Here is a 55,585-nt window from a genome sequence, read left to right as displayed (position 1 = left end):
ATGAACGACCCGGTCCCCCGCCAGCGCGGCTGCGCCCGCCAGCGGATGCACTCGGGCGGCGGCCATCAACAGGCCACGGGAACGGTTGTCCATCTGGGTGAAATGGCTGGATGGCCAGAACGCCAGAATATTCACGCTTTGGCGCAAGGCACCAGGAATACTGTTGGCCAGCATGCGCCGGTCGTCCAGATCATGCCCTGACGAATAGCCGTGAATGAAGACGTTGGCGACCTCGCCCGATGTCTTGGGCAAGGTCAGAAACTTGAAGTGATTTTCCACGTTGTCCTGTCACACATGGGCGGGTTGCACGCTCAATTTCTGACGATGAAGCGCCTGGCGATCAGTATGATCAGCCGCAGGCAAAACATGATACCGGTCACAGCGATCACCCATTTGGCAACCAGCAGGAAATAACTTTCGATTTCATCGGAAACCAGCCCCACCAGCAAGCCCATCCCGCCGATCAGCAAACCGATCAGCATCAGCCCGATATAAGGCCTCAGCCAGCGGGTCCGCGCGCCTTTGTCGAACAGATAGAACACCGTGCCGATCAGAATCAGAAGTACCGATACTCCAATGATGAGCCCCATGTTTTACCTCGACGTTACAGGCCAATAGTGCCGCTTGCTCATCCTGCAGGCTGTTTCCAGTCTTGAATATGCAGCGCGGCGCAGATTGTGACGCAGAGCGTCACGAAATGCATTCCTACGCCGGAGCGTAAGGAACGATCGTCTCGACTATCGTCTGACTCTAACGCTCCAGAATCGCCGTCACGCCCTGGCCGCCTGCGGCGCAGATCGAAATCAATCCACGCCCGCTGCCTGCTGCATCGAGCAGTTTGGCCAGGTTGGCGACGATACGACCTCCGGTTGCGGCGAACGGATGCCCGGCTGCCAGCGAACTGCCCTTGACGTTCAGTTTGCTGCGGTCAATCGACCCCAGCGGCGCGTCCAGTCCCAAGCGAGTCTTGCAGTAGTCGGCGTCTTCCCAAGCCTTGAGGGTGCACAGCACCTGCGCGGCGAAGGCTTCGTGAATTTCGTAGTAATCAAAATCCTGAAGGATCAGGCCATTGCGCGCCAGCAGGCGCGGAACGGCGTAGGCCGGGGCCATCAGCAGCCCTTCTGCGCCGTTGACGAAATCCACCGCTGCGGCCTCGCCATCCCGCCAGTAGGCCAGCACCGGCAGGCCGCGCTCGCGAGCCCACTCTTCGCTGGCCAGCAATACCACAGACGCGCCGTCGGTCAGCGGCGTAGAGTTACCGGCCGACAGCGTGCCCTTGGCACTTCGCTCAAATGCGGGCTTGAGACCAGCCAACTTTTCGAGGGTCAGGTCCGGGCGCAGGTTGTTGTCACGGATCAGCCCCAGATACGGCGTCATCAAGTCATCCTGCCAGCCCTCGGCGTAGGCTGCGGCCATTTTCAGATGGCTCTCAAGCGCCAATTGATCCTGCGCCCCGCGCTCTATGCCCCAGTTCTGCGCCATCAGCTCGCAATGCTGGCCCATCGACAACCGCGTACGTGGCTCGCCGTTACGCGGCAGCTCCGGTTTGAGGTGGTGTGGACGCAACTGCATCAAGGCCTTGATCTTGTCACCCGGCGTCTTGCTGCGGTTAACCTGTAACAGAATCTTGCGCAGCCCTTCATTGACCCCTATCGGCGCATCTGACGTGGTGTCCACGCCCCCGGCAATGCCGCACTCGATCTGCCCCAGCGCGATTTTGTTGGCCACCAGCAACGCAGCTTCCAGCCCCGTACCGCACGCTTGCTGAATGTCGTAAGCCGGGGTCTGCGCCGACAGTCGCGAGCCCAGCACGCATTCGCGGGTCAGGTTGAAGTCTCTGGAGTGCTTGAGCACCGCGCCCGTCACCACCTCGCCCATGCGCAGCCCGTGCAGATTGAAGCGCTCGATCAGCCCTTCCAGAGCAGCCGTGAGCATGTCCTGATTGCTGGCCTTGGCATAAGGGCCATTGGAGCGCGCGAACGGAATGCGGTTACCGCCGACGATGGCGACCCGACGAGGATGCGTCATGGAAAACTCCCTTTCTTCAAGCGAATGGATGAGCCGTGTCGATCGCAAGAACAAACGTCATGCCACCGTGGTCCATTCCTTTGAACCCCGACTTCAGGAGAGTGTTCCATGCCGTCAGATCGCTATATTGATTTCGCCAACTCCGACATGGGTCGGCGCCTGGTGAAGGCCGTCGGTCTGCCCGCCCCCACTCACCTGGAGCGCTGGCAGGCCGGACGTCTGCGCCCCGTCGAAGGGACCTTGCTGATCAGCGCAGGACCGCTGGGGGATCAGGTCCGCCAGTTCGCCAGCCGCCTGACCGACTCGCTGTACAGTTTCGGCAGCGAGATGCCCGGTGCCACGACGTGGGTGTCCAACCAGGGTCCGCGCCTTAAGGCAGTGGTTTTCGACGCCAGCCAGATCCTGCGCACCGATCAGCTCAGGCAGTTGCGGGACTTCTTTCAGCCGCTGCTGCGCAATCTCGATCACTGCGCGCATGTGGTCATTCTCGGCAAGGCACCCGAGACACTCACTGATCCGCTGGCGGCCAGCACTCAACAGGCCATCGAAGGCTTCAGCCGCTCGCTGGCCAAGGAAGTGCGCAACGGCGCAACGGTCAAGCTGCTGCAAGTGGATGACGACGCGCAGGATCAACTGGAGGGCGCCTTGCGCTTCTTCCTGACGCCCAAGGCTGCGTTCATCTCCGGTCAGTTTGTTCACCTGAGCGCCTGTCCGGGCAAAGTGCAGGACTGGACTCGCCCGCTGGCCGGACGCAAGGCAGTGGTGACGGGCGCGGCACGCGGCATCGGTGCGTCGATTGCCGAGACCCTGACCCGTGATGGCGCGCAGGTCATTCTGCTGGACGTGCCACAGACCAAAAACGAACTGGAAGCACTGGCCTCACGGCTCGGCGGCCAGGCACTGGCGCTGGATATCTGCGCGGCGGATGCTCCGGCCCAGTTGCTTGAACACCTGCCGGACGGCGTCGACATACTGGTGCATAACGCTGGCATCACGCGTGACAAGACGCTGGTCAACATGCCGGAGGACTTCTGGGACTCGGTACTGGCGGTCAACCTCAACGCTCCGCAAGTGCTGACTCAGGTGCTTCTCGACGCCGGTGCGCTGAAGGATAACGCGCGGATTGTGCTCATGGCTTCGATCAGCGGCATTGCCGGTAATCGCGGGCAAACCAACTACACCACCAGCAAGGCCGGTCTGATCGGTTTTGCCAAGGCGATGGCCCCCGGGCTCAGGTCACGCGGCATCAGTATCAACGCCGTCGCACCTGGCTTCATCGAAACGAAAATGACCGCGCATATGCCGTTCACCCTGCGTGAGGCAGGACGGCGCATGAGTTCGCTCGGTCAGGGCGGTTCGCCACAGGATGTTGCCGAAGCCGTGGCGTGGTTCAGCCAGCCAGGCAGCGGCGCGGTGAGCGGTCAGGTTCTACGTGTATGTGGTCAAAACGTGATCGGGGCATAAGCCCCAGCATCGAATTCAAGGAGATGGATGATGACGGCTCACTGGCGCTACCTCAATTCTCTGCAGCCCCTGTCCAACCTGTTCATCCAGGCAGCGCTCAGGCGCAAGGTCACAGGGTCGCAGTTACCCGATCTGGGATTGCGAAGCTGGATCGCAGTCGATACCGACAAGCTTGATGCCTACAGCAAGGTCTGTGGATTCGAAGAAAGCAGCCTGCTGCCGCCGACATACCCGCATGTGCTGGCCTTTCCGTTACAAATGCAGCTGATGACCTCTCAGGAATTTCCGTTTCCGTTGCTGGGGCTTATTCACCTTGCCAATCGCATTCGCACTCATCGCCCGCTCGGCGGCGTGAGCCAGCTGTATATCAGCGTTCAGGCCACCGACCTGCGACCGCACGCCAAAGGCGCGACCTTCACCCTGGTGACTCAGGCCGAGGATGGCATGGGCCTGCTTTGGGAAGAAGAAAGCACCATGCTGTGCACCGCCGTGCATCTGGAAGACGCGCCTGTAGAGCATCCCGAGCTTGCGCCGCTGCCCCTGATCGAGCTGGACAACTGGCGTGCGTCGGCACAAATCGGGCGTGAGTACGCCAAGGTATCGGGCGACTACAATCCTATTCACCTCAGCGCACCCAGCGCCAAGCTGTTCGGCTTCCCGCGCGCCATCGCCCACGGCATGTGGCTCAAGGCACGTACGCTCGCGGCCCTGAGCGAGCACTTGCCAGCCTCGAATGTCGAGATCAGCGTGCAGTTCCAGAAGCCGGTACGCCTGCCCGCCGACGTCACACTCTCGGCCAGCGCTGCTGGCTCTCATGGTCAGTTCCGCGTCGAAGGCCAGGAGGGCATCGTGCATATGATCGGTAGCTGGCAGCCTGCAACCGAGTGATGCATCCCTGATAAAACCCTCTGACGGGAGCACAGCTCCCTTCAATGGCTGAACAAACCGCAACGCCCACTTGCCTGGCGCCCCGTTCCCCCTGAAGCTATGCACCTTCAGGAGAGCACGATGAACCTCGACGAGTTGACCCAACGCCTACACCGCATTCGCGACCAGAATGACTGGAAGCAATTTCACAGCCCGAAAAATCTGGCCATGGCTGCCAGCGTGGAAATGGCCGAGCTGGTGGAGATATTCCAGTGGCTGCGTGAAGACCAGTCCCGCGAGCTGCCTGCCGACCAACTGGAACATGCCGGTCAGGAAGTCGGCGATATCGTTCTTTATCTGTTGTTGCTGTGCAGCGAGCTAGGGCTGGACATGGAAACCGTGGTGCGCAACAAGCTGGCAGACAGCGAGCGGAGATTTGCCAAGTGAGTGATCGGCATTTCGACCAGCTGGCGACCCGCTTTGCGGAAAAGATCTACGGCGGTGCCAAGGGGGCCATTCGTCTGGGAGTGCTGCAGGCCGATTTGACCGAGACCCTGCCCGCACGACCGCTTCGCGTACTGGATATCGGCGCGGGGCTGGGCCACATGTCATTGTGGCTGGCCGAACAGGGGCATGAAGTGACCCTGGCCGAGCCCGCCGAACCCATGCTCGAAGGCGCACGTCAGCGCTTTTTCGAGGCCGGACAGACGGCTACCTTCATTCAGGCTCCGTGGCAGGCACTGCCCGGTTTACTGAGCGACACTTACGATCTGGTGCTGTGCCACGCCGTGCTGGAATGGCTGGCCGAGCCGCACGCTATCCTTCCGGTATTGCGCCGCTTGACCCGCGACGATGGATGGCTGTCACTGGCTTTTTACAACCGTGATGCGCTGATCTATCGCAACTTGTTGAAAGGTCATTTCCGCAAGATGCGCAAAAATGACATGGCCGGGGAAAAGCAGAGCCTGACGCCACAACAACCGCTCGACCCTCGGGAACTGGCGACGCAACTTGAAGGCTTGTGGCAAGTCGAAACCCGTAGCGGCGTACGGGTGTTTCACGATTACATGCCGGTTGAATTCCAGGCTCGGGCCGAGCTGACCGACCTGCTGGAAATGGAGCTGGCGCATCGGCGTCATCCAGCCTTTGCCGGGCTGGGCCGTTACCTGCACTGGATGTGCCGTCCGGTCTGACATCACTGCGGAGACCACCATGAAACAACGCCCTGCCTTGTTTGCCCTGATTCTTGGGACTGGCCTGCTCGGGATTAGCGCGTGCCAGAGCGATAATCCGTATGTGGCCAGCTCTCTGCCCATGCCGCCTGCTCCTGCGCAGGCAGCGAAGACACTGGACATGAGCGCCTACCCTGCGCCGCCGCGCGACTATGGCCGGTATCGGTCGTGGGGCTGGCTCAACGGCCAGTTGCCGCCCGGTACGGCGTGGGTGGATTCTGCGCAGGTGGTCGAAGCAGTAAGCAACGGTCTGGACCAACGCGGCTTGCGGCCAGCTCGCGGTAATCAAGCTGCGGACCTCTACGTCAGCGCCACGACCCGGCAGGAAACCCGGCTGCGCCAGGTGCGCGAAGATTACGATCCGTATTACGGAGGCGGCATGGGCTATGGCCGCTACGATGGTTACCGGCCCGGTTACGGCGGCTACGCCAGCGTGCCGGTGGTGCGCACTTATAAGGAAAACGTGATGGTGGTGCAGATCAATCTGATCGACGCACGCACCGGTCAACCGGTATGGAGCGCCAGCGCAGATGCACGCGCCAGCAACAATCTGGCAGACCGCAGCAGCGCATTACGTCAGGCCGTGCAACAGGCGCTGACGGCCTACCCTCCTTCGTAACCCATTCGGAGCACTGCCATGTTTCGCTGTATCGTCCTTCTGTCCTGTGCCTTGCTGCTGGCTGCCTGTCAGAGCAATTCGATCAATCGCGACTTCGATGCCCAACGTGATTTCGGCGGCTATCGCAACTGGAGCTGGAAAGAGCCTGCCGTTCAGTATCAGCCGGATGATGACCCACGGCTCAAAAGTGACCTGACCGAGCAGCGCATTCGCCAATCGATCAGCGAGCAACTGGACCAGCGCGGCCTGCGCATGGCCGCTGCCGGCGCCCGGTCGGATTTGAAAGTGCAGGCCTGGCTTATTGTCGAAAATCGCCAGCAAACGGTCAGCACCAACTATGGCGGCGGCTGGAACCCTTGGGGTGGCTACGGCTATTGGAACGGGCCGATGAACACCGAAACCCGTAGCGTGGACTACAAGGTCGGCACCTTGCAGATTGATATGTTCGATGGCAAGGACGGCAAACTGGTCTGGCGCGGCAGCACCGAGCGCATCCTTAACGACAACGCTGGCAACCCGGCTGAACGGGAGCAGGCCATCCGCACCACGGTGGCAAAAATTCTGGAACAGTATCCGCCGCGCTAACCCCCGCCTGACGTGTTGCGACCCTCTGCGGTCTTGCGCAATGAGCAGCGCGATCAAGGCTCAGGCCTGCAGATCGCCCTGCATTTCATCGAGCAGTTCCTGAATCGCGTCGAGGCGTTCTTCGGGGTCGTCGATTTCCAGCAGCTCCACTTTGTCCTTCTCGGTGAACGGCAGCAGATAGGCAAGCTGGTTGGACAATGAATACTGCCCACCGGCAGACACGCCCATGTTCAAGGACGCCACCATCGGGTGCTCGGCCAGCGCTTCCAGCAGTGCAACGAGGTCGGCGTCTTCTTCCTGCAACGGACGCTCCACAGGCTCTTGCAGCCATTCAACCTCGGCCACCAGCAGTTGATCGCGCTGAACTTCAGCGGCGACCACCCGGAAGCGCCGCCCACCGACGACACGGATGCCCAGCAAGCCGTTGTCCTGCTGCTGGAAATCCGTGACCAGTGCTTCGCAGCCAATCGGCGAGTAGCCGCCCGGCACGGTGCCCACCTCATTTCCTTCGGTGATGCACACCACACCAAACCCTTCACCCTGCTTCATGCAGCGGCCGATCATGTCCAGATAGCGCGCTTCAAACAACTGCAGATCAAGCACGCAACCTGGAAACAGCACAGCGTTCAACGGAAACAACGGCAACGTCATGGAAAAGCCTCCTTTAAATGGCCATCGACATTGCCAGCGGCAGAAACAATGCCGTCGCAACGCCCATCAGACTCATTGCCAACGCAGCAAAAGCCCCCGATTCCTCTCCTTCCTGCAATGCCACGGAAGTCCCCACCGCATGGGCCGTAAGACCCAGAGCCATGCCGCGAGCCGCAGGGTTGTCGACCCCGGCCAGCGACAGCAGGCCGGGGCCGAAAATGGCACCGAATACGCCAGTAATCAACACAAAAACCGCCGCCAGGGCTGCGACCCCGCCGATTTGCTCGGCAACGAGCATGGCAATGGGTGAGGTGACCGACTTGGGTGCCATGGTCATCAGAATCATATGGTCGGCACCGAACAGCACCCCGAACCCGACACACAGCCCGGTGGCAAACACCCCGCCGACTACCAGCGTAGTCAAGACAGGCCAGAACAGCTGGCGGATTCGCCGCATGTTCAGGTATAGCGGCACCGCCAGCGCCACGGTCGCAGGCCCCAGCAGCGTGCTGAGAATTTCAGTGCTTTTGCGGTACTCGGTGTATTCAAGATCGCAGAACAGCACGACACCGATTACCACCACCATCGAAACCAGCACCGGCTGCAGAAACAGCCAGCGGGTTCGCTCGTACGCAGCCATCGCCAACTGATAGGCGCCCAGGGTGATCGCGATGCCAAAAAGCGGATGGTGAATCACCGCCAGCCATGCACCGTGCCAATCCATATTCATGGCCCCTCCTGGCGGCGGGCCTGATGCCGGATGAGTGCCTGCATCAACCAGCCGACAAAGGTCACGGAAATCATCAGCGACAGGGTCAGCGTGCCGAAGATCGCCCAGAAGTCCTTGGCGATGGCCGACGCATACACCATCACGCCAACGGCAGGCGGCACCAGCAACAGCGGCAGATAACGCAGCAGACTGCTGGCGGCCATGCTGATCGGCTCGCTCACTTCACCGCGCAGCATCAGATAGGCCATCAAGAGCACAAGGCCGATGATCGGCCCCGGCAATATCGATAGAAAAAGATGGTTGAGCGCGGTTCCCAGCAATTGGAACATCACCAGCCATGTCAAACCCCGTAACAACATGAGGACCCCGGCAAATAAACGAATCCAGCGAATTATCGGCGTCATTATAAACACGCCGCGTCGCAGGTCATGAGCGGGTATTCGTATTGAGGCAGTTGCTTGACCAACCGGCAACACTCTGCTGATCTTGTGATTCGCCCGCAGACGTTAGCTGATGCGGGCGGTGGCACCTCGACGCAAAACCAAATGAGACAAGGAGAGCTGCATGCCTTCTGTACCCGTCACAGAGCTCAAGCATTACATTGGCAAGGAAGCAGAATGTTCAGACTGGCTGACCATCGACCAGGAGCGCATCAACCTGTTCGCCGAAGCCACAGGGGACTTCCAGTTCATTCATGTCGACCCGGTCAAAGCGGCGCAGACCCCGTTCGGCGCGACTATTGCGCATGGTTTCCTGTCGTTGTCGCTGATCCCCAAGCTGATGGAGGGCATCATGGTGCTGCCCGAAGGCTTGAAGATGGCGGTCAACTACGGGATGGACAGCGTGCGCTTCGTTCAGCCTGTGCTGGTCAACTCTCGCGTGCGCCTTAAGGTCCAGTTGACTGAAGTGACCGAGAAAAAACCCGGCCAATGGCTGCTCAAGGCAACCGCCACGCTGGAGATCGAAGGTCAGGAAAAACCCGCTTTTGTGGCCGAACCTTTAACCCTGTGTTTCGTGTAACACGTTTAAAACATGAAACAGTCGTAACAGACTGTTTCATCCCGCTTACTCGCTGCGGCATACTCCCCTGCGGTCGTGCCCCATAACATCTGCTCAAGCAGAGCCGGGCCCGCCCCTGAATCATTCTTCCGGGATCTCACATGCGCGCGCTCGCTCCATTGGCTTTGACACTCTTGATCGCAGGCTGCGGTGATGGCGAATCAATTTTGCCACCCGACGGCCGCCTGTCCGACGGCGGGCGCTATCGCGGCGATCTGGTCAACGGCGTATTGCAGGGCCAGGGCCGTATCGACTACCCCAACGGCAGTTGGTACGCAGGTCGGTTCGAAAACGGCCTGCGCCAAGGCCAGGGTGAGTGGCACGCCAGCAACGGCGACGTCTACAAGGGTGGTTTCGAGCAAGGCTTGTTCAACGGCCAGGGCCGATTGACGACCCGTAATGGCGCAAGTTATGTCGGCAACTTCAAATTGGGGCTGCGCGACGGCGAAGGCACTCAGAAAGACAAGGGCGTGCTTTATCGCGGTCAGTTCAAGGCAGGCCTGTACGACGGCCCCGGTCGCCTTGAGCTGGAAGACGGCAGCCAGCACCAGGGCGTGTTCGCCAATGGCAAGGCCAACGGCGAAGGTTCGCGCAGTGACGCCAGCGGCAATCAATACAGCGGTAATTTTGTCGACGGTCAATTGCAGGGTACCGGCAGCTTCACCAGCGCTGATGGCGATCAATACGTCGGCAACTTTCGCAACAGCCAGCTCGACGGCAAAGGTCGCTACGAAAATAGCGACGGCGACGTCTGGAGCGGTGATTTCAAGGAAGGCGCGCTGACCGGCAAAGGCGAATTGATCGGTGCTGACGGCAGCCGTTATCAAGGCGACTTCGACAACTGGCGTTTCATGGGTCAGGGCCAGCTGCAACTGGCCGACGGCAGCCGCTATGTCGGCCAGTTCGCCGATGACACCTATCAGGGCGACGGCGTGCTGATCTCCCCGGACGGCAAGGAGCAGCGCGGTATCTGGGCCAATGGCCAACGGGTGCGCGACGCCAAAGGCAAACTGCTGCCCGACGCGCTTGAAGCAGGACTGCTGGTTCAAGGCACCCTACTGGAGAAAGCGCTGGCCGCAGTCCCTGCATCAACGCCCGCCACCGAGCTTTACACGCTGGTCGTGGGCGGCGACGGCAAGCAAAGCGTGTTCATGCGCGAGGCAGACTATGTCAGCAACCTGCTGAAGTCGCGCTTTGGAGCCGTCGGGCAGGTCAGTCTGGTCAATCATCGCGACCACATGGATGACCGGCCAATGGCAACCCGCGAGACCATCTCCCGCGCAGTCCAGACACTCGCGCAACGTACCGGTCCGGAAGACCTGATCTTCATTTACCTGACCAGCCACGGCACCCAGGACCATGAACTGGTGCTGGACCAGCCGCGCCTGTCGCTGGCCGATCTGCCCGCCGATGCCCTCGCGGCCGCCCTTGCGCCGCTGAAGAATCGTGACAAGATCGTGGTGATTTCGGCCTGTTATTCCGGGGGTTTCATTCCAGACCTGAAAGATGAACGCACGTTGATCATGACCGCATCACGCGCCGACCGCGTTTCATTCGGCTGCTCGGAAGAGGCTGATTTCACTTACTTTGGCGATGCACTATTCGCTAGGGCATTGGTCGAAACCGATGACCTGCAACACGCTTTCAACGAAGCAAAAGCCTATGTTGCCCAACGTGAGAGCGAAGACAATTTCGACGCCTCCGAACCGCAGATATGGGCACCGAAAGGAGTTCTGGCGCGCTGGCAGCAGTTGCGCAAAAGCCAGGCCGAACGCGCTTTGAATACGGCGTTGAACCGCACGGAAGCGAAGACCTCGACTAGCCACTAGGCTATCAGTGTATGAAGGGAGAACGATTATGTATCTGACGCCGCAACACATCCTGCTTGCAGGGGCCACCGGTCTGACGGGCGAGCACTTGCTTGACCGCCTGCTCAACGAACCGACAGTCAGCCGCGTACTGGCACCAACCCGCAGGCCTCTGGCAGAACACCCGCACCTTGAAAACCCGGTTGGCGAACTGAGCACACTGCTGCCAACACTGGCTGGCCGTGTGGACATCGCATTCTGCTGCCTGGGCACCACGATCAAGCAAGCGGGCTCGCAGGATGCGTTCAAGGCGGTTGATCTGGACCTTGTAACAGCGTTCGCCAAACGTGCGCGTGAGCTGGGCGCGCGCCACTTGCTGGTAATCAGTGCGATTAGTGCAGACCCCAAGTCCAGCACCTTCTACAACCGTATCAAAGGCGAGATGGAACAGGCATTGCGCGCCCAGGACTGGCCGCAACTGACTATCGCCCGCCCTTCCCTGCTGGTAGGCAGCCGCACCGAAACCCGCTGGGTCGAGCAACTGGCAGCCCCCATCGCCAAACTGATCCCCGGTAAATATGGCGCTATCGAAGCCTGCCAACTGGCCCGCGCCATGTGGCGCCTGGCGCTGGAAGAGCAGAATGGCGAGCGTATTGTCGAATCGGATGAACTGCGCAAGCTGGGCAAGTAGATGATGGTCGCTGTGGCCGGACGATGATCGTTCCCATGCTCCGCGTGGGAATGCGGTTCATGAAGCTCTGCGTCACCCAAGGAGCATTACCTGATAGCGCAGGTAGTCGCTCTGATACCGCTAAAGCCCTCCCGTAGCCTGAACCCCTAGTCCCGCTGCCGTCAGCAATGACAGCGGCAGCAGCAGGGTGTCGAGCAGCGCACTGCCCGGCAGGTCCAGGCCCGGGTAGCTGGGAGCGTCTGCGCCGAATCGGTCGGCAGCACAGCAACCACCCTGCAGCGCATACATATTCAACCGCGTGCCTGCATACACCACCGGCGCGCCAGGTTTTGCCGCATTGAGCGTGCGCGCGGTGGCGCAGCCGGTCAGCGTCAGCGCAAGCGCTATCAGCAGCAGCTTATTCATCGCCGCCAATGTGGTGCTCGCCCCAACGCGGCAGCATGTCCTGAGGGATATTCAGCAGATTGAGAATCCGCGCGACGACAAAGTCCACCAGGTCGTCGATGGTCTGCGGCTGATGATAAAAGCCCGGAGATGCAGGAAGAATTACCGCGCCCATGTTCGACAACTTGAGCATGTTTTCCAGATGAATGCTGGAATACGGAGCCTCGCGGGGCACCAGAATCAATTGCCGACGTTCTTTCAAGGTGACGTCGGCAGCGCGCTCGATCAGATTGTTGCAGGCCCCGGTGGCAATTGCCGACAGCGAACCGGTGGAGCATGGCACTACCACCATCGCGCTGGGCGAACCAGAACCTGACGCCACTGGCGACATCCAGTCGTCACGACCATAAACGCGTATCTGACCGGCAGACGCGCCGGTGTACTCAGTCAGAAACGCCTGCATCATCATCGCCTTGGGTGGCAGACGCACATCAGTCTCGGTGGCCATCACCAACTGCGCGGCCTTGGAAATCAGGAAGTGCACCTCCCGGTCCTCACGCACCAGGCAATCCAGCAAGCGCAGGCCATATTGCGCGCCGGAAGCGCCGGTCATCGCAACCGTAACGCGCTCCGGGCCGCTCATTTCAGCGCCTCGGCCAGTTTGCCGTGCAGGCCGCCAAAGCCGCCGTTGCTCATGATGACGATATGCGTGCCGGGCTGCGCCTGGCTATGGACTCGCGCGATGATTGCTTCAATCGAATCACATACCGTCGAGGGTATGGTGCCTCCAGCGACCGTAGCTGCCAGGTCCCAGCCAAGATTGGGCGGGGCATACCAGACCACCTGATTTGCCTGACGCACGCTTTCCGACAGACCTTCGCGGTGCGCGCCAAGCTTCATGGAATTGGAACGCGGCTCGATAACGGCAATGATCGGCGCATCACCGATTTTCTTGCGCAGGCCATCCAGCGTGGTGGCAATGGCTGTCGGGTGGTGAGCGAAGTCATCATAAATAGTGATGCCGCGCACCTCGGCGACCTTTTCCATGCGCCGCTTGACGCTCTTGAAGGCGCTGAGTGCCTGTACGCCCAACGAAGGCACAACGCCCACGTGGCGAGCGGCCGCCAGCGTTGCCAGGGCATTGGCCACGTTGTGCTGACCGGTCATGTCCCACTCGACGCAACCTTGAAGCTGACCCTCGAACAACACTTCAAAACGCGAACCGTCTTCACTCAACAGCCGCGCCTGCCACTGACCGCCTTCGCCAGTGGTTTGCACCGGCGTCCAGCAGCCCATCTCGATAACCCGCGACAACGCAGGTTCGGTGGTCGGATGAATCACCAGGCCTTCGCTCGGAATGGTACGCACCAGATGGTGAAACTGGCGTTCGATAGCGGGTAGATCCGGGAAGATGTCGGCATGATCGAACTCAAGGTTATTGAGGATCGCAGTGCGCGGGCGGTAATGAACGAACTTGGAGCGCTTGTCGAAAAACGCACTGTCGTATTCATCGGCCTCGACCACGAAGAACGGGGTGTCACCCAGACGCGCCGACACCGCGAAATTCTGCGGGATGCCGCCGATCAGGAAACCAGGGCTCATGCCGGCATGTTCCAGCACCCAGGCCAGCATGCTGCTGGTGGTGGTCTTGCCGTGCGTACCGGCCACCGCCAATACCCAGCGGCCTTGCAGCACATGGTCGGCCAGCCATTGCGGGCCGGACACATACGGCAAACCTTTATTCAGGACGTATTCAACCGCCGGGTTGCCACGCGACAGCGCATTGCCGACCACAACCAGATCAGGTGCGGGGTCCAGTTGCGCAGGATCGTAACCCTGGGTCAGCTCGATGCCCTGGGCTTGCAGTTGGGTGCTCATCGGCGGATAGACGTTGGCGTCGGAGCCGGTGACCCGGTGCCCCGACTCTTTGGCGAGCACCGCCAGAGACCCCATGAACGTGCCGCAGATACCAAGGATATGAATATGCATGACCAACCTCTCAGAACATCTGCGCAGGTTAACGTAGGGACGGTGAAATGGCACCCTGAGTTTGTCCGCTGCATTGCCTGCACAGGCCATTTCAATGACCGGCAGATAAGCCTAAAGTCCTAGCCACGGCCGGATGCAATTGGCCTATTCTTGAACGCTTATTGCCAGATACCCGAAGGCAGAATCGACACAGACTCCCTCACAACAAGAACCAGGAGACATATCATGCGTTACGCTCATCCCGGTACCGAAGGCGCTATCGTCAATTTCAAGGAACGCTACGGTAACTATATCGGCGGCGAGTTCGTCGCACCGGTCAAAGGCCAATACTTCACCAACACCTCGCCCGTCACCGGCAAGGCCATCGCCGAATTTCCGCGCTCCACTGCCGAAGACATCGAAAAGGCCCTCGACGCTGCGCACGCAGCTGCTGCAGCCTGGGGCTCGACCTCGGTGCAGGCCCGCTCGCTGGTGCTCCTGAAAATTGCCGATCGTATTGAAGCCAATCTCGAAGTCCTGGCCATCACTGAAACCTGGGACAACGGCAAAGCGATCCGCGAAACCCTCAACGCTGATATCCCGCTCGCCGCCGATCACTTCCGCTACTTCGCTGGCGTGCTGCGTGCGCAGGAAGGCAGCGCTGCCGAAATCGACGGTAATACTGTTGCCTATCACATTCATGAGCCGCTGGGCGTGGTCGGGCAGATCATCCCGTGGAACTTCCCGCTCCTGATGGCCGCCTGGAAACTCGCTCCTGCGCTGGCTGCCGGTAACTGCATCGTGCTCAAGCCAGCCGAACAGACCCCGCTGGGGATCAGCGTGCTGATCGAACTGATCGGCGATCTGCTGCCTCCCGGCGTGCTGAACATCGTGCAGGGTTATGGTCGCGAGGCAGGCGAAGCGCTGGCCAGCAGCAAGCGCATCGCCAAAATCGCGTTCACCGGCTCGACACCGGTCGGCTCGCACATCATGAAACTGGCGGCGGATAACATCATCCCGTCCACCGTGGAACTGGGCGGCAAGTCGCCGAACATCTTCTTCGAAGACATCATGAGCGCTGAGCCTGAGTTCATCGACAAGGCTGCCGAAGGCCTGGTGCTGGCGTTCTTCAATCAGGGCGAAGTCTGCACCTGTCCGTCCCGAGCACTGGTGCAGGAGTCGATCTATCCACAGTTCATGGAAGCGGTGATGCGCAAGGTCGAGAAGATCAAGCGCGGCGACCCGCTGGACACTGACACCATGGTCGGCGCTCAGGCATCCGAGCAACAATTCGACAAGATTCTTTCGTACCTGGACATCGCCAAGGGCGAAGGCGCCGAGCTGCTGACCGGCGGCAAGGTAGAAAAGCTGGAAGGCAGCCTGTCCACCGGCTACTACATCCAGCCGACGCTGCTCAAAGGCAATAACAAGATGCGTGTGTTCCAGGAAGAAATCTTCGGCCCGGTGGTCAGCGTCACCACCTTCAAGGACGAAGCAGAGGCTGTGGCCATCGCCAACGACACCGAGTTCGGCCTCGGCGCAGGCTTGTGGACCCGCGACATCAACCGCGCCTACCGCGTGGGCCGGGCGATCAAGGCCGGGCGAGTCTGGACCAACTGCTACCACCTGTACCCGGCCCACGCCGCATTCGGTGGCTACAAGAAGTCCGGCGTCGGCCGCGAAACCCACAAAATCGCGCTTGAGCACTATCAACAGACCAAAAACCTGCTGGTGAGCTACGACACCAACCCGTTGGGTTTTTTCTAGGCCAGTTGATTGTCCGACTATCGTTACCACGCTCCAGCGTGGTAACGCCGCTCTGGACGCTCTGCGTCCGATCTCAAATGCGCGGGGTCAGCGCAATAGTCATCTCAAAAAGCATCGCGCACCAACCCTGTGCATCGCGCCTTGGCATCGCGCCTTGGCGTGATGCATCTTTGCTCTGAATCCTCTGTTCATGGTTGCAAACTCGCACTCCCGGCCGGGATGGAGTATTAATTGCTTGCATCGCTTCCCACAGTCGTTTGAACCGGGACGTCACCGGTTCACCCGAAAGACTACGTCCGACGCAAACAGCGCGACGTCATGGAGAATCTGTATGGCGAGCTTTTCCCATTCTGTCGGTGCGCAGACGTACCGCTTCGACAGCCTCAAAGAAGTCATGGCCAAGGCCAGCCCCGCGCGCTCCGGTGATTATCTGGCCGAGGTTGCGGCGCAAAGCGACGGCGAGCGCGTTGCAGCGCAGATGACGCTGGCGAATATTCCCCTCAAGCACTTTCTTGAAGAAGCCCTGATCCCGTACGAACAGGACGAAGTCACCCGGCTGATCATTGATACCCACGACAAACAGGCGTTCGCCCCGGTCAGCCATCTGACGGTCGGCGGCTTTCGTGACTGGCTTCTCAGCGACAAGGCTGACGAAACCAGTCTGCGCGCACTGGGCCCCGGCCTGACCCCGGAAATGGCTGCCGCCGTTTCAAAGATCATGCGCGTGCAGGATCTGGTGCTGGTGGCGCAGAAAATCCGCGTGGTGACGCGCTTCCGTAACACCATGGGCCTGCGCGGCCGGCTGTCGACACGCCTGCAACCCAATCACCCGACCGACGACCCGTCCGGCATTGCCGCCAGCGTGCTCGACGGCCTGCTGTACGGCAATGGCGATGCCATGATCGGCATCAACCCGGCGACCGACAGCACCTCGTCCATCGTCGCCCTGCTGGAAATGCTCGACGCCATCGTCCAGCGCTATGAAATACCGACCCAGTCCTGCGTACTGACCCACGTCACCACCTCCATTGAAGTGATCAACCGTGGCGTGCCGGTCGACCTGGTGTTTCAGTCGATCACCGGCACTGAAGCCGCCAACGCCAGCTTCGGCATCAGCCTCAAGCTTTTGCAGGAAGGCTATGAAGCGGGCCTGAGCCTGAATCGCGGCACCCTCGGGCAAAACCTGATGTATTTCGAGACCGGACAAGGCAGCGCGCTGTCGGCCAACGCGCATCATGGCGTCGACCAGCAGACCTGCGAGACCCGCGCATACGCCGTCGCCCGGCATTTCAACCCGTTTCTGGTCAACACCGTGGTCGGTTTCATCGGCCCCGAGTACCTGTACAACGGCAAACAGATCATCCGCGCCGGTCTGGAGGATCACTTCTGCGGCAAGCTGCTGGGCGTGCCGATGGGCTGTGACATCTGCTACACCAACCACGCAGAGGCCGATCAGGACGACATGGATACCCTGCTGACGCTGCTGGGGGTCGCCGGGATCAACTTCATCATGGGTATTCCCGGCTCCGACGACATCATGCTCAATTATCAAACCACCTCGTTCCACGACGCGCTGTATGCCCGGCAAAGCCTGGGCCTGCGTCCCGCACCGGAGTACGAGGCCTGGCTGGAGAAAATGGGCATCTTCACCCAGACCGACGGCCGCGTCCGCTTCGGTGACAGCCTGCCGCCTGCGTTCCGCCAGGCACTGGCGCACCTCGCATGAGTGATCAGCCGATGAACGAAATACCAGACAACGCCGCGCCAGCCAATCCTTGGCTGGAGCTACGCCGCCTTACCTCCGCACGCATCGCGTTGGGGAGAACCGGCACCAGCCTGCCCACCTCCGCGCAGCTCGACTTTCAAGCGGCACATGCCCAGGCGCGCGATGCAGTGCATCTGGCCTTCGATCATGCCGCGATCAGCGCGCAACTGACCGAGAAAGGTCGTGAAACCATTTTGCTGCACAGCGCTGCTGCCGACCGCGACAGCTACCTGCAACGCCCGGACCTGGGCCGACGCCTGAATGAAGAGTCTGCGCAGGCACTGCGCGAGTACGCGGCGGCTTATCCGGGCGGTCTCGATCTGGCGGTAGTGGTCGCCGACGGTCTTTCAGCCCTGGCCGTGCATCGACATGCCGTGCCTTTTCTCACTCGCCTGGAAGAGCAGGCAAACGCCGAGGGCTGGTCCCTTTCGCCAGTGATAATGGTCGAGCAAGGCCGCGTCGCCGTGGCTGACGAGGTGGGCGAACTGCTCGGCGCGAAAATGGTAGTGATCCTTATTGGCGAGCGCCCGGGCCTAAGCTCACCGGACAGTCTGGGGCTGTATTTCACCTACGCGCCGAAGGTCGGGTTGAATGATGCGCACCGCAACTGTATTTCCAACGTGCGCCTGGAGGGCTTGAGCTACGGCATGGCAGCCCATCGGCTGCTGTACCTGATGCGCGAGGCCTGCAGGCGGCAGATCTCGGGGGTCAATCTTAAAGACGAAGCGCAACTGCAGACCCTTGAGTCAGACGGCTCTGCCGAGCATTCAGACAAGCCGATCGGCAATTTCCTGCTCGACGGCCCGGCCGCACCACATTAGATTGTGCTTTCTAAAGTCGCCGGGCAGGATCGCGTAATCATCCCGGCGCACTGCATCAGCCCATAGGGAAGTTGAGGCCAACCATGCGGATCATCAAAGCGACTCTCGAACACCTGGACATGCTTTGCCCATTGTTCATCAAGTACCGCGAGTTCTACGGTGAGTCACCTTTCCCGGACTCCTCGCGGGACTTTCTCGAAAAACGCCTGCGTCGTGACGAGTCAGTGATCTATCTGGCGCTGGCCAAGGATGACGAGAGCAAACTGCTGGGTTTTTGCCAGCTGTATCCCAGCTACTCATCGCTGTCGCTCAAGCGGGTATGGATTCTCAACGACATCTATGTTGCCGAGGACGCGCGCCGCCAACTGGTCGCCGATCACTTGATGAAACAGGCGAAGAAGATGGCCAAGGAAACGCATGCAGTACGACTGCGCGTGTCGACCAGCAGCAATAACGAGGTGGCGCAAAAAGTCTATGAGTCCATCGGTTTCAAGGAAGATTCGCAGTTCAAAAACTACGTGCTGCCCATCAATCAGGACTGATCACCCGCTCGCGCTGACCGGAAGCCAAGCCGCGTCAGCGCAACAGACTGCTCCAGTCGTCACACATAAAAACCCAGCGTTTATTCCGAAGCCCCTTCTGCGCATTCTGCTTCTATAATGCCGCGCATACTGAACAGTCGTTTCTTCCGCATGCGACCCCGGACAGGGTTCTCGCCTCAGGTGCCTTAATGGATTTCAACCCGCTGGACCTTATTCTGCATCTCGACGTCTACCTTGACCTGTTAGTGACCAACTACGGTACGTGGGTCTACGCGATTCTGTTTCTGGTGATTTTCTGCGAAACCGGGCTGGTGATCATGCCCTTCCTGCCGGGCGACTCGCTGCTGTTCATCGCCGGAGCCGTGGCTGCCGGCGGCGGCATGGACCCGGTCCTGCTGGCCGGGCTGCTGATGCTGGCGGCGATTCTGGGCGACAGCACCAACTACGTAATTGGCCGCACTGCGGGCGAGAAACTGTTCAGCAACCCAAAATCGCGCATCTTCCGCCGCGACTACCTGCTGCGCACCCAGGATTTCTATGAACGCCACGGCGGAAAAACCGTAACACTCGCGCGTTTCCTGCCGATCATCCGCACGTTTGCTCCATTCGTGGCCGGTGTAGGCAGAATGTCCTATCCGCGTTTCGTGGGTTTCAGCGTACTGGGCTCGGTGCTGTGGGTCGGCAGCCTGGTGACACTGGGCTTCTTCTTCGGCAACGTGCCATTCATCAAGCACAACCTGACCTTGCTGGTACTGGCAATCATCCTGCTGTCGCTGGTGCCGATGATCATTGGTGTGGTTCGCAGCCGTAGCGCGCCTCCGGCAGACGCGCGCTGAGTCATGTGGTCATTCAGCAACTGGCGCAGGCAGCGTACGCTCGCCAGACACCCGGTTGCTGACGAGCTGTGGCAGAAGGTGCGCGGACGTCTGCCAATCCTCGATGGCTTAAACAGCGGGCAGCATGCGCAATTGCGTGACGCCTGCGTACTGTTTCTGAATGACAAACACCTCAGTGCACTGCCGGGCGTTGATCTGGATGACGAGCAGCGATTGTTTCTCGCCGCCCAGGCGCAACTGCCTCTGCTGAAACTGGGCGAACTGAACTGGTATCAGGGCTTTCACGAGATCGTGCTGTACCCCGACGACTTCGTCAGCCCGCAGCGCCATCGCGATGCCAGTGGCGTAGAGCACGAGTGGGACGGCGAACACAGCGGCGAAGCCTGGCTGCAGGGCCCGGTGATTCTGGCCTGGCCGGGCGTGTTGAGCAGCGGCGACTGGGATGGCTACAACCTGGTGATCCATGAACTGGCGCACAAGCTCGACATGCTCAACGGCGACGCCAATGGGCTGCCGCCGCTGCACAGCGACATGCAGGTGACCGAATGGGCGAGGATCATGCAACGCGCGTTCGATGACCTCAATCGGCAACTGGACGACAACCCTGAGGCGCAAACCACCATTGATCCCTATGCCGCAGAAGACCCTGCCGAGTTTTTCGCCGTGACCAGCGAATACTTCTTCAGCGCACCCGACCTGCTGCACGACAGTTACCCGGCAGTCTACGAACAACTGAAGGCGTTTTACCGGCAAGACACCCTGGCCCGACTGAACCTGCTGCGCCAGCAGGACCCGGCTTACCGGGACAACTGACAGCGGCCAAGGCCATGCGTGGCAACCAAAACAGAATATGCCTATAATCCGGACCACTTTTTGGCGGTTCGCGCCAAAATCTGTCTGGTCAACTATGGGGGCAATGCCCAATGAGCTACAGCAAGATTCCGGCAGGCAAAGACCTGCCGAACGACATCTACGTCGCGATCGAAATCCCGGCCAACCACGCGCCGATCAAGTACGAAATCGACAAAGAAACCGATTGCCTGTTCGTTGACCGTTTCATGGCCACCCCGATGTTCTACCCGGCCAACTACGGTTTCATCCCTAACACGCTGGCTGACGACGGCGACCCGCTGGACGTGCTGGTGGTGACGCCTTACCCGGTGTCCCCAGGTTCGGTCATTCGTGCCCGCCCGGTCGGCATTCTGCACATGACTGACGACGGCGGTGGCGATGCCAAGGTTATCGCAGTGCCACACGACAAGCTGTCCCAGCTGTATGTCGACGTGAAAGAGTACACCGATCTGCCAGCCCTGCTGCTTGAGCAGATCAAGCACTTCTTCGAGAACTACAAGGATCTCGAAAAAGGCAAATGGGTGAAAATCGAAGGTTGGGGCAATGCTGACGCGGCCCGCGCCGAGATCACCAAATCGGTTGCAGCGTTCAAAGGCTGATCACTGATCTGGCGTTTCAGGGCACGCCACGCGCGTGCCCTGAAACACGCTTGCCCCCTTCCCCGCCGCTGCTCCCCGCCAGTACCGTTCCTTGAAACACACCCATCCGGTTTTTTTGTAGCGCACATGTTTAAAAATGTGTTCGATTTTTAGGCGCTCGATAAACAGTTCGTTAATGCCCGTATAGCAAGGGTAAACGCCCGGTACGTCGTTTAGCCCAAAAAACGCTATTACGGAATCTGCCTACACTATATTCATTCCATCCGTAGTCCGGATAGCCGCCCCCCCCTTGGGATAACGTCGATCTCAACACCTCGTTCATTTAAACGCCCAAGCGACGTCCGTAGACTCCGCCCTATGAATACATCAGGCGATCGACTCCGCATCCTCCTTCGGGAGTGCCATCTCACAGCGACTGACTTTGCGGCCAACCGCAAAATCACGCCGCAACACGTCAATAACTGGTTCAAGCGTGGCGTGCCCATGGCGCGGATTGATGAGGTGGCTGAACTGTTAACCGTAAACGCACGCTGGCTGCGTACGGGCGACGGGCCCAAACATCCCAATGAATCGACCAACGAAAACACCGGTGACGACACCCGAATGGTCATCCAGCAGACCAGAAACGTCCTGCGCGGCGATGTGGAAATTCAGATCTACACGGAGGTCGAATCCACTCATGGCGTCGGCAAAACCGTCCTTTCCGAAGCCCCCGGGCAAAAAATCCGCCTGCCCCTGCAAGTTCTGCAAACCATGGGCATCGACCCGAAAAACTGCATGTGTGTCGCCATGGTCGGCAACAGCATGGCCGACAAGATCCAGGACGGCTCGATTCTCGGTATCGACCGCGAACTGACCCAGGTCATCGACGGCGAAATCTACGCCCTCGAGCACGGCGGCATCCTGCGCGTGCGCTACCTCTACCGCATGCCCAATGGCGGTCTGCGCCTGCGCAGCCATAACGACGCCGAATACCCGGACGAACTGTTCAGCGCCGAAGACATTGACCGGGAGAAAATACGGATTCTGGGCTGGATATTCTGGTGGTCGACCCTGAACAGCCGACGCAATGCCATGCTGCTGTTATGAAGCGTTTACGGCTGAAAGGCATTCGGGCTGGGCATGGGAGGCGAAGTTCAGTATCCTGTTCGCCATCCAGAGCACCTGACGCAGTCATGCGATGCGGTGCTTGAACGGGGCATGTGATCCGTTTGCCCTGTTGCCTATTCGCGCTGCTTCAAGAGGCGCATCTGTTGAAGGCGATTGTGGTCTATCAAAAATAGATCAGAACCGCCTACGAGAAGCCGGCCACAAGCCGGCTTTTTAATGCCGACAGCTTTCTTACTGCGGCTGGACAGTGGATATTCGCTATCTTAAGCAACATGAATCTCCGCCAGCACAAGGAAGCGTCCAGCGCAGCAGGCCTGACCTTCAATTTGCCGTGATCACGATTCATCGAAACTTCGCGCTCAAAAACCGCTGGAAGATCATCCCTAAACACCCACTAGCTAATCATGCCATTCAGCTACTCGACTATGCCGAAGGCTTCGAAGCTATCAATTGGGCCGTCATGAATGTAAGGGACTATCATGATGCCGAATGTAAAAGCGTCTGCATGGCAGAGTGCCTATCGCCCAATATTGTTTACCCTCAAGATTTCTTCAAGATTTTTGTTTCGAATGCCGAGATTGAGGCCTTCTGCGGGGCTAAAATGCGCGACGCTGGTTTTAATGTGCAGCTCGGGGTGAACAGGGGAATGTTTCTTAGATGATTTATCGCAGTCTGAATCCAGAAAAAGCTCTGATTTGGCGGATCGTCCATCGCGATAATCTGCCCTGGATTCTGGATAACGGCCTACATTGCGCCAGCTCCAACGTGCAGGCACCGTATTATGTGAACATCGGCAACACCGACCTGATCGACAAACGCCGCAACCGCGTTGTTCCCATTGCTCCCGGGGGCGTATTGTCTGACTACGTGCCGTTCTACTTCACACCTTTCTCTGTGATGATGAAAAACATCCAGTCCGGGTGGAGCGTTCAGCAGCGTAGCAATGAAGAGATAGTGATTCTGGTCTCAAGCCTTCCCCGCTCCGAACATCTCGGTCTCGCTTTCGTCTTCACCAACGCACATGCCTATCCCGACTGGACCGACTACTACAGCGATCTGGCAGATCTTGACCGGGTCGACTGGTCTATAATCCAGCGACGCGATTTCAAGCGCGATGCTGATGATCCACGTAGGATGGAGCGTTACCAGGCCGAAGCGCTCATTCACCATCACCTACCGATCACAGGACTCCTTGGCATCATGTGCTACGACGATGCAACGAAAGAACGCATTGAGCAAGACGTTGCCGCCAGAGGTCTGACCTTGCCTGTCCACGCGCGTCCGGGATGGTATTTCCAATGATCAGATTCACCCAAGGCAATCTGCTGGAAGCAGATACCGAAGCTCTCGTCAACACGGTGAACACCGTAGGCGTGATGGGAAAAGGCATTGCGTTGATGTTCAAGGAGCGCTTTACCGAAAACTATCGCCTCTATTCGGCGGCGTGCAAGGCTGGTGAGGTAGAGACCGGAAAGGTTCACGTAACGGCAGTCAACGAGCTGGACGGGCCGCGCTGGATAGTGAATTTCCCTACCAAGCGTCACTGGCGGTCCCCCTCGCAGATGGCATGGATAACTGAAGGCTTACGGGACCTGCGCCGCTTTTTGATCGATAACCAAGTGAAATCCGTAGCAGTTCCACCTCTCGGTGCTGGTAATGGCGGTTTGAAATGGGTAGAGGTCCGTGAGCAGATTGTTGATGTCTTGAGTGATCTGGATGTCGATGTACTTGTCTTTGAACCCACCGACCAATATCTGAATGTCGCAAAGCGCAGCGGTGTCGAGAAGCTGACGCCTGCACGTGCACTCATCGCCGAACTCGTTCGGCGTTACTGGGTTTTGGGCATGGAATGTAGCCTGCTTGAGATTCAGAAGCTCGCTTGGTTTCTGGAGCGTTCGATAGAACGCTTGCCAAGCGCAACGAACCCCTTGGATCTCAAATTTGTAGCCCACAAATATGGGCCATACGCCAATCGCCTTGAGCATCTACTCGACAATCTCGATGGCAGCTACCTGCATTGCGATAAACGCATCAGCGACGCAGGTATTAACGACGTGATCTGGTTTGACGAGGGCCGTAAGGCTTTTCTGCAAACCTATCTGAAAACAGAGGCCAAGGAATATTCCCAAGCTCTGGAGCGCACCGCAGAGCTGATTGACGGCTTTGAGTCGCCTTTCGGCATGGAGCTGTTGGCGACGGTTGACTGGTTATTGAGTAAGTCGGGAGTTTCTCCAACGGTTCCGGCAGTGCGCGAAGCATTGAAACATTGGGATGGGGGCGCAGGTGCGGCGGCTCGGAAAAGCAGGCTGTTCGACGATCAAGCTCTCGGCATTGCGTTAAAGCGGTTGACTGTTAGCAATCTCAGTCCAGAGATAGCCGCCCCCTAGGTCTCATCTACGCTCTGTTTTGACTATCAAAATAGTAGCCCGCTGCGAAGACAACGCTCATTTCAACCGGTCGGTTCGTGACGTTTTTCCCCGGCGTACTGCAGCAGAGCAAAACAGTCTGCCAGGCATAGCTATCGCGTTCGAAGGCGCTGTTCAGTTTGGTCATCAGCTCGCTGACCAAATCGAAGATCCAGGCAATGCGGCGCAAAAGAAGTGCGGGTATTTGAGATTACTGGTTGACCAGCCCCTCAGGTTCGGGAATAACTCTTTGAGATGTCGCGTTCGGCGCTCAATCACTTTCCCTCCCCCAAACGCCTCCGCCGCGCCACCAGCGCCCTGCGTAGGGAAACATCCGCGTACTCCATAAACAGCGTTGCCAATCGATTCAGCGCTGCCTCTTCCTCTTCACCGCCCACGATTGAATCGAAGCCGAGCGCACGCTTGTTCTGTTCGGGCAGTTCTTCCCAGCTGGTCATGAGATAGGCGTACATTGCGCTGACGATTTGGCGCTGACTCATGACATCAGGTACTGGGGCGGATGAGATGACACTACAGCGTTGCTTTGGCGCGCGACATTGTGGACATAGGTTTCGCGTAAGCGACAAGCCAAGGTAAAGACGCCTACGGCGCAGCAACTGGGCTTTTCTGATTTTCATAAGACCTCCTTGAACGTGTGCGTACATCCTTGAGGTACATATCTTAATCGAAAAACCTATTTTGGGATAATCCCAAATCGGGTTTATTTAGGTAGCCGGACTATTCAGACGGCGTGCCCAAGTGAAAACCATCCATAACGCTCGCTACCAGGCGTTGCTTGATCTTTTGCTGGAAGCGCGCAACGCAGCCGGTATGACGCAAAAAGAATTAGCCGTCAGGCTAGGGCGGCCGCAGTCTTTTGTCTCAAAGACAGAGAATGCCGAGCGCAGGCTCGATGTCATTGAGTTCATGGATGTCTGTCGGGGGATCGGGACTGATCCATATGCGTTGCTCAGTAAGCTGGAATCGATGGCTCGCCATGATTGAAGATCGCGACAGCAGCGCCATGGATCTGAGCAACGCAATCGGAGCAGCACTGAAAGAAGCGCGCGAAGCGAAGGGTCTCACGCAGGAGGATTTTGTCGGGGTCAGTGGCAGGACGTATCTGTCCGAGATCGAACGCGGGTTGAAGAGCCCGACGCTTGAGAAGCTGGATCAGCTCGCGACCAGGATCGGAATTCATCCGCTTGAGCTGCTGGTATCGTGCTATGCAAAGCAGGCGTCGATGAGTCAGCAAGCTTTGTTGGAGATGCTGCATGAACGTCTGCGTAACGGGTGAGATGCCGTACGTTCTGCTCAACCACAGACTGTCACGGACAGACTTCTACGTCCCGCCCTCTCCACAGCTTCCAGACCTCTTCCCACCCGTCTTCGTGACTCGGTCCCGAGAGGATAATCAGCTGGCTGCACGCACCGTTGCCCAGTTGCCTGGTGTAACCCTTTGCCAGTTCAGTCGGGATCATTTCGTCACGCGCTCCCGACAAATGACGCTGGGGTATCAAGGCCAGGCGCTGAATGTAATCGAGTGGGTCCAACGATCCAGTGAGAGGCGAAAGTCCTTTTAGCTGGGTCCACTGATTCGGGGCGAGATTGCCGGCGATGGTCTGGATCCGGGTGATGTCGTTTCGTTGTCCAGCCAGCAGCAACGCGAGGGTTGCGCCACCTGAATAACCAATCAGCTCGAACTCGTTATTACCGTAGCGTTTTTTCATCTGGTCCAGCGCGCTGCTGAGGCTGGTGACCACTTCCTGGGAGAAGCGGCGACTGGTCCAGAGTGCAGAGTTGCAGACCGGGCCCATGATGAATTGACAAGGTCGCGCAAGATAGGCGCTGGGAGTGGAATCGTTGATTGCCAGCCGCGCCACGAGCAGCTTACGTGGGCTCGGGTCGAGACTGGGTTGAGTGGCGGTGGCCCAGGCATGACCGTCGCCTTCCAGATAGACTCGCAGACGGTTCGTCCTGAAAGTCTCTGGAGGTAATAGCGCCGCCAGTGGAAGGGGCTGAGCCGACAGAATCTGCATCCGTCGGCCATGCTGTTCCGCCAATTGCTGTAGATCAGCGCGCGGCGACTGACAACCGGCAATGGCACCGCTCAACAGCAGCGCCATCACAACGGCAAGGATACCGCCCAAGCGTTTTCGACCGAGGCGGTAACTCCACATCAAAAGTCGTAACGCACTTTTGCGGAGAACACATCGGCATCGAAGCCCGATTTCCCGATGTAGTCGTAGTTGACGCCCAGTGTAACTGCACCCAGTTTGTAGTCGGCACCCACGCCCGCTTCGTAACTGTCACGCACAGTCTTGGCACCGCTGGTTACAAACGGTGTACTGCCGAGCAAAAAGGTCGATGTGCTCTGTGCTTCGTCGGCGGCGAAGTCGTGGTAAGCCATCAGTTTGGCTTGTGGCTCCAGCGTTCCTGCGCCCACGAGGAAACTGCCAGCCACGCGCATGCCTGCACCCAGCTCAATGGTTTCATAACGCTGGTCTTCAACCTTTAACGCAGCCGACGAGCCTTTCTCACGATAGCCGTCGATGTTCACTTGGCTGTAACGCGCTGCCAGGCGTGGTTCGACCAATACTTGCGGGTTGACGTGATAGGTGTAACCACCCACCAGATTCAGCCCCAGCAGGCCACTGTCGTAATCTGCCTTGGCACGCGTACCTGCAATGCTGCGTTTGCCCTGGTTGTCATTGAGGCCGTAAGTCAGGCTTGTATCGACAAAGTAATTGCCTTGTTCGAAGCCGCTGTACAGCGTGAATGCATGGCTGTCGACTTCGGTTTTGTTGCCACTTTTGCCATTCACGTCGGTATTGATGAAGCTGTAGGCCAGGCCCAGCGTCAGGTTGTCATTGAGTTTGCCGTCAGCGCCCACAGCGACTCCGCTGCTGTAAGCGTTATAGCCAGCAATCCCGTCACGCTGGCCTTGAGTGGCGTCGCTGTAAAGCGACTGGACCCAAACCCCGGCATTCTTGAAACCTTCGCCAGAAGACGCGCCGCGTATCGAGCTGGTGCGGCTGCCCGTTACGTTACTGATCAGACCCTGGCTGGTAGTAGCGGCGCTTCTGGCACCGCCGCTGACCTCCGGCGACAGCTGCGAGGCCAGCTTGGCAAGCTGCCCGCCGTCAGCGTTCAGCAAAAGCTGTTTGAACGCATCACTGTCGTTCAGCTTGCTGATGATGCTGTCGCCGGTCAGGTTGACCAGTGTGGTCTGTTCATTAACTGAACCGCCGTTGTCGGCAACTACCTGAGCGACCTCTTCCCTGCCCTTGGCGGTGACCACAGCCACCACGTTTTTGCCGTCAACGGTATAGCTGTCGATTTTAAGCAGCGCCGAGGTACTGACCACATCGAGTTTGCCGGCAGGATCGACCGCGTTTCCATCCTTGGTCAGCAGTTCGATCTTGCCTGCTTCGATAAGCTTGTAAGCAGTGCCGTTGGCGCTGAAGTCGTCACCCTTGGCCGCGAGCTTTACTTGCGCTCCCGGTTCGAACTGAGTAATGCCGGTAACTTTCAGCACCGCGGTTTTAGTATCAGTGGCCTTGCTCAGATTAAGGCCGAGCGCCGAATTGCCGTCAACATACAGATCGCCGTTAATGCTGCTGTGTGCAGACTCGAAAGTCATGGTAGTAGGACTGTCGGAGGTGCCGCCAACGTAAACCGATCCGCCGCTCTTCAGGCGAATGTTGTAGCCATCTTTACGGCTGTCAGTACCCGTGAAGGAAGTATCCCCCTCCAGCTCGATATTGCTCACGTCGATCAGGTTACCGACAACGACGCTGCCCTTTCTCAGAATCAGCTCGATCGGACGATTGCTTCCAGAAGCGTCGATGGCCCTGTCAGCAGAAATGATCGAACCTTCGTTATAGATATTGAAGTCGCCCCGTTCGATGTACCAAGGCTGAGCGCCGATCATAGAGAATTTGGTGGTGCCCATCACGATAGCAGCGCTCTCGCCGCGGATCGTCCCGGTGTTGGTTATGTCCGCACTATTGCCTATCATGGTGGCCCCATCGATTCGAAGACCTTGAGACCCCGCGCCGCTAGCGGAAAGGCTGCCATGGTTTTCGAAGAATTTCAGGCTCGTGGCGACGTCCAGGGCCCTTGCGCTTTGACCGGAAACTTCAACCAGACCGTGGTTGATGACGTTGCCGTTGATCTTGCCGCCTTCCAGGCTGATGCCTTTGGCACCTTCACCACTGGCAAAGGTGCCGGAGCCACTGATGTTCCCGTTGAGGATAAGGTTCTTTTCAATGGTCGAACCACTTAGCTGAATCGCATCTTTAACCGTACTCCCCGCATAGGCACCGTTGATCTCAAGATTGCCGGTATGGGTCTGACGCTCGCTTTTATAGCCACCGTTAGTCAGTTGGACTGTTTCAGCAAAAGCCGGAACGGCAGTTGCAGCCACAGCCATGGCGAGAAGGGTCTTGCGAAACATCACAGCGTTCACGATTCATTCCTTATGTTGGGGGCGCTTCCATGCGTAGCGAGAACGTGCCGCAGCAAAGAAGTGGCGATTAGCCATCCAGAAGAGCGCGGCGAGAATAAAGTAACTTACTTGAAATAACATCAAATATTATCGATACAGTCGCACTTCGTTAACATCGTGGAAGCACTCGGGTCGGGATGACTAGACCCGATAAGACTCCGCATGCGCGACCTTCCTCAGCGTGCGCCAGTACGAACGAATGCGCTTCGCAAGAGTCGGCGAACTGCTGAACAGTACTATGGTCGCAAAGGACACCCACCAGCCGGGGCGCAGGCAGGTCAGCAGGTACTGATTGAGCCAAATGCGCGCTATTCTCAGCCTGTAACGCTTCGGATCAAGACCCTGCAATTGCTCTATCGCAGAGGCCTTGTAGAGTGTGGTCAATACGCGGCGGCTGGTCAGAAAGCGTTCCGGGAAATCTACCCCGGCCTCGAAGTGATTCAGGACTCTGAAGTTGCGCCTCAAGACGTTGTCCCATAACTTTAGATTGCTCAACCCTACCTCGCAGGGTCGTGCGAGCCGGGCGTCAATGCCCTTCCTGCGCATGACACCCAGCATCAGCGCCTGCTCGGTCACCATGCGCGCAGACGTGTAGCCAATGAAGTTGCCAAACGGGTTGCGAGACGGCCTTTTATTGAAAAGCGCGCACCTTTCGAACAATGGTTGCTCCCACATGGCGAGCATCGCATCGCGCGTGCCGAACTGAACAAGATCCGATATGTGGAACAACATCGGTAACCGTTCAGGGTCACGAATGTAGAGCGTCGTGGTGGTAATGGGCGTCTCGAACAGCCGTGTTTCGCCAGGCTCGGTATCTTCTGACTGGCCTATGACAGCCAGTGCAGAGCTGGTCAGGTTGTGGTCGGCGCGCATTTTCATGACATACGGTCTTGAGGCGGCATTAATACCGCACAACGTTGATCGCAGCATGCGATTGATGTTGATCTGATTACCGGCATCGTCGACAAAGGCACCCGGATCATCCGACATGATGAGCTGATCCGCCTCAACCGCAGAAGTATCTTCATGACGCCAGGTAGAGACGATGACTTCCGCATGCGGCAGGTGTGTCCTGACCGATGCGATGCAGGCGAAGATATTCCGCTGGGGGCTCAGGTTGCGATAAAGAGGCCCCTGGATAACCACGCTGATTTTTCTGGAATCAACGGCCACAAGATGAGGCATGTTCTTAACCTTTAATGGGGAATGACGACGAGAACAGATCATTCAGATGAATCTCGCAGCACGCCGAAAGACGCGCAAAAAAAGACGATGCATGCGACGCAGGACTCCAGCCAGCATTGGCAGGCTGATCAGCAACGTCTCGAGACGAGTGACCATGAATAACCTCCCGATTTGAGCCGAACGAGCTGCGGCTGTTGTGCTTGAAGGCAGGTTATTGAACGACGCATTGAGGGTTCGCGAGTAGATACCGAGGTGCATGGCAGGCACCATGATCACGATGTTTCGGTTTCGAAGCCTGGTGCTCAGATAGTTGTAGCGAGCCATTTTCTGGATGAAGTCCATGCAGGTAGCAGAGTCATGCTGGCCAAAATCAATCAGCACCCAGTCGCTTTCGACTTTATCCATATGACGCGCAACGCTGTTCGCCTCGATGCCGCTCAGGCCATTTTCGTGAAGAAAGTCTTCCAGACTGAACTGGACGTGGTCCGTCGGTAGATCGCTGATGGGCAGTTCGGTCAGGTTGTAGCGGTCATCGATGACAAGCACCGGGATAGTCGTTCTATACGCGTGCTGGATGTGGGACAGCTGACAGATCAGCTCATGACTGGCCGGCCCCGGGCTCAAATGAGACACGACGAATATCTTCATTTTGAACCTCTGGCATAGGACTTGAAGGGAGTAGAGTTATAGATAGCCTTCACCGCAGCCCACACGCTTTCAAAATAAAAGATTTTCCCGTTGTTTCTGTAAGCAAGAAGCGCAGAAATCAAAATGCCGGGGAGCGACAGAAGGTTGTGGTGAAAGTAATCATCCTGCTGACGTACAAACCATGTTTGCGTACCGCGTTGACGCAACATATTGCGCACTTCACAGCTCTGGGTGATCAGCGTCTGCTTGGCCAGCACAGGGTCTGCAAGGAAGCGATTGACCAGAAACTCTTGCCGCGTACTTGGGAGCTGGTCAAACAACACCAGCCTCTCAAAGTCGCTGATAAATTCTCTGACCGTTCCAATATCGTTTTTGAACGTGGATTGTTGAACGACATGATTGATCAGTTCGATCCAGGCTTGAACACCTATGCGACAAACACCGGTCGGTATACTCACTGCTGCAGGGTTGACGAGGTACTTTCTTGCGAAATGGTGCAGCCTGGCGAGAGCCGTTTTGCTGGAGATGTTGATCAGAGGCTTCCTGTTCAGAACCGAGAAGTAACGCGGGCCTATACGTCCAAGTTCGCCACTTGCTGATTGCACTAAAGTCTCTGACCCCAATAGCGCACGGGAGGTGATTGATTGCGTAATGCCGAATGGATTGACCCTGCAAGGTACGCCAGCTTTTGACAGGCGCATACCGTGTTCAATGTCTTCAAATTCAACCCAATACAAAGACTCGTCCAACGGGAAGGCATTCCACACTTCCTTCCGGCAGATGTAGAGACTGCCGGTCGGGTAGCTGGAGTCGCTGTTGTAACGCATGGCACTGGCATAACTGAAACCGGTCCGCTCGATCTCTGGAAAAATTGACGGGGCGATACTCGCTGCATCGCTGCAGTTTCGGCTCACCCCCTGAAGACCGTTGGCTATCGCGCCCAAAGCCATGCCGTAATCCGAATAGCGGCGAGGGTGCATACTGAGCCGATTGTCGAAAAACATGCTTTGCAGCGTCATCAACGGATATCGCGGACCAAAGCGACGTACGATTTCTCCAAAATTCCTGGGCAGAAATACGCGGTCATGCAGGATCACGAGATTGCTGAATCCGGCCTCCATAGCGAGACGATTTTTCTTCTTGCAGATCTGCACTGGCGGAGCAGTAATGTCCTGCCCCACGATGCGGACCTTGTCGAAATAGGCGAAGTTGCTTCCCGGTGTGCCGCACAGAAGTATCTCCTTGCGCGGGACATCGATTTCCAGAATGCGCTTCACTACCGCATTCAGGACCGTGGCGTCTCCTGGCCCCACAGGAAGGCAAAAGCTCCAGCCATCAAGATCGTCATCGAATTCTGCCGCCAGCCTTGCTACCTTTTTGTAGGTGACAGAGGTGGCCGAGCGTTCGATTACCTTGAGTGATCCGGCAAAATATTCACGGTCCAGATAGCAATCAAACTCAGTATCCTCGATAACTGTAATCTTCTCGCCAACATTCAGAAAGTGCGCACCGTCCCACAGCAGCAGTGGAGCCAGCGGTGAATCACTTTGGACACCATAAAAGCAGTAACCACCCGAGCCATACATGGATAACGGACGCTGTGCGGCATGCAGGTTTTTGATTACCCGCTCCGGCTTACGAAACGGATGGGCGCGGAACGAAACAAAACCTGAACATTCATGGGGCAGCAGTAGCCCCACCGGGAGGTTACGCAGGCTGCCCGCAGCAAGGTAACCAAGGCTTGGATGGTGCTGAAGATGGGTCGTTTTCATGGTTCAGACGACGTACTTGTCGGCAAGCGCACCGGGCACCTTGACGACAACGGTGGTTGCATCAGTGAGCGCTTCGAACGCAGTGATGTCGCCCGGCTCCAGAACGATGATGTCACCTGCATGCCAGACCTGATCGCACATGTTGACGGACCCGGAAATGAGCACGGTGATCTCGGTGGCAACCTTGTGATAATGGGCAGCTTCCTTTTCGCCTGCCTGGTAAATCTTGACCCCGACCTCACAGGACTCGGTACTGAAAGCAGCAGGCTCGAAGCCGCCCACAAACCAGCCTCTGACCATGTCTTGCAGTATTGCCGTTTTCATCGCATTTCTCCTGCTTCGAAAGCGTGAAGCTGACTATTGGTTTTCAGTGGCCGGTACTGATTGGGTTCGATCCGGTAGGCACCGATCTTTTTCTGTAACAGCACCAGCTCATTGAGGGCGGGTGCTATATAGAAGTTGTCATTGACCCTGGCATCCTTGCGAATCATCTCTTTCGCCGCCGCCACGAACAGTGAACCGGATTTGAACCAGTACACGCCCGCAATGGCGTGGGGACTGATCGGATTTTTTTCGGCAGCTTCAATGACCCGGCAGTTGCTATCCAGACGTGCGAATGAATAGCGAGGGTGCAGTGAATTGAAGATAACCACGCCGGCATCTTCATCGCTGTCCCGAAACACACGCACGGCATCAAGCAGCTCTATATCCAGAAAATCACTGACACTGAGAATCAACAACTCATCATCGTTGTCGATTTGCCCACTCGCCAGAAGCGCCGTGCAGGCGGCACCCCGGGTGACTTTATTAATGGGCAGAACACTGGCCGCAGGGTGCATTTGCTGGACCATGTTGCGAAGGTGCAGCCGGGTGACATCGTCATTCGAGAATGTGCATATGATCCTGCGCGGCTCAAGCGCAGCGCAGTTGTCGATCAGCGTATGGATCAGTGGCTTGCCATTGCATTCGCACAGATATTCGGGGTACTCGCCGTCGCTGGGCGGCGTCTCTCCCTTCTTTCCCGAAAGCAGAATGATGTTCAATGCGCTCACAGGCTAGCCACCTTGTCGACGTTGATTTCTTCGACCTTGCCAAGGATGTTATTGAGGTTTACATCGCAGGTTTCAGCCACGACCAGAACATGGGCTCCGGAATCTCTGGCGGCTTTGATACCATTTTCGTTGTCTTCGACGATCAGGCATTCATCGGGCTTCAGGCCCAGTTGTCTGATGGCCTTGGTGTAGATATCGGGAGCGGGCTTGGCATGTTTGACATCCTCGTTGGAGAGCTGCAAATCGAGGTATTGCTCCAGATCTGCCCTGTTCATCATGACCTCCACGGTGTTGCGAATGGAGTTGGATGCAACCGCCAGCTTGTAGCCCATTGTTTTCAACGATGACAACGCGTACTGATGCACAAACGTCGGCTTGCACTGGGCGTAAACGATCTCCATGGTGTACTGCTGCTTCATTTCGTTGATAAACGCGTGCAACGCAACCGGCAGGTCGCGCTCGACGCTCAGCATGTCGAGTTTGCGCGAGGTGGGCAGACCGTCGTAGGCGGTGAGGTGTTCATGGCGACTGATGTTGTAGCCGAACAGACTGAGGGCTTTGTTCAGTGCATCGTAATGCCATTCCTTGGCTTCAATAAGGACGCCATCCATATCGAAAATCACTGCCTTGATCATGATTGCCTCACTTGAAGAAAGTGGCTGCGTCTGCGGGAATATCAGTGCAAATCGTTAAACCGTCCTGCGCCCCGAATTCAAGCAATTGCTGCCACAGGCCGCCATGTTCACGCCCGTGCAACTCGGGTGACACCACACACACCTGCTTACCCCGGGATAGAAGATCGCCAATGACCTGACTGGAAAACCATTCCCCCTCAAAACCGTCAAGCCAGACACCTGCGGCCTGTTCGATCCAGGCTGGGAACGGTTCAACTTCGCTGAGGCGGGTGTAAGTGATGACGTTCGCGTGAAAGTAACTGCGCATGTCCGGTACCGCCATATCGAAGGCAAACCAGTTGGTGTGACCGTATCGAGCGAAGGTTTTGGTAAGCGCCTGCGCCATTCCATCAGCTTTGATGTTGATGGCCAGTGGCAGATTACGACCCGCCATGATGCCGAGCAGCCCATCAAGCGTCAGCTCGCCTCCGACGGGCATGTCGTGGGAAATAACCAATTGACCCGCCACGTCACGGACATCGGTTTCTGTGCCAAAACCAAGGTCGAATGACCGGTGAAATGCTTCGGGAAAATTGCGCTCCGGCTTTTGCAACCAATAGCCGCGATGACTGATGATCTGCATATCAGGCCTGTTTCCCCGAAGCTGCCTGCCTGCTTAGCGGCAACGACAGGAATTGATTCAGGTCTGCCGGTATGCCCAGGCCATACATGCCATGACCCTCTGCGCCAATGCTGTAATGAATCACTTTGGCACCGCGCCCGATGATCTCGTTGTAGGCCGGCGCAACATAGAACTCGCCATTGACGCGAAGATCTTTCATGACCATTGTCTCGATGGCCGATATCAACTGACCTGCGCTGCGAAAGTTGTAGATGCCGACGGTGGCTTCATCAGAGATGACCTCTTTTTCCACCACGCGAGTGATGAGGCCTTCTGCACTGAAGCCCACAAACGACCACTTCGGATCGCAGGCTTTCATCGTCATGATCAAGCCCGCTGCGTCACTTTCGTTCATTGCCTGCAGATAAGCGTTTATGTCCACATCGACATACTGGTCGCTGTTGGCAATCATCACTTGCTGGCTATAGTCGAGCAGGTGCCTGGCGGCATAAACGGAGCACGCAGCGCCACCTGTCAGCCCACCGAGTTCGACGATGTCGCATCCAGGTGCCCAGGCATTCAGCTTTTCCCTCAGCGAATAGGTTGCGACCTGATCCGCCTGACAGATGAAGATGAATCGGTGCGGACAATCCGGCGTCAGGTTGTCAATCACGACCTTGATCATCGGTACACCATGCACAGGGATCAACGGCTTGGGGTCGGTGTAACCCGCGACCGCAAAGCGACTTCCGGCACCCGCCATCGGAACGATAATTTGCAGCATGAAAATCTCTTTTTAATCGGTGATTTGAAGTTGACGAAGTGGCGCTGACTGCAATGAATCAATAACAACCGTGTTCGATCATCCGGCCACGCTCAAGCGTCAAATAGCGCTGACAAAACTCTTTGCCCTCTTCTACCGCGTGAGTAACAAGAATCAAGGCCATGCCGTCATCCTGCAGAGTGCGAATTCGCTCGTGGCATTTGCGCTTGAACTCTTCGTCCCCGACAGCGAGCACTTCGTCAGCCAGCAAGACCTGTGGCTCAACATGAACCGCCACCGAAAAACCAAGCCTCATGTACATGCCCGACGAATAGTTCTTGACCGGAGTATCAATGAAGTTTCCCAGCCCGGAAAAATCAACAATCTCGTTGAAACGCGAACGCACTTCCCTGTTACTTAACCCGAACAGGCTGGCATTGAGATAGATATTCTCCTCCCCTGTCAGATCAGGGTGAAAGCCCACACCGATTTCTATTAAAGGGGCTACACGACCCACCGTAGTCAAACGCCCGCTGGTGGGAACAAGAATGCGTGAAACCAGCTGTAACAGCGTACTTTTACCTGAACCGTTATGCCCCACAAGTGCAAGCGACTCCCCCTTATGCAAGGTGAACGACACGTCGTTGACTGCCGTAAACGTTTCGGCATGCTCACGGTATCGAGCATCGAACAGACCTAGAAACTTGCTCTTCAAACCGCCCCTGTTGTGGCGAAGAGTGAACTGCTTGGTAAGATTTTCCGCCTTGATGACAACACGGCTCATAAATACTCCACCACGTCGTCCACCCTCCTGAATATGAGCAGGCCGGTAAGCAACGACGCGGCCCCCATTAACACGCAAAGCAGCAGATCGCGGGTGTCTGGAACGACCCCGGCATGCAAAATGCTGCTGAAACTATCGAAATAAAGGGCTACCGGGTTGTAGGCCGCTATGCTGGCGATACCTTCGGGCAGCGCGGAGGTGACCCACACAATTGGCGTCAACCAGAACAGCAGGGGCAGAAATACGTCGATGAAGTGTTTTGCATCCCTTACAGTCACTTGAATGACGCTAAGCGCCAGACCGAACCCCATGATCAGCGCCATGAACGCAATCAGTACAATGGGATAAAAAAACAGAGCGCGTGAAAACACACCACCCAGCATGGGGAATAACGATGCATACACGAGCATGCAGCCCGCCCAGAACACTGCAATCGACAATGCCCCGGAGACGGGTAGCAATATACGCGGGAAGCGTAACTTCCGAATGAGGTTGCCATTATTGATGAGCCATTCCCCGCTCTGTGAAACTATTTGCGCCAGAAGCATCCAGTGGACGACACCTGTTACCAGATGAAGCGCAAAGCGGTCCTGACTGCTGGGCAGGATATAGGTGAAGACCGTGTAATACGTAAGTGTAACTACTAGCGGATTTCCCAATGACCAAACGAAGCCGAGCGTCGCACCCATGTAACGGATTTTAATTTCCTTGGACACGAGATTGATGATCAGGTCACGCCACTTCATGAAGCTTGCACTGCGAGATGACGACATACGGTATCCAGCTATTGATAGGTAGATCAGAAAACGATTTTGACAATCAAGATCATAAATGGATAACCTTATGGCCTCATGCTGCGAGCACATGTTCTCTTCTTTTACAGAGTTACAGCTATAGGACGACGCCTTAGTTACTGTAGGAATATTCTACAAACTACCGACGGCAGCTAAATGGTCCACCCGAGGCCTCGCCACGCCCGATCAGAATCGCAAGGCACTTCCATCCGCGCACGTTGATCTATAACGTCAATGGTCATTCGCAATACGACCGGTCCAGCGATCACTCTTGAACAAGCGAGGCTCCTCATGACCCAAACGTCCTACACCCCGCCGAAGGTCTGGCAGCAGGAAACAAAAGCGGGCGGCACGTTCGCCAGCATCAACCGGCCCGTCGCCGGCCCCACGCACGACAAGGAGCTGCCGGTCGGCAAGCACCCGCTGCAGCTTTATTCGCTGGCCACCCCCAACGGTGTGAAGGTCACGATCATGCTCGAAGAGCTGCTGGCGCTCGGGCACAGCGGTGCGGAATACGATGCCTGGCTGATCCGTATCTCCGAGGGCGATCAGTTCTCCAGCGGTTTTGTCGAGATCAATCCCAATTCCAAGATCCCGGCATTGCTGGATCGAAGCCATGAAACACCTGTTCGGGTATTCGAGTCCGGCTCTATCCTGCTGTACCTGGCCGAAAAGTTTTCCAGCTTCCTGCCCGCCGACCCGGCAGGCCGAACCGAAACGCTGAACTGGCTGTTCTGGCAGATGGGCGCTGCGCCGCATCTGGGCGGCGGTTTCGGGCATTTCTATGCCTACGCGCCGGAGAAACTCGAATACCCCATCAATCGGTTCGCGATGGAGGCCAAGCGCCAACTCGATGTGCTGAACCGTCGCCTGGGCGAGCACCGCTACCTGGCCGGCGACACCTACACGATTGCCGATATCGCGGTCTGGCCATGGTATGGCGCACTGGTGCAGAACAAGGTGTACTCGGCTGCCGAATTCCTCTCGGTACACGAATACCCGCACCTGATTCGCTGGACAGAAGAAATCGCCGCACGCCCTGCCGTCATCAGAGGCCAGAAGGTCAACCGCACCTGGGGCGAAGAAGCCGATCAGGTTCCGGAGCGGCATCAGGCGTCCGATCTGGATAAATAAGGCACACGTCAAGTCCTTCGCGGACAGAAACCTGATGCTACAAACCCACAGGAAACTCTGGAACAGAACGTCCTGATCTGCACGTAAAGTAGCCGACCTTAGCCACCGCCCAAGGACGCGCCTTTATGAGCCGAACAACTGTTCTTCCAGACTTTCGCTTGCAATCGCCCATCAGGTTGCCACGCGGTGGAGTACTTTCAGTATGAGTACTCCCAACACACCGCATACGCCTGTACATGATCGCTTTGATGAAGTGCTCGCCATGATCCGGAGCGCTCGACAGCAGGCCGCACAGGCGGTGAACACCCAATTGATCGAGCTTTACTGGCAAGTCGGCGCCTACATCAGTCGCAAGCTTGAAAACGCTGAATGGGGTGACGCCGTGGTCACCCAGCTTGCCGAGCATCTGGCCACCACCCAGCCAGGACTGCGTGGTTTTACGCGCAGCAACCTCTTTCGCATGCGTCAATTCTATGAGATTTACCGTGCAGAAGAGAAAGTCGCGCCACTGGCGCGACAATTATCCTGATCACATAACCTGATCATTTTCAGCCAGAGCAAGCGTCCTGAAGAACGCGAGTTCTACCTGAAAATGGCAACTCAGGAAAGGTGGTCAAAACGCGAACTTGAACGCCAATTCAAGAACGCTCTATTCGAGCGCACTGTCACCCAGCCAGCCAAAGCCTCGGCGATGCTCAAGGAAACCCGGCCGGCCGCACTGGATATATTCCGTGATGCCTATATGGTGGAGTTTCTGGAGCTGCCACCGGGGCACGCCGAAGCGGACCTGCATGGCGGCTTGTTGAAGCGCCTGAGGGACTTTCTGATCGAGCTAGGCCGCGATTTCTGTTTTGTCGGCTCCGAGTACGCGTTGCAGGTCGGCAGCCAGGACTTTGCTCTGGATCTGCTGTTTTTCCATCGAGGCCTCAATTGCCTCGTTGCCATTGAACTCAAGGTCGGCCGCTTTGAGCCCGAATACCTCGGCAAACTGGACTTCTACCTGGAAGCGCTGGACCGCAACGAACGCAAATCCCATGAAAACCCGGCCATTGGCGTCTTACTCTGCGCCAGCAAAAACGACGAAGTCGTCGAGTACGCTCTGAACCGCTCGCTTTCACCCGCGTTGATTGCCGAGTACCTGACCCGCCTGCCGGACAGACAGTTACTGCAAGCGAAACTGCATGAGTTCTACGCGAGCGCTGTGTTGAACGATCAGTGATACCTGCCAGGCGCACGATGCATTACGCTTGCGGGTACCTGAGCCGCAGCCTGCAAGCCTTTTCGACCCGGAGCCTCTAATGCCGCAAGACAAAGACCCCCGTGCCCACACCGCCCTGTCGCAACGCGGCCGCAGCGCCGGCAGCGGGCCCGGGATTGCGGTCAACCCACCCGTCGTGCGCCTCAGTACGGTGCTGTTCGACAGTCTGGAAAGCTTGCGGCAGGCGGAAATTCGCACCACGGGGCCGGAGCGCTCGTTGACTTACGGTGCCAACGGCAATCCGACCGCATTTGCCTTGCAGGACCTGATCTCCGAGCTCGAAGGCGCACACGGCACCTGCCTGTACCCGACCGGGCTGGCCGCAGTGGCACAGATGCTTCAATCGTTTCTGCGCCCAGGCGATCATGTCCTGATCACCGAATCGGTCTATGGCCCTGTTCGACGGCTGGCGAAAACCATGCTGACCGCCTTCGACATCCAGTTCGACTTCTACGCGGCCGACGGCAGTAACGTGGAATCGCTGATCAAGGCCAACACCCGGATGATCTATGCCGAGGTGCCCGGCTCGCTGACATTCGACATGTGTGACCTGCCCGCTCTGTCACAGCTGTGCAAAGCAAGGAATCTGCTGCTGGCTGTGGATAACTCTTGGGGCTCGGGGGTACTGTACAAGCCGCTGGAGCTGGGCGCGGACATTTCGCTGATGGCCCTGACCAAGTACGTGGCCGGCCATTCCGACGTGATGATGGGCAGCGTCAGCACCACCGAAGCGCATTGGCATACCCTGAAAACCATGAACACCGCCGTGGGCAATACCGTCAGCCCCGACGATGCCTATCTGGTGCTGCGCGGTGCCCGCAGCCTGGCGGCGCGCATGGCCATGCATGAGCGCCATGCGCTGCAGATCGCACAATGGCTGCAGGCCCAGCCTCAGGTTGCCCGCGTGCTCTATCCCGCTTTGCCGGACGATCCGGGCCACGCGATCTGGAAGCGCGATTTCCATGGCTGCAACGGCTTGCTCAGTTTCGAATTCAACACTGCTGACCGGCAGGTGCTGGATCGCTTTACCGGCGCGTTGAAACTGTTCGGGATCGGTTATTCCTGGGGCGGTTTCGAAAGTCTGATCACTGAGGTCGAGCAGTATGGTCCTGACAAGGGCGTTGGCCCGATGCTGCGGCTGCAGATTGGCCTGGAAAGCCCGGAAGATCTGATCGCTGACCTGCAGAACGGGTTTGCGGCAGGCTGACCGCGACGGTCGCTCACAGAGCGCGGCTCCGTCGCCGCAATTTGCCCAGACGCCCTCGCTCTGCTAGTGTCGCGCGGTTTAACCTCTACCGGAAATGCCCCATGGCCCGCAAGAAAGCTGCACTGGATTTCGAACAGTCACTCGCTGATCTGCAAGCGCTGGTAGAGCGGCTGGAGAACGGCGAGTTGTCTCTGGAAGACTCCCTGACCGCCTTCGAACAAGGCGTGCGCCTGACCCGCGACTGCCAGAGCGCCCTCACCCAGGCCGAACAGAAGGTCCAGGTACTGCTGGAGCGCGATGGCGAACTGAGCGAAGAGCCGTTCGACGATGCGGAACTTCCCGAATGATCGCGAGCTATCAAGCGCAAAGCCAGACTCGCGTCAACGCAGCACTCGAAAAACTGTTTCAGGCACCGAGTCCTGAGCTGAACCGCCTTTACGAAGCCATGCGCTACAGCGTGATGAACGGCGGCAAGCGCGTGCGCCCGCTGCTGGCCTATGCGGCCTGCGAAGCGCTGGGCGGCGTAGCCGAAGATGCCAACGGCGCAGCCTGTGCGGTTGAACTGATTCATGCTTACTCGCTGGTGCACGACGATCTACCGGCGATGGACGATGACGACCTGCGTCGCGGCCAGCCGACCACGCACAAGGCCTTCGATGAAGCCTGTGCGATCCTGGCAGGTGACGGCCTGCAAAGCCTGGCGTTCACTGCGCTGCTAGCGCCGCACCTGACCTCACGTGATGCTGAAACGCGTCTGCAGATGGTCAACACCCTCGCAGCCGCTGCCGGGCCAGCAGGTATGGTGGGCGGGCAGGCGATCGATCTGGGCTCAGTAGGACTGAAGCTTGATCAGGCAGCTCTGGAATACATGCATCGGCACAAGACCGGTGCGTTGATCGAAGCCAGCGTCCGGCTTGGCGCACTGGCCAGTGGTCAAGCCGATCAGCCCCGTCTTGACGCCTTGCAGGTCTATGCGCGCGCGGTCGGTCTGGCCTTTCAGGTTCAGGACGACATTCTCGATGTCGAAAGCGATACTGCTACCCTCGGCAAGCGTCAGGGTGCCGACATCGCTCGCGACAAGCCGACCTACCCTGCGTTGCTAGGCCTGGAAGCGGCCAAGCACTATGCACTGGAACTGCGTGATCAGGCGCTGACGGCGCTGAGCCCGTTCGATGCCGCCGCAGAGCCGTTGCGCGAGCTGGCACGCTATATCGTCGAACGCCGCCACTGATCACCGTCACCGAAACCGGAAATCTGCTGAATCAACCACGGTTCGTCAGGTCTCAGTCATTAAGCGTGTGAGTCGGCGGACCATCCGCCGGCTCACTTCATGGGCAGCTTGCGATGCATAAGGTAAACTGCCGCCTCTTTTACTTATAACGATTCGCCTGATGCCCACGACGTTCAAAGAGATCCCCCGCGAGCGCCCGGTCACGCCGTTGCTCGACCGAGCCGATACCCCGCACGGCCTGCGCCGTCTGGGCGAAGCCGAGCTGGAAACCCTGGCCGATGAACTGCGCCTGGAATTGCTGTATTCCGTTGGCCAGACCGGAGGGCATTTTGGTGCCGGTCTTGGGGTCATCGAGCTGACCATCGCGCTGCATTACGTTTTCGACACCCCGGACGACCGTCTGGTGTGGGACGTGGGTCATCAAGCCTATCCGCACAAGATCCTCACCGGCCGTCGCGCGCGCATGTCCACCCTGCGCCAGAAGGATGGGGTGGCGGCCTTTCCACGTCGTAGCGAGAGCGAGTACGACACCTTTGGCGTCGGGCACTCCAGCACTTCTATCAGCGCCGCCCTCGGCATGGCGATTGCCTCGCGCCTGCTAGGCAGCGAGCGCAAATCCATTGCCGTGATCGGCGACGGTGCGCTGACTGCCGGCATGGCCTTCGAAGCGTTGAACCACGCGCCGGAAGTGGCAGCCAACATGCTGGTGATTCTCAACGACAACGACATGTCGATCTCGCGCAATGTCGGCGGCCTGTCGAATTACCTGGCCAAGATTCTTTCCAGCCGCACGTACAGCAGCATGCGCGAAGGCAGCAAAAAGGTGCTTTCGCGCCTGCCCGGGGCCTGGGAAATCGCGCGTCGCACCGAAGAATACGCCAAAGGCATGCTGGTCCCGGGCACGCTTTTCGAAGAGTTGGGCTGGAACTACATCGGCCCTATAGATGGCCACGACCTGCCGACCCTGATTGCTACGCTGCGCAACATGCGTGACCTGAAAGGCCCGCAGTTTCTGCACGTCGTGACCAAGAAAGGTAAAGGTTTTGCGCCAGCCGAAGTCGACCCGATCGGTTATCACGCCATTACCAAGCTTGAGCCGCTGAATGCGCCTGTCGCCCAGAAGAAGATCAGCGCGCCGAAGTATTCCGGGGTGTTCGGTCAGTGGATCTGCGACATGGCCGAGGCTGACTCACGGCTGGTGGGCATCACGCCAGCAATGAAGGAAGGCTCTGACCTGGTTGCATTCAGCGAGCGCTTTCCAGAACGCTACTTCGATGTTGCCATAGCCGAACAACACGCTGTAACGCTGGCGGCCGGTATGGCCTGCGAAGGCAGCAAGCCGGTCGTGGCTATCTACTCGACCTTCCTGCAGCGCGGCTACGATCAACTGGTGCATGACGTCGCGGTGCAGAACCTCGACGTACTGTTCGCCATCGACCGCGCCGGGCTTGTGGGCGAAGACGGCCCGACTCACGCAGGCAGCTTCGACCTGTCCTACCTGCGCTGCATCCCCGGCATTGTGGTCATGACGCCGAGTGACGAAAATGAACTGCGCAAGCTGCTCAGCACCGGTTACCTGCACACAGGCCCCGCGGCAGTGCGCTACCCACGCGGCACCGGTCCGAACGCGTTGATCGAGGCAGGTCTTGACCCCGTCGAAATCGGCAAGGGCGTTGTGCGTCGTCAGGGCCAAGGCGTTGCGATACTGGTGTTTGGCGTGCAACTGGCCGATGCGCTGGTGGTGGCCGGAAAGCTGGATGCGACGGTGATCGACATGCGTTTCGTCAAGCCGCTGGACGAGGGTCTGGTGCGAGAAGCGGCCGCCGGTCACGAACTGCTGGTTACGCTGGAGGAGAACGCAGTGATGGGCGGTGCCGGTGCTGCGGTCAGCGAGTTTCTGGCACGCGCCAATATCCTCAAGTCGGTATTGCACCTGGGCCTGCCGGACACCTATGTCGAGCATGCCAAGCCTGCGCAGATGCTGGCTGAGTGCGGGCTGGACGCCCAAGGGATCGAAGCGGCGATCAATGAGCGGTTGGCGTTGATTGGTTGAATGGCAGAGGTTCCTCACGCGCCGAGCGTGAGGAACGATCACCACGACCCCGGACGCAGCAATCCTGATAACATGCTGCGCACTTCGACACTGCCGCGATGCCAGCCGATGCCTCATGTGACCCGCTCCGCCTCCACGCCTGAATTGACCTCGGTGTTCGCTGCCTTGCAGCAGCACTTTCTGCAGGTCGTCGTTCCGCTCTGGCAGGGCCCTGGCTGGAACGCACAATTGGCATTGCCTTACGAAGCGCTCGACGCCAACGATCAGCCTCTAGTGCCGCAACGCTATCGCGCCATGGCCTGTGCACGTCAATTGTTTCTGTTTTCCAGCCTTATCGATAACGTCGAAGTACCGAACGCCCGAGCCCGCGCCGCTGAGCTGTTTCGCTCCCTGCAACAGCACTTCCACGATGCCGAGCATGGCGGCTGGTTCTATAGCATCGATCCGCAGGGCAAACCTCTGGATCGCCGCAAGGACCTCTACACTCACGCCTTCATTATTTTCGCCTGCGCACATTACTGGGCGCAGGTGCAGGACCCGCTGGCAGAGTCCGTGCTCAATGCGGCGCTCAGTGTTGTAGCGGAGCGCTTTGCCGACGATGACGGGCTGTACGAAGCGCAACTCGATGAAGACTGGTCGACGCTGGGCACCGGCCCGCTCCAGAACCCCTTGATGCATCTGGCAGAGGCGTTTCTGGCAACGCTGTCGGTGCGCGCCGACCCTGCAACCCAGTCAGCGCTGGACGCCCTGGTTATCCACATGCAGCGCCGCTTTGTCGACACCGCCACCGGCGTGATGCTGGAGAAACCCTTGGGCGCTGTGGATAACTGGTACGAGCCAGGTCATCAGTTCGAATGGTTCTTCCTGCTGCAATCGTCGCCAGAGCTGCACGGGCGCGAGCTGCACGAATCCATGACCCGCGCGTTTGCATACGCTCAGGCACAGGGTGTCGAGGCAAAGAGCGGCGCAGTGACCGCAATGCTGACACTTGATGGCACGGTACGCGACGCCACCCAGCGGATCTGGGCTCAGGCGGAATACCTGCGAGCCATGGCCATGCGGCCGGAGGGCGAGGCGAGCTTGACGGAGCAACTGTCAGCCTTTGCGCAGCGCTTCCTGCATGCCAAAGGCTGGAATGAGTGCGTGGAGCCCGATGGCACGGTCAGCCGCAGCGACATGCCGTCGACCACGCCTTACCACCTGGCAACCTGTTACATCGGGCTGGCCGACTTTGTCGAGAACCGCTTCGTGAACGCTTTCCCGCCGCCGACGCATGTAGAAGACTGATCGATCGAACCGCACCATCTGTGCGGCCCGATCAGCAAACAATCAACCGCGGTTACGATCAATCGCAAAACCGGCCCAGGTCTGGCTGACTGGCATCAGTTCCAGGCTGTTGATATTGACGTGCGCTGGCGTGCTCATGATCCAGAAGATAGTGTCGGCTATGTCCTGCGGCTGAATCGGCTCGGCGCCCGCGTAAGTGGCGTCGTACTTGGCCTGGTCGCCGCCGAAACGCACCAGCGAGAACTCGCTCTCGCACAGCCCGGGCTCCAGGTTGGTGACGCGTACGCCAGTGCCGATCAGGTCGTTACGCAGGTTCAGCGAGAACTGCCCGACAAACGCCTTGGTGCCACCGTAGACGTTACCACCCGGATAAGGATAGTTGCCGGCTACCGAGCCTAGGTTGACGATACTTGCGCCGCGACCATGCGCAATCAGGCGTGGAAGCAACAGGCGTGTGGTGTAGACCAGACCTTTGACGTTGGTGTCGATCATGGTGTCCCAGTCATCCAGATCGCACTTGGGCGCAGGGTCGATCCCCAGCGCCAGACCGGCGTTGTTGATCAGCCCGCGAATACTGCCGAACTCTTCAGGCAAATCTGCGATGGCACTCTCCATTGCCTTGCGGTCACGCACATCCAGTACCAGCGTATGCACCTTGGTCTGCTTCGACAGCTCGGCGCTCAACGCGGCAAGACGGTCCTCGCGACGGCCAGTCAATACCAGCGACCAGCCTGCTTCGGCAAAACGGCGGGCACAGGCCTCACCGAAACCGGAAGTAGCGCCCGTGATGAATACAGTGGAAGTCATTTCGTTCTCCTGACCTGGCGCGAAAAAACAGCGCACCTGTTAATAAGTTCTGACGAGGGCAGCAGAATGCCCGTCAGCGGCACGTCGATGCAACAACCCAATGTATTTGTACAAAAAACAACCAACTCAAGCCGAGTCATACGCCACGGGCCTTGCAGGGAGTTTTGCCCACCTTATCCACAGTCAGACACACAATCTCTGGGGGCAAGTCGGTCATGCTGAAAGTCCCGTCGTTCGGGGCTTCCAGCAGATCCGGAGAAGTTTTCACCTTGACTTTGCCCGATACTGCCAGGACGCCACCAGGCGTCAGAAAATCGTGATGGCCTGTAGCCCAGACGCAGTAACGGCTGGATCACTATTTCCAAGGCTTGTTAACAGACTTATCCACAGGCTGTGTAACTGAAAAAGCTGTATGAACGACCAGTTTCAATGCTGTTGACAACCCCCCCTGAAAGCCAGTCCAAAACCCTTGATCAAAATTTAATCAATCCTCTACAGGCCTTATGCATAAAGGCCTTCAGGCACATACTCCCAAGTTATTAACAGCCGGTTCCACAGTAAACCTGAACAAGTCAAAACAGTGACAAAACAACCATTTGCAGCGGTTTTATGTCGCACCTGGCAGCGCCGTCAAAATTGTTTTCCACAATTGCAAAAAGCGACACCCCGGATGTTTGCACATTCGGGGCGCGCGTCGAAAACGGCAGGGTTTTGACGAACTCAGTGTCCGCCCAGATAAGCGTTCCTGACCTCTTCATTTACAAGCAATTCCTTGCCCGTGCCGGACAGCCGGATCTCGCCATTGACCATCACGTAGGCGCGATCAGACAGCTTCAGCGCATGGTTGGCGTTCTGCTCGACCAGAAAGATCGTCATGCCGGTCGCTGCCAGTTCCCGCAGGGTCGAGAAGATCTGTTTGACGATGATCGGCGCCAGCCCCAGGCTCGGCTCGTCGAGCAACAGCAACTTGGGACGACTCATCAGCGCGCGGGCGATGGCGAGCATTTGCTGCTCGCCACCGGACATGGTCATGGCGCGCTGATTGCGGCGCTCCTTGAGCCTGGGGAACAGTTCGAACATGCGCTGCATGTCTTCGACCGAATGCTTGTCGCCAATCGGGATAGTGCCCATCATCAGGTTCTCCTCGACCGACATGTCGGGGAACACCCGCCGCCCTTCCGGCGACTGCGCAATGCCATTGGACGCGATGTAGTGCGAGGACTTCTGGGTGATGTCCGTGCCTTGATAAATGATCTGCCCACTGGCAGCGCGCGGCTGGCCGAAGATCGACATCAGCAGCGTGGACTTGCCCGCACCGTTGGAGCCGATCAGGCTCACCGTTTCGCCCTCGTTTATGTGCAGCGAGACCTTCTTCAAAGCCTGAATCGGCCCGTAAAACACATCGATCTCTTTCAGTTCGAGGATCGGCTTGCTCATACCAACTCCTCTTCATCAGCGCCCAGGTACGCGGCGATCACTTTCGGATCGTTCCGGATCTGTTCCGGCCCGCCCATGGCAATCACGTTGCCGTGGTCAAGCACCACAATATCGTCGGAAATGCCCATGACCATGCCCATATCGTGCTCGATCAGCACAATGGTCATGTCGTGTTCATCGCGCAGCAGGCGGATCATGCCGCTGAGCGCCTCGGTTTCCTGCGGGTTGAGACCGGCAGCAGGTTCATCCAGACAGATCACCTGCGGGCGCGTGCACATGGCCCGGGCGATTTCCAGGCGCCGTTGCTGCCCGTAGGACAGCTCTCCGGCCAGACGATTGGCACAATCCACCAGGTCCACGACTTCCAGCCAGTAGAACGCCGTATTGAGCGCGTCTTCCTCAGCCTTGCGGTAGCCTTTGGTGTTGAGGATCCCGCTGATCAGGCTGCGGTTGACCCACATGTGCTGAGCAACCAGCAGGTTTTCAACGACCGACATTTCCTTGAACAGACGAATGTTCTGAAACGTACGCGCAAGCCCTGCCCTGTTGACCAGATGGGTACCGCCGAACATTTTGTAGTACACCCGGCTGAAGAAGCTTTTCGGCGAAACAAAGTCGGTTGCCTTGAACGGCTCGCCCAGCAGCCTGATCACGTTGGTGGTCTTGTTGCGGGTGTGCAACTCGATGCGGCCGCCTGTGGCCTTGTAGAAACCGGTCAGGCAGTTGAACACGGTGGTCTTGCCTGCACCGTTGGGGCCGATCAAAGCGAAGATAGAATTGCGACGGACTTTGAGGCTGACATCGCTGAGAGCCTTGATGCCGCCGAAGTGCATCATCAGGTGCTCGACGGAAAGAATCACTTCATTACTCATCGCGCACCTCCTTCTGTCACCAGTGCACCCTTGCGCGGTTTCACGCCAGTGCGGCTGATGCGGATAAGCCCGCGTGGGCGCCAGATCATCATCAACACCATCAGGATGCCGAACAGCAGCACGCGGTACTCGGAGAAGCTGCGCAGCAGTTCAGGCGCTACAGTCAGCACGAACGCAGCGATAACCACCCCTACGGTCGACCCCATACCACCCAGCACCACAATCGCCAGAATCAGTGCAGACTCGAAGAAGGTGAATGACGTCGGGTTGACGAAACCCTGATAGCTGGCGAAAAACACTCCGGCCAGCCCCGCCGTCGAAGCACCGATGGTGAACGCCGAGAGCTTGACCAGTACATGATTGAGGCCCATTGAACGGCAGGCAATCTCATCCTCGCGCAGGGCTTCCCAGGCGCGGCCGATCGGCATGCGAGTCAGACGATGCTTGATGAACAACACGGCCAGCACGACGAGAAACAGCACGGTGTAGATGAACAGGAATTTCAGGTCCGGGTTGTAATCGAAGCCGAAATATTCATGAATCGGAATGCCACCGTCCTTGGCACGACGCCCGAACTCCAGGCCGAAAAAGGTCGGTGACGGCACCGGCACACCATTCGGACCGCCCGTGAACGACAGCCAGTTATTCAGCACCAGACGGATGATTTCCCCGAAGCCCAGCGTCACGATGGCCAGATAATCGCCATGCATGCGTAACACCGGAAAGCCCAGGATACATCCGGCCAGTGCCGCCGCAATTGCCGCCAGCGGCAGCGCCGACCAGAAGCCCAGGCCAAGGTACTGATAACCGAGCGCCAAGCCATAGGCTCCAATGGCGTAGAACGCCACGTAGCCCAGATCGAGCAGGCCGGCCAGGCCGACCACGATATTCAGGCCCAGCCCCAGCAATACGTAGATCAGCCCGAGGATAACCACGGTCAGAATGTACTTGTTGGCGAAGATCGGAAACACGATGGCAATCACGATCAGTAGCGGAATGATCCAGTACAGGCGGGACTTGTGATCAGGCTTGAGCACATGCACGCCGGAGTCGGAGCTTTCGAAGCTCTGGGAAACACGTATGCCTTTGGGTGTTTGCAGAAACAGGCTGATCAGAAAACGACCGACCATGACCACGGCCACCAGCCAGGCCACGCGGGTGGGTTGCAGGTTGAAGCTGTAGCCATCGAGCACAATCCCGACGATGGGACCGAACACGATCAGTGCCAGCAGCCCCGCAACCACGGCATCTATCAGGCTTTTCTTGATTTCAACAGGTTTGACGACAGGAGCAGCAACAGGAGCGGACATACTTATACCTTCGCCACGAGTGGGCGACCCAGCAGGCCTTGGGGACGGAAAATCAGGATCAGCACCAACAGGCCGAAACTGAACACGTCTTTGTAATCGGAGTTGATCAGGCCGGAGAACTGCGACTCGGCAACCCCCAGGATCAAACCGCCCAACATGGCGCCCGGCAGCGAGCCGATCCCGCCCAGCACCGCGGCAGTGAACGCCTTGATGCCGATGATGAAGCCGGCATAGAAGTCGAACGTACCGTAATTCATGGTGATCAGCACACCGGCCAGCGCCGCCATGGCAGCACCGATGATGAACACGTAGGAGATGACCCGATCAGTGTTGATGCCAAGGATCGACGCCATCTTGCGGTCCTGCTGCGTGGCGCGGCACATGCGGCCCAGCTTGGTGTATTTGATGATGTAGGTCAGCACGCCCATGCCCACAAAAGCGGCGATGAGAATGAAGATCTTGGTGTAGGTGATCTGCACGAATCCGCTGCCGACTTCAAAGCGCCACGCACCTTCGAGCAGCGTAGGCACGCCTTGCTGGCGCGCACCCTGGCTGATCTGTGCGTAGTTCTGCAGGATCAGGGAAATGCCGATAGCGCTGATCAGCGGCGCCAGACGGGTCGAGTTGCGCAGTGGCTTGTACGCCACGCGCTCGATGACGAAGCCGTAAACACCGGTAACCACGATGGTGAAGACCAGCGTGCCGAGAATCAGGAATGGAAAGGATTCCAGTCCGAAGAAAGACAGAACCGCCAGACCGATAGCGGCCAGGTAGGCGGAAATCATATATACGTCGCCGTGGGCGAAGTTGATCATGCCGATGATGCCGTAGACCATCGTATAGCCGATGGCAATGAGGCCATAGACAGACCCGAGGGTGAGTCCGTTGACCATTTGTTGCAGGAAGATCCCATCCATCACGCACGCTCACACTGAAAGGCAGCTCAGCACCCTGCCGCTCACACCCTCGTGAGGTGCGACCGACAGGTCCGAAAACAATAAAAGAGATGCAGGCTCGCTCATGGGCGAGCCCATCACCGGGTCAGCGTCTGCCGGACAGAACTGACACGAGGTCTATCTCACTTCTGTTTTTCGAGTTGCTTGTATTTGCCGGTGGCGTCCCACTGGTAAACCACATAGTCGGAGACTTTCAGGTCGCCTTTGGCATCCCAGGCTTTTTCACCCATGACAGTCTTGACCGGATGCGCTTTGAGCCACTCTGCGGCTTTGTCGCCCTTGTTGGATTTGGCACCATTGAAACCGGCAGCCAGGGCCTGTATGGAAGCGTACGCGTAGAGGGTATAGCCTTCAGGCTCGTAACCGGACTTGCGGAATTGGTCCACGACTGCCTTGCTATCCGGCAGTACGCGCGGGTCGGCACCGAAGGTCATGTACACGCCGTCAACGTATTGCGCACCACCGGCAGTGGTGACCAGTTCGTCAGTCACGATACCGTCATCGGACATGAACTTGACGTCCTTGAGGCCCTGCTCGCGCATCTGACGAACCAGTGGACCGGCTTCCGGATGCAGGCCACCGAAGTACACAACGTCGGCACCGGTCGAGCGGATTTTCGTTACCAGAGCACTGAAATCCTTTTCGCCACGGGTCAGACCTTCCTCAAGCACCGGCTTCACGCCGCGCGCTACCAGTTGTTTGGCAGTGGCATCAGCAAGCCCTTTACCGTACGTGTCCTTGTCATTGATGACCGCGACTTTCTTGCCCTTGAGCACATCAACGATGTAATCACCGGCGACCACACCCTGCTGATCGTCACGACCGCACATGCGGAACATTTCCTTCAGGCCACGCTCGGTCACCGTCGGGTTGGTCGAACCCGGCGTGATGGCAATCACCCCGGCATCGCTGTAAACCTCTGAAGCCGGAATGGTCGATGACGAGCAGAAGTGCCCGACCACGCCGATCACTTTGTCCTGGTCAACCAGACGGTTGGCCACTGCCACAGCCTGTTTAGGCTCACAGGCGTCATCGCCCGCGACCAGCACGATTTTTTCCCCGTTGACACCGCCCGCCGCGTTGATCGCGTCGGCCGCTGCCTGTGCACCTTTCATGTATTGCTGACCAAATGATGCGTTCGCGCCGGTCATCGGACCCGCAACGCCGATTTTCACGTCCGCCTGTGCAAACGAAGACACGCCCAATGCAGTTGCCACTGCGATTGCCAGAAAACCTTTCCTGTAAAACGTATGCGACATGAGTGGTGCTCCTGAGGATATTTTTTTAATTAGCAGTGCGGTTACGTGATTGCCCGGATACGCGTTTGCTTAGAGCAAGGCCCGTGCCATCACTTTTTTCTTATTGAAAATGTAATGCTTTTCCTGCCATTCAGTGACATGACTGCTCAAGTCGCAGGCCGTACAACCGCTTTAGACGCCAAAGGTGCAACCCTCACAATAAAAAGGGCAACCCAAGCCGGATCTAATAGCAACCCGGCCAAATACCGTTGGACAACCCACCTGTAACAACACGCGTCACCGAATTGCACATGCTCGGTGCGCGAACGCTACGAGACGCACCATTTGAGGCTAGCGGATTCAGCCGAAACTGCCGGAATCAACGTCTGAATCTGAAACGCGCGTCTCGCACCCGCAGTAATAACCTTCCCGCATGCGACCGACAAACGACCTTTAAGCGAGATATCATTCCGATTATTCATATTGCCCGTGCCTGCACCCTCGCGCCTCGAACAGAGAAACCATCATGCTGAACAAACGTCATCTGCCCTCGATAGCCGCGCTGCAATGCTTTGAGGCGGTGACCCGGCACCTGAGCTTCACCCGCGCGGCCGAAGAACTCAACCTGACCCAGAGCGCCGTCAGCAAACAGGTCGCGCAGCTCGAGGAGCTGGTTCAGCATCTGCTGTTTCAGCGCGTCCGCCGACGTTTGCAGTTGACGCCAGCCGGGGCGCTGTATCTGGCCGAAGTGCGCAAGATCCTGACCCAGATAGAGATGTCCACGCACTTCCTGCGCTCTTATGGCGGCGAGACCGAGGTGCTGCGGGTCTCGACGCCGTCGACCTTCGGTGCCCGCTGGCTGGTGCCGCGCCTGAAGGGCTGGCGCTTGCGTCACCCGCATATTCACTTGGACCTGATCAACGAACAGGAGTCTGACGACCTGATCAAGGGACGTTGTGACGTATCGTTCTATTTCGGCCAGGCCGCCATACCGGGCGCGGAAAGCGTGAAGCTGTTTGGCGAAGAACTGGTAGCGGTGTGTTCGCCTGAGAGCTTGCCGGAAGCCCCCCTCAGCGATCCGACGCAGTTGAGCGAACTGGTCCTGCTGCAGAATGCATTCCGCCCCGAAGCCTGGCACGAATGGTTCGAAAGCCAGGGCTATCACACCGACCACAGTTATCACGGGCCGCGTTTTGAGACGTTCTATATGTGCATCCGCGCCGCCCAGGTCGGCTGCGGTGTCGCACTGTTGCCACGCTTTCTGGTCGAGGAAGAACTGGCAGAGAACAAGCTGGTAATTGCATGGGATTACGCATTGCCCAGCACTAATAGTGCGTACTACCTGTCCTATCCGGAACACACTGCCGACGTGCCCAAAATCCGGGTTTTTCTGCAGTGGATGCTGGAACAGTTGGATCAACCGGCCCGTTAAGGGCGACAATGCCCACCCATCCGGCCGTGAGCTTTCCGTGGTGACAGACAGGAAGTCGCGGGTCCGACATTATCCGGCTGCTCTGGAGAGCCCGATTCAATGAGCGAGAGCGCCTTTTCAAATCGTATCGTGCAAAGCCTGCTCGACACCGATTTCTACAAACTGACCATGATGCAAGCGGTGCTGCACAACTACCCTAACGTCGACGTTGAGTGGGAGTTTCGGTGCCGCAACGGGGAGGATCTTCGCCCCTATCTGGACGAGATCAGACACCAGATCGAGTTGCTGTGCGAGCTGTCCCTGAGCCCGGAACACTTGGCTTTTCTGGAGCGCATCACGTTCATAAAACCGGACTTTCTGAGGTTTCTGGGACTGTTCCGCTTTAACACCCGCTATGTTAAAACCAGCATCGAAAACGATGAGCTGTGCATTCGTCTGCACGGCCCCTGGCTGCACGTCATTCTGTTCGAAGTGCCACTGCTGGCGATCGTCAGCGAGGTGCGCAACCGGTATCGCTATCCTGACACCCTGCTCAGTCAGGCGCGGGATCGTCTGTATGACAAGTTCGAATGGCTGACCACCCACGCCACCGCCGATGAACTGGCCGAATTGAAAGTGGCGGACTTCGGCACGCGCAGGCGTTTTTCCTATCGCGTGCAGGAAGAAATGCTTGGCGTCCTGAAAAACGACTTCCCAGGCCAGTTTGTCGGCACCAGCAACGTTCATCTGGCGCGTCAGCTTGACCTGAAACCACTGGGCACAATGGCTCACGAATGGATCATGGCCCACCAACAACTGGGACCGCGCCTGATCGACAGCCAGATTGCCGCGCTTGATTGCTGGGTCCGCGAGTACCGCGGCCTGTTGGGTATCGCACTGACAGACTGCATCACCACTGACGCGTTCCTGAATGACTTCGATCTGTACTTCGCCAAACTGTTCGACGGTTTACGCCATGATTCGGGCGACCCGGTGAAGTGGGCCGAAAAATGCATCTCGCATTACCAGAAGCTCGGTATCGACCCGATGAGCAAGACGCTGGTGTTTTCCGACGGGCTGAACCTGCCCAAGGCGCTCGATATCTTCCGGGCATTGCGCGGACGTATCAATGTCAGCTTCGGTATCGGCACCAACCTGACCGCCGACATACCCGGCATCGCGCCCATGAATATGGTGCTGAAAATGACCGCATGCGCCGGTCAGGCTGTGGCAAAGATTTCCGACGAGCCCGGCAAGACGCAGTGCAAGGACCCGAACTTTGTCGCCTACCTGCGGCATGTGTTCAAGGTGCCGGATTTGCCGAGCCCAGAAAAACCAGCTTGAATTGTCCTACTTACGAGGAGTGAATCATGCACGCCGTACAGCGCCAGATTGCTGAACAGCTTAAGGTCCAGCCACCTTTCGCGGACCAGAACGCGTTGCAGGCAGAAGTCGCCCGCCGCGTCAGCTTCATCAAGGAGTGTCTGCAGAACGCGCGGCTCAAGACCTTGGTGCTAGGCATCAGTGGCGGAGTCGACTCATTGACTGCGGGATTGCTCGCACAACGCGCAGTCAAAGAATTGCGCGCGAGTACAGGTGATAACAGCTACCGCTTTATCGCCGTGCGCTTGCCCTATGTCGTGCAAGCCGATGAGCACGAGGCTCAGGCTTCGGTCGACTTCATCGAACCGGACGAGCGCCATACCATCAACATCGGTAGCAGCGTCAAGGCGCTGGCTGCCGAGGTGAAGGCGTTCGATGGGCTGCCGGCCAGCTCGGTGGATTTCGTCCTCGGCAACACCAAGGCGCGTATGCGCATGGTCGCGCAGTACACTGTCGCCGGCGCTTATCAGGGGC

The 55,585-nt window shown here is 58.0% G+C and carries 59 protein-coding genes and 1 pseudogene (2 of these 60 cut by a window edge); 32 read left to right on the top strand and 28 right to left on the bottom strand.

Going from position 1 to position 55,585, the window contains the following annotated elements:
• The 3 genes from RGM3321_RS23975 to RGM3321_RS23965 all read right to left on the bottom strand — a co-directional run.
• Positions 1-279, bottom strand: the 5' portion of a protein-coding gene (locus tag RGM3321_RS23975; protein ID WP_244395096.1) for a DUF726 domain-containing protein. 1,119 nt of this gene lie to the left of the window's left edge; the window shows 279 of its 1,398 coding nt (coding positions 1-279); it begins with the start codon at positions 277-279; the stop codon falls past the left edge of the window.
• Positions 280-311: 32 nt separating this feature from the next.
• Complete coding sequence (locus RGM3321_RS23970) at positions 312-590, bottom strand: hypothetical protein (RefSeq protein ID WP_244395095.1); 279 nt, start codon at positions 588-590, stop codon at positions 312-314.
• Positions 591-750: 160 nt separating this feature from the next.
• Positions 751-2,028 (bottom strand): acetyl-CoA C-acetyltransferase, encoded by a 1,278-nt coding sequence (locus tag RGM3321_RS23965; protein ID WP_244395094.1) that lies wholly within the window; start codon positions 2,026-2,028, stop codon positions 751-753.
• A 108-nt stretch (positions 2,029-2,136) separates the two neighbouring features.
• Between RGM3321_RS23965 and RGM3321_RS23960 the strand changes: the two genes are divergently transcribed.
• The 6 genes from RGM3321_RS23960 to RGM3321_RS23935 all read left to right on the top strand — a co-directional run bounded on the left by RGM3321_RS23960 (position 2,137) and on the right by RGM3321_RS23935 (position 6,795).
• The gene (locus tag RGM3321_RS23960; RefSeq protein WP_244395093.1) at positions 2,137-3,492 is read left to right on the top strand and encodes a 3-oxoacyl-ACP reductase; all 1,356 of its coding nucleotides are present in this window, start codon (positions 2,137-2,139) and stop codon (positions 3,490-3,492) included.
• A gap of 30 nt (positions 3,493-3,522) precedes the next feature.
• Positions 3,523-4,380, top strand: coding sequence for a MaoC/PaaZ C-terminal domain-containing protein (locus RGM3321_RS23955; RefSeq protein ID WP_244395123.1), 858 nt, complete (start codon positions 3,523-3,525; stop codon positions 4,378-4,380).
• A gap of 120 nt (positions 4,381-4,500) precedes the next feature.
• Positions 4,501-4,806 (top strand): MazG-like family protein, encoded by a 306-nt coding sequence (locus tag RGM3321_RS23950; protein ID WP_002555541.1) that lies wholly within the window; start codon positions 4,501-4,503, stop codon positions 4,804-4,806.
• The gene (locus tag RGM3321_RS23945; protein ID WP_244395092.1) at positions 4,803-5,552 is read left to right on the top strand and encodes a methyltransferase domain-containing protein; all 750 of its coding nucleotides are present in this window, start codon (positions 4,803-4,805) and stop codon (positions 5,550-5,552) included. Before RGM3321_RS23950 ends, RGM3321_RS23945 begins: the two co-directional genes overlap by 4 nt.
• 19 nt (positions 5,553-5,571) lie before the next feature.
• On the top strand, positions 5,572-6,210 hold the full coding sequence (locus RGM3321_RS23940; RefSeq protein WP_244395091.1) for a DUF4136 domain-containing protein: 639 nt from the start codon (positions 5,572-5,574) through the stop codon (positions 6,208-6,210).
• An 18-nt stretch (positions 6,211-6,228) separates the two neighbouring features.
• The gene (locus tag RGM3321_RS23935) at positions 6,229-6,795 is read left to right on the top strand and encodes a DUF4136 domain-containing protein (protein WP_244395090.1); all 567 of its coding nucleotides are present in this window, start codon (positions 6,229-6,231) and stop codon (positions 6,793-6,795) included.
• A 60-nt stretch (positions 6,796-6,855) separates the two neighbouring features.
• On the opposite strand, the gene RGM3321_RS23930 is transcribed toward RGM3321_RS23935, so the two are convergent.
• Genes RGM3321_RS23930 through RGM3321_RS23920 form a run of 3 tightly spaced genes read right to left on the bottom strand, consistent with a single transcriptional unit; the run spans position 6,856 to position 8,535 of the window.
• The gene (locus RGM3321_RS23930; RefSeq protein ID WP_244395089.1) at positions 6,856-7,446 is read right to left on the bottom strand and encodes an LON peptidase substrate-binding domain-containing protein; all 591 of its coding nucleotides are present in this window, start codon (positions 7,444-7,446) and stop codon (positions 6,856-6,858) included.
• A gap of 13 nt (positions 7,447-7,459) precedes the next feature.
• Positions 7,460-8,170, bottom strand: a complete 711-nt coding sequence (locus tag RGM3321_RS23925) for an LrgB family protein (protein WP_244395122.1) — start codon at positions 8,168-8,170, stop codon at positions 7,460-7,462.
• Between the two features lie 2 nt (positions 8,171-8,172).
• Positions 8,173-8,535, bottom strand: coding sequence for a CidA/LrgA family protein (locus RGM3321_RS23920; protein WP_244395121.1), 363 nt, complete (start codon positions 8,533-8,535; stop codon positions 8,173-8,175).
• A gap of 205 nt (positions 8,536-8,740) precedes the next feature.
• On the opposite strand from RGM3321_RS23920, the gene RGM3321_RS23915 reads away from it, so the two are divergent.
• The 3 genes from RGM3321_RS23915 (at position 8,741) to RGM3321_RS23905 (ending at position 11,734) form a co-directional block, all read left to right on the top strand.
• A complete protein-coding gene (locus tag RGM3321_RS23915; RefSeq protein ID WP_058407840.1) occupies positions 8,741-9,196 on the top strand; it encodes a MaoC family dehydratase in 456 nt (151 codons plus the stop codon).
• 140 nt (positions 9,197-9,336) lie between these two features.
• Positions 9,337-11,064, top strand: a complete 1,728-nt coding sequence (locus RGM3321_RS23910; RefSeq protein WP_244395088.1) for a C13 family peptidase — start codon at positions 9,337-9,339, stop codon at positions 11,062-11,064.
• Between the two features lie 28 nt (positions 11,065-11,092).
• Positions 11,093-11,734 (top strand): oxidoreductase, encoded by a 642-nt coding sequence (locus tag RGM3321_RS23905; RefSeq protein ID WP_244395087.1) that lies wholly within the window; start codon positions 11,093-11,095, stop codon positions 11,732-11,734.
• Positions 11,735-11,854: 120 nt separating this feature from the next.
• Here the strand turns inward: RGM3321_RS23905 and RGM3321_RS23900 are convergent, their stop codons facing one another.
• The 3 genes from RGM3321_RS23900 to mpl are packed head-to-tail and all read right to left on the bottom strand — an operon-like array spanning position 11,855 to position 14,107.
• A complete protein-coding gene (locus RGM3321_RS23900; RefSeq protein ID WP_244395086.1) occupies positions 11,855-12,139 on the bottom strand; it encodes a YceK/YidQ family lipoprotein in 285 nt (94 codons plus the stop codon).
• Positions 12,132-12,761: a flavin prenyltransferase UbiX gene (gene ubiX / locus RGM3321_RS23895; protein ID WP_058400875.1), complete on the bottom strand. Its 630-nt coding sequence runs from the start codon at positions 12,759-12,761 to the stop codon at positions 12,132-12,134. Before ubiX ends, RGM3321_RS23900 begins: the two co-directional genes overlap by 8 nt.
• Positions 12,758-14,107, bottom strand: a complete 1,350-nt coding sequence (mpl, locus tag RGM3321_RS23890; protein ID WP_244395085.1) for a UDP-N-acetylmuramate:L-alanyl-gamma-D-glutamyl-meso-diaminopimelate ligase — start codon at positions 14,105-14,107, stop codon at positions 12,758-12,760. The genes ubiX and mpl overlap by 4 nt, the downstream gene beginning before the upstream one ends.
• A gap of 225 nt (positions 14,108-14,332) precedes the next feature.
• On the opposite strand from mpl, the gene RGM3321_RS23885 reads away from it, so the two are divergent.
• The 11 genes from RGM3321_RS23885 to RGM3321_RS23835 all read left to right on the top strand — a co-directional run bounded on the left by RGM3321_RS23885 (position 14,333) and on the right by RGM3321_RS23835 (position 24,765).
• Positions 14,333-15,853, top strand: coding sequence for an aldehyde dehydrogenase family protein (locus tag RGM3321_RS23885; protein ID WP_004666377.1), 1,521 nt, complete (start codon positions 14,333-14,335; stop codon positions 15,851-15,853).
• A 331-nt stretch (positions 15,854-16,184) separates the two neighbouring features.
• On the top strand, positions 16,185-17,579 hold the full coding sequence (locus RGM3321_RS23880) for an ethanolamine ammonia-lyase subunit EutB (RefSeq protein WP_244395084.1): 1,395 nt from the start codon (positions 16,185-16,187) through the stop codon (positions 17,577-17,579).
• Positions 17,580-17,590: 11 nt separating this feature from the next.
• On the top strand, positions 17,591-18,439 hold the full coding sequence (gene eutC / locus RGM3321_RS23875) for an ethanolamine ammonia-lyase subunit EutC (protein WP_244395120.1): 849 nt from the start codon (positions 17,591-17,593) through the stop codon (positions 18,437-18,439).
• Between the two features lie 83 nt (positions 18,440-18,522).
• On the top strand, positions 18,523-18,981 hold the full coding sequence (locus RGM3321_RS23870; RefSeq protein WP_244395083.1) for a GNAT family N-acetyltransferase: 459 nt from the start codon (positions 18,523-18,525) through the stop codon (positions 18,979-18,981).
• Positions 18,982-19,169: 188 nt separating this feature from the next.
• Positions 19,170-19,817 carry a DedA family protein gene (locus RGM3321_RS23865; protein WP_011169678.1) on the top strand — a complete coding sequence of 216 codons (648 nt, stop codon included), beginning with the start codon at positions 19,170-19,172 and terminating at the stop codon, positions 19,815-19,817.
• Between the two features lie 3 nt (positions 19,818-19,820).
• On the top strand, positions 19,821-20,630 hold the full coding sequence (locus RGM3321_RS23860; protein ID WP_244395082.1) for a M90 family metallopeptidase: 810 nt from the start codon (positions 19,821-19,823) through the stop codon (positions 20,628-20,630).
• A gap of 110 nt (positions 20,631-20,740) precedes the next feature.
• Complete coding sequence (gene ppa / locus RGM3321_RS23855; protein WP_002551870.1) at positions 20,741-21,268, top strand: inorganic diphosphatase; 528 nt, start codon at positions 20,741-20,743, stop codon at positions 21,266-21,268.
• A 357-nt stretch (positions 21,269-21,625) separates the two neighbouring features.
• Positions 21,626-22,357 (top strand): XRE family transcriptional regulator, encoded by a 732-nt coding sequence (locus RGM3321_RS23850; RefSeq protein ID WP_244395081.1) that lies wholly within the window; start codon positions 21,626-21,628, stop codon positions 22,355-22,357.
• Positions 22,358-22,625: 268 nt separating this feature from the next.
• Complete coding sequence (locus RGM3321_RS23845) at positions 22,626-23,039, top strand: DarT ssDNA thymidine ADP-ribosyltransferase family protein (protein WP_244395080.1); 414 nt, start codon at positions 22,626-22,628, stop codon at positions 23,037-23,039.
• Positions 23,036-23,680: a DUF4433 domain-containing protein gene (locus RGM3321_RS23840; RefSeq protein WP_244395079.1), complete on the top strand. Its 645-nt coding sequence runs from the start codon at positions 23,036-23,038 to the stop codon at positions 23,678-23,680. The genes RGM3321_RS23845 and RGM3321_RS23840 overlap by 4 nt, the downstream gene beginning before the upstream one ends.
• On the top strand, positions 23,677-24,765 hold the full coding sequence (locus RGM3321_RS23835; RefSeq protein ID WP_244395078.1) for a macro domain-containing protein: 1,089 nt from the start codon (positions 23,677-23,679) through the stop codon (positions 24,763-24,765). Before RGM3321_RS23840 ends, RGM3321_RS23835 begins: the two co-directional genes overlap by 4 nt.
• 293 nt (positions 24,766-25,058) lie before the next feature.
• Here RGM3321_RS23835 and RGM3321_RS23830 read toward each other — a convergent pair whose 3' ends face one another.
• A complete protein-coding gene (locus RGM3321_RS23830) occupies positions 25,059-25,421 on the bottom strand; it encodes a hypothetical protein (protein WP_244395077.1) in 363 nt (120 codons plus the stop codon).
• A 121-nt stretch (positions 25,422-25,542) separates the two neighbouring features.
• Between RGM3321_RS23830 and RGM3321_RS23825 the strand changes: the two genes are divergently transcribed.
• Both RGM3321_RS23825 and RGM3321_RS23820 read left to right on the top strand, forming a co-directional pair.
• Positions 25,543-25,788 (top strand): helix-turn-helix transcriptional regulator, encoded by a 246-nt coding sequence (locus tag RGM3321_RS23825; RefSeq protein WP_060400217.1) that lies wholly within the window; start codon positions 25,543-25,545, stop codon positions 25,786-25,788.
• Positions 25,789-25,807: 19 nt separating this feature from the next.
• On the top strand, positions 25,808-26,080 hold the full coding sequence (locus tag RGM3321_RS23820) for a helix-turn-helix transcriptional regulator (RefSeq protein WP_024662678.1): 273 nt from the start codon (positions 25,808-25,810) through the stop codon (positions 26,078-26,080).
• A gap of 31 nt (positions 26,081-26,111) precedes the next feature.
• On the opposite strand, the gene RGM3321_RS23815 is transcribed toward RGM3321_RS23820, so the two are convergent.
• The 12 genes from RGM3321_RS23815 to RGM3321_RS23760 form a co-directional block, all read right to left on the bottom strand.
• Positions 26,112-26,963, bottom strand: a complete 852-nt coding sequence (locus tag RGM3321_RS23815; RefSeq protein ID WP_244395076.1) for an alpha/beta hydrolase — start codon at positions 26,961-26,963, stop codon at positions 26,112-26,114.
• A complete protein-coding gene (locus RGM3321_RS23810) occupies positions 26,963-29,242 on the bottom strand; it encodes an autotransporter outer membrane beta-barrel domain-containing protein (protein ID WP_244395119.1) in 2,280 nt (759 codons plus the stop codon). Before RGM3321_RS23810 ends, RGM3321_RS23815 begins: the two co-directional genes overlap by 1 nt.
• Before the next feature lie 192 nt (positions 29,243-29,434).
• On the bottom strand, positions 29,435-30,478 hold the full coding sequence (locus RGM3321_RS23805; protein WP_244395118.1) for a WavE lipopolysaccharide synthesis family protein: 1,044 nt from the start codon (positions 30,476-30,478) through the stop codon (positions 29,435-29,437).
• Between the two features lie 42 nt (positions 30,479-30,520).
• Entirely contained in the window at positions 30,521-31,126 is a 606-nt protein-coding gene (locus RGM3321_RS23800; RefSeq protein ID WP_244395075.1) for a hypothetical protein, read from the bottom strand.
• A complete protein-coding gene (locus RGM3321_RS23795) occupies positions 31,123-32,898 on the bottom strand; it encodes a hypothetical protein (protein ID WP_244395074.1) in 1,776 nt (591 codons plus the stop codon). The genes RGM3321_RS23800 and RGM3321_RS23795 overlap by 4 nt, the downstream gene beginning before the upstream one ends.
• 3 nt (positions 32,899-32,901) lie before the next feature.
• Positions 32,902-33,222, bottom strand: a complete 321-nt coding sequence (locus tag RGM3321_RS23790; RefSeq protein ID WP_244395073.1) for a hypothetical protein — start codon at positions 33,220-33,222, stop codon at positions 32,902-32,904.
• Entirely contained in the window at positions 33,219-33,950 is a 732-nt protein-coding gene (locus tag RGM3321_RS23785; protein WP_244395072.1) for a glycosyltransferase family 2 protein, read from the bottom strand. The genes RGM3321_RS23790 and RGM3321_RS23785 overlap by 4 nt, the downstream gene beginning before the upstream one ends.
• Positions 33,947-34,585: an HAD family phosphatase gene (locus RGM3321_RS23780; RefSeq protein ID WP_244395071.1), complete on the bottom strand. Its 639-nt coding sequence runs from the start codon at positions 34,583-34,585 to the stop codon at positions 33,947-33,949. Before RGM3321_RS23780 ends, RGM3321_RS23785 begins: the two co-directional genes overlap by 4 nt.
• Before the next feature lie 7 nt (positions 34,586-34,592).
• Positions 34,593-35,207, bottom strand: a complete 615-nt coding sequence (locus RGM3321_RS23775) for a phosphodiesterase (RefSeq protein ID WP_244395070.1) — start codon at positions 35,205-35,207, stop codon at positions 34,593-34,595.
• Between the two features lies 1 nt (position 35,208).
• Entirely contained in the window at positions 35,209-35,970 is a 762-nt protein-coding gene (locus tag RGM3321_RS23770; RefSeq protein WP_244395069.1) for a glycosyltransferase family 2 protein, read from the bottom strand.
• Between the two features lie 58 nt (positions 35,971-36,028).
• Positions 36,029-36,733: an ABC transporter ATP-binding protein gene (locus tag RGM3321_RS23765; RefSeq protein ID WP_244395068.1), complete on the bottom strand. Its 705-nt coding sequence runs from the start codon at positions 36,731-36,733 to the stop codon at positions 36,029-36,031.
• Entirely contained in the window at positions 36,730-37,506 is a 777-nt protein-coding gene (locus RGM3321_RS23760; RefSeq protein WP_244395067.1) for an ABC transporter permease, read from the bottom strand. The genes RGM3321_RS23765 and RGM3321_RS23760 overlap by 4 nt, the downstream gene beginning before the upstream one ends.
• Before the next feature lie 312 nt (positions 37,507-37,818).
• On the opposite strand from RGM3321_RS23760, the gene yghU reads away from it, so the two are divergent.
• The 7 genes and pseudogenes from yghU (at position 37,819) to RGM3321_RS23725 (ending at position 45,697) form a co-directional block, all read left to right on the top strand.
• A complete protein-coding gene (yghU, locus tag RGM3321_RS23755; RefSeq protein ID WP_244395066.1) occupies positions 37,819-38,661 on the top strand; it encodes a glutathione-dependent disulfide-bond oxidoreductase in 843 nt (280 codons plus the stop codon).
• A gap of 202 nt (positions 38,662-38,863) precedes the next feature.
• Positions 38,864-39,880 (top strand): annotated as a pseudogene (locus RGM3321_RS23750) (PDDEXK nuclease domain-containing protein).
• A gap of 79 nt (positions 39,881-39,959) precedes the next feature.
• Positions 39,960-41,126: a cystathionine beta-lyase gene (gene metC / locus RGM3321_RS23745; RefSeq protein ID WP_244395065.1), complete on the top strand. Its 1,167-nt coding sequence runs from the start codon at positions 39,960-39,962 to the stop codon at positions 41,124-41,126.
• A 101-nt stretch (positions 41,127-41,227) separates the two neighbouring features.
• Positions 41,228-41,473 carry an exodeoxyribonuclease VII small subunit gene (locus tag RGM3321_RS23740; RefSeq protein ID WP_002551852.1) on the top strand — a complete coding sequence of 82 codons (246 nt, stop codon included), beginning with the start codon at positions 41,228-41,230 and terminating at the stop codon, positions 41,471-41,473.
• A complete protein-coding gene (locus RGM3321_RS23735) occupies positions 41,470-42,357 on the top strand; it encodes a farnesyl diphosphate synthase (protein WP_058401230.1) in 888 nt (295 codons plus the stop codon). The genes RGM3321_RS23740 and RGM3321_RS23735 overlap by 4 nt, the downstream gene beginning before the upstream one ends.
• Before the next feature lie 160 nt (positions 42,358-42,517).
• On the top strand, positions 42,518-44,410 hold the full coding sequence (gene dxs, locus RGM3321_RS23730) for a 1-deoxy-D-xylulose-5-phosphate synthase (protein ID WP_244395064.1): 1,893 nt from the start codon (positions 42,518-42,520) through the stop codon (positions 44,408-44,410).
• A 72-nt stretch (positions 44,411-44,482) separates the two neighbouring features.
• Positions 44,483-45,697, top strand: coding sequence for an AGE family epimerase/isomerase (locus RGM3321_RS23725; protein ID WP_244395063.1), 1,215 nt, complete (start codon positions 44,483-44,485; stop codon positions 45,695-45,697).
• 42 nt (positions 45,698-45,739) lie between these two features.
• Here the strand turns inward: RGM3321_RS23725 and RGM3321_RS23720 are convergent, their stop codons facing one another.
• The 6 genes from RGM3321_RS23720 to RGM3321_RS23695 form a co-directional block, all read right to left on the bottom strand.
• Positions 45,740-46,504, bottom strand: coding sequence for an SDR family oxidoreductase (locus tag RGM3321_RS23720; RefSeq protein ID WP_244395062.1), 765 nt, complete (start codon positions 46,502-46,504; stop codon positions 45,740-45,742).
• 720 nt (positions 46,505-47,224) lie between these two features.
• Positions 47,225-47,941 (bottom strand): ABC transporter ATP-binding protein, encoded by a 717-nt coding sequence (locus RGM3321_RS23715; RefSeq protein ID WP_244395061.1) that lies wholly within the window; start codon positions 47,939-47,941, stop codon positions 47,225-47,227.
• Positions 47,938-48,813, bottom strand: coding sequence for an ATP-binding cassette domain-containing protein (locus tag RGM3321_RS23710; protein ID WP_244395060.1), 876 nt, complete (start codon positions 48,811-48,813; stop codon positions 47,938-47,940). Before RGM3321_RS23710 ends, RGM3321_RS23715 begins: the two co-directional genes overlap by 4 nt.
• Positions 48,810-50,123 (bottom strand): high-affinity branched-chain amino acid ABC transporter permease LivM, encoded by a 1,314-nt coding sequence (gene livM, locus RGM3321_RS23705; RefSeq protein WP_002551845.1) that lies wholly within the window; start codon positions 50,121-50,123, stop codon positions 48,810-48,812. The genes RGM3321_RS23710 and livM overlap by 4 nt, the downstream gene beginning before the upstream one ends.
• Positions 50,124-50,125: 2 nt before the next feature.
• Entirely contained in the window at positions 50,126-51,040 is a 915-nt protein-coding gene (locus RGM3321_RS23700) for a branched-chain amino acid ABC transporter permease LivH (protein ID WP_096104484.1), read from the bottom strand.
• Between the two features lie 161 nt (positions 51,041-51,201).
• Positions 51,202-52,338 (bottom strand): branched-chain amino acid ABC transporter substrate-binding protein, encoded by a 1,137-nt coding sequence (locus tag RGM3321_RS23695; RefSeq protein ID WP_010193574.1) that lies wholly within the window; start codon positions 52,336-52,338, stop codon positions 51,202-51,204.
• A gap of 505 nt (positions 52,339-52,843) precedes the next feature.
• Here RGM3321_RS23695 and RGM3321_RS23690 point away from each other — a divergent pair.
• The 3 genes from RGM3321_RS23690 to nadE form a co-directional block, all read left to right on the top strand.
• Positions 52,844-53,749, top strand: coding sequence for a LysR substrate-binding domain-containing protein (locus RGM3321_RS23690; RefSeq protein WP_057402883.1), 906 nt, complete (start codon positions 52,844-52,846; stop codon positions 53,747-53,749).
• Between the two features lie 99 nt (positions 53,750-53,848).
• A complete protein-coding gene (gene pncB, locus RGM3321_RS23685; protein ID WP_244395059.1) occupies positions 53,849-55,072 on the top strand; it encodes a nicotinate phosphoribosyltransferase in 1,224 nt (407 codons plus the stop codon).
• A gap of 26 nt (positions 55,073-55,098) precedes the next feature.
• Positions 55,099-55,585, top strand: the 5' portion of a protein-coding gene (gene nadE, locus RGM3321_RS23680) for an ammonia-dependent NAD(+) synthetase (protein ID WP_004654655.1). 341 nt of this gene lie beyond the right edge of the window; 487 of the gene's 828 nt are visible here — the first part of the coding sequence; the start codon lies at positions 55,099-55,101; its stop codon lies beyond the right edge, outside the window.

It is taken from the genome of Pseudomonas sp. RGM 3321 (assembly GCF_022836805.1).
GTDB lineage: Bacteria > Pseudomonadota > Gammaproteobacteria > Pseudomonadales > Pseudomonadaceae > Aquipseudomonas.
Note: the sequence above shows the minus strand (reverse complement) of the source record. Positions and strands in the feature narration are given on the sequence as shown.

What these genes read in the sequence shown, in the direction of transcription:
- RGM3321_RS23790 (WP_244395073.1), bottom strand. Translation starts at nt 33,222, where the DNA reads ATGAAAACGGCAATACTGCAAGACATGGTCAGAGGCTGGTTTGTGGGC.
- RGM3321_RS23860 (WP_244395082.1), top strand. Translation starts at nt 19,821, where the DNA reads ATGTGGTCATTCAGCAACTGGCGCAGGCAGCGTACGCTCGCCAGACAC.
- RGM3321_RS23735 (WP_058401230.1), top strand. Translation starts at nt 41,470, where the DNA reads ATGATCGCGAGCTATCAAGCGCAAAGCCAGACTCGCGTCAACGCAGCA.
- RGM3321_RS23840 (WP_244395079.1), top strand. Translation starts at nt 23,036, where the DNA reads ATGATTTATCGCAGTCTGAATCCAGAAAAAGCTCTGATTTGGCGGATC.
- eutC (WP_244395120.1), top strand. Translation starts at nt 17,591, where the DNA reads ATGAACGAAATACCAGACAACGCCGCGCCAGCCAATCCTTGGCTGGAG.
- RGM3321_RS23775 (WP_244395070.1), bottom strand. Translation starts at nt 35,207, where the DNA reads ATGCAGATCATCAGTCATCGCGGCTATTGGTTGCAAAAGCCGGAGCGC.
- RGM3321_RS23760 (WP_244395067.1), bottom strand. Translation starts at nt 37,506, where the DNA reads ATGTCGTCATCTCGCAGTGCAAGCTTCATGAAGTGGCGTGACCTGATC.
- RGM3321_RS23960 (WP_244395093.1), top strand. Translation starts at nt 2,137, where the DNA reads ATGCCGTCAGATCGCTATATTGATTTCGCCAACTCCGACATGGGTCGG.
- RGM3321_RS23935 (WP_244395090.1), top strand. Translation starts at nt 6,229, where the DNA reads ATGTTTCGCTGTATCGTCCTTCTGTCCTGTGCCTTGCTGCTGGCTGCC.
- RGM3321_RS23915 (WP_058407840.1), top strand. Translation starts at nt 8,741, where the DNA reads ATGCCTTCTGTACCCGTCACAGAGCTCAAGCATTACATTGGCAAGGAA.
- RGM3321_RS23955 (WP_244395123.1), top strand. Translation starts at nt 3,523, where the DNA reads ATGACGGCTCACTGGCGCTACCTCAATTCTCTGCAGCCCCTGTCCAAC.
- RGM3321_RS23850 (WP_244395081.1), top strand. Translation starts at nt 21,626, where the DNA reads ATGAATACATCAGGCGATCGACTCCGCATCCTCCTTCGGGAGTGCCAT.
- RGM3321_RS23970 (WP_244395095.1), bottom strand. Translation starts at nt 590, where the DNA reads ATGGGGCTCATCATTGGAGTATCGGTACTTCTGATTCTGATCGGCACG.
- ppa (WP_002551870.1), top strand. Translation starts at nt 20,741, where the DNA reads ATGAGCTACAGCAAGATTCCGGCAGGCAAAGACCTGCCGAACGACATC.
- RGM3321_RS23715 (WP_244395061.1), bottom strand. Translation starts at nt 47,941, where the DNA reads ATGAGCAAGCCGATCCTCGAACTGAAAGAGATCGATGTGTTTTACGGG.
- RGM3321_RS23805 (WP_244395118.1), bottom strand. Translation starts at nt 30,478, where the DNA reads ATGCCTCATCTTGTGGCCGTTGATTCCAGAAAAATCAGCGTGGTTATC.
- RGM3321_RS23930 (WP_244395089.1), bottom strand. Translation starts at nt 7,446, where the DNA reads ATGACGTTGCCGTTGTTTCCGTTGAACGCTGTGCTGTTTCCAGGTTGC.
- RGM3321_RS23780 (WP_244395071.1), bottom strand. Translation starts at nt 34,585, where the DNA reads ATGATCAAGGCAGTGATTTTCGATATGGATGGCGTCCTTATTGAAGCC.
- RGM3321_RS23740 (WP_002551852.1), top strand. Translation starts at nt 41,228, where the DNA reads ATGGCCCGCAAGAAAGCTGCACTGGATTTCGAACAGTCACTCGCTGAT.
- RGM3321_RS23920 (WP_244395121.1), bottom strand. Translation starts at nt 8,535, where the DNA reads ATGTTGTTACGGGGTTTGACATGGCTGGTGATGTTCCAATTGCTGGGA.
- RGM3321_RS23965 (WP_244395094.1), bottom strand. Translation starts at nt 2,028, where the DNA reads ATGACGCATCCTCGTCGGGTCGCCATCGTCGGCGGTAACCGCATTCCG.
- RGM3321_RS23925 (WP_244395122.1), bottom strand. Translation starts at nt 8,170, where the DNA reads ATGGATTGGCACGGTGCATGGCTGGCGGTGATTCACCATCCGCTTTTT.
- RGM3321_RS23940 (WP_244395091.1), top strand. Translation starts at nt 5,572, where the DNA reads ATGAAACAACGCCCTGCCTTGTTTGCCCTGATTCTTGGGACTGGCCTG.
- metC (WP_244395065.1), top strand. Translation starts at nt 39,960, where the DNA reads ATGCCGCAAGACAAAGACCCCCGTGCCCACACCGCCCTGTCGCAACGC.
- RGM3321_RS23870 (WP_244395083.1), top strand. Translation starts at nt 18,523, where the DNA reads ATGCGGATCATCAAAGCGACTCTCGAACACCTGGACATGCTTTGCCCA.
- pncB (WP_244395059.1), top strand. Translation starts at nt 53,849, where the DNA reads ATGAGCGAGAGCGCCTTTTCAAATCGTATCGTGCAAAGCCTGCTCGAC.
- RGM3321_RS23905 (WP_244395087.1), top strand. Translation starts at nt 11,093, where the DNA reads ATGTATCTGACGCCGCAACACATCCTGCTTGCAGGGGCCACCGGTCTG.
- RGM3321_RS23695 (WP_010193574.1), bottom strand. Translation starts at nt 52,338, where the DNA reads ATGTCGCATACGTTTTACAGGAAAGGTTTTCTGGCAATCGCAGTGGCA.
- RGM3321_RS23710 (WP_244395060.1), bottom strand. Translation starts at nt 48,813, where the DNA reads ATGAGTAATGAAGTGATTCTTTCCGTCGAGCACCTGATGATGCACTTC.
- RGM3321_RS23725 (WP_244395063.1), top strand. Translation starts at nt 44,483, where the DNA reads ATGCTGCGCACTTCGACACTGCCGCGATGCCAGCCGATGCCTCATGTG.
- RGM3321_RS23885 (WP_004666377.1), top strand. Translation starts at nt 14,333, where the DNA reads ATGCGTTACGCTCATCCCGGTACCGAAGGCGCTATCGTCAATTTCAAG.
- RGM3321_RS23820 (WP_024662678.1), top strand. Translation starts at nt 25,808, where the DNA reads ATGGATCTGAGCAACGCAATCGGAGCAGCACTGAAAGAAGCGCGCGAA.
- RGM3321_RS23910 (WP_244395088.1), top strand. Translation starts at nt 9,337, where the DNA reads ATGCGCGCGCTCGCTCCATTGGCTTTGACACTCTTGATCGCAGGCTGC.
- RGM3321_RS23830 (WP_244395077.1), bottom strand. Translation starts at nt 25,421, where the DNA reads ATGAAAATCAGAAAAGCCCAGTTGCTGCGCCGTAGGCGTCTTTACCTT.
- RGM3321_RS23765 (WP_244395068.1), bottom strand. Translation starts at nt 36,733, where the DNA reads ATGAGCCGTGTTGTCATCAAGGCGGAAAATCTTACCAAGCAGTTCACT.
- RGM3321_RS23810 (WP_244395119.1), bottom strand. Translation starts at nt 29,242, where the DNA reads ATGTTTCGCAAGACCCTTCTCGCCATGGCTGTGGCTGCAACTGCCGTT.
- RGM3321_RS23950 (WP_002555541.1), top strand. Translation starts at nt 4,501, where the DNA reads ATGAACCTCGACGAGTTGACCCAACGCCTACACCGCATTCGCGACCAG.
- RGM3321_RS23770 (WP_244395069.1), bottom strand. Translation starts at nt 35,970, where the DNA reads ATGCTGCAAATTATCGTTCCGATGGCGGGTGCCGGAAGTCGCTTTGCG.
- RGM3321_RS23800 (WP_244395075.1), bottom strand. Translation starts at nt 31,126, where the DNA reads ATGAAGATATTCGTCGTGTCTCATTTGAGCCCGGGGCCGGCCAGTCAT.
- livM (WP_002551845.1), bottom strand. Translation starts at nt 50,123, where the DNA reads ATGTCCGCTCCTGTTGCTGCTCCTGTCGTCAAACCTGTTGAAATCAAG.
- mpl (WP_244395085.1), bottom strand. Translation starts at nt 14,107, where the DNA reads ATGCATATTCATATCCTTGGTATCTGCGGCACGTTCATGGGGTCTCTG.
- yghU (WP_244395066.1), top strand. Translation starts at nt 37,819, where the DNA reads ATGACCCAAACGTCCTACACCCCGCCGAAGGTCTGGCAGCAGGAAACA.
- RGM3321_RS23900 (WP_244395086.1), bottom strand. Translation starts at nt 12,139, where the DNA reads ATGAATAAGCTGCTGCTGATAGCGCTTGCGCTGACGCTGACCGGCTGC.
- ubiX (WP_058400875.1), bottom strand. Translation starts at nt 12,761, where the DNA reads ATGAGCGGCCCGGAGCGCGTTACGGTTGCGATGACCGGCGCTTCCGGC.
- RGM3321_RS23700 (WP_096104484.1), bottom strand. Translation starts at nt 51,040, where the DNA reads ATGGATGGGATCTTCCTGCAACAAATGGTCAACGGACTCACCCTCGGG.
- RGM3321_RS23720 (WP_244395062.1), bottom strand. Translation starts at nt 46,504, where the DNA reads ATGACTTCCACTGTATTCATCACGGGCGCTACTTCCGGTTTCGGTGAG.
- RGM3321_RS23880 (WP_244395084.1), top strand. Translation starts at nt 16,185, where the DNA reads ATGGCGAGCTTTTCCCATTCTGTCGGTGCGCAGACGTACCGCTTCGAC.
- dxs (WP_244395064.1), top strand. Translation starts at nt 42,518, where the DNA reads ATGCCCACGACGTTCAAAGAGATCCCCCGCGAGCGCCCGGTCACGCCG.
- RGM3321_RS23690 (WP_057402883.1), top strand. Translation starts at nt 52,844, where the DNA reads ATGCTGAACAAACGTCATCTGCCCTCGATAGCCGCGCTGCAATGCTTT.
- RGM3321_RS23815 (WP_244395076.1), bottom strand. Translation starts at nt 26,963, where the DNA reads ATGTGGAGTTACCGCCTCGGTCGAAAACGCTTGGGCGGTATCCTTGCC.
- RGM3321_RS23795 (WP_244395074.1), bottom strand. Translation starts at nt 32,898, where the DNA reads ATGAAAACGACCCATCTTCAGCACCATCCAAGCCTTGGTTACCTTGCT.
- RGM3321_RS23835 (WP_244395078.1), top strand. Translation starts at nt 23,677, where the DNA reads ATGATCAGATTCACCCAAGGCAATCTGCTGGAAGCAGATACCGAAGCT.
- RGM3321_RS23865 (WP_011169678.1), top strand. Translation starts at nt 19,170, where the DNA reads ATGGATTTCAACCCGCTGGACCTTATTCTGCATCTCGACGTCTACCTT.